At 51.5% G+C, this 57,671-nt stretch carries 49 protein-coding genes; 13 read left to right on the plus strand and 36 right to left on the minus strand.

Translation table 11 applies throughout. The features are described from left to right. Nucleotides 1-136 precede the first annotated feature (136 nt). The 4 genes from thyA to rppH all read right to left on the minus strand — a co-directional run bounded on the left by thyA (nt 137) and on the right by rppH (nt 4,767). Nucleotides 137-931 carry a thymidylate synthase gene (gene thyA, locus ABIE10_RS15520; RefSeq protein WP_003033990.1) on the minus strand — a complete coding sequence of 265 codons (795 nt, stop codon included), beginning with the start codon at nt 929-931 and terminating at the stop codon, nt 137-139. A gap of 6 nt (nt 932-937) precedes the next feature. Beyond that, entirely contained in the window at nt 938-1,813 is an 876-nt protein-coding gene (lgt, locus tag ABIE10_RS15525; protein WP_003825606.1) for a prolipoprotein diacylglyceryl transferase, read from the minus strand. A 164-nt stretch (nt 1,814-1,977) separates the two neighbouring features. Then, the gene (gene ptsP, locus ABIE10_RS15530; protein WP_016154275.1) at nt 1,978-4,224 is read right to left on the minus strand and encodes a phosphoenolpyruvate--protein phosphotransferase; all 2,247 of its coding nucleotides are present in this window, start codon (nt 4,222-4,224) and stop codon (nt 1,978-1,980) included. A gap of 12 nt (nt 4,225-4,236) precedes the next feature. Further along, entirely contained in the window at nt 4,237-4,767 is a 531-nt protein-coding gene (gene rppH / locus ABIE10_RS15535; protein WP_003825602.1) for an RNA pyrophosphohydrolase, read from the minus strand. 684 nt (nt 4,768-5,451) lie between these two features. Between rppH and mutH the strand changes: the two genes are divergently transcribed. The 4 genes from mutH to ABIE10_RS15555 all read left to right on the plus strand — a co-directional run bounded on the left by mutH (nt 5,452) and on the right by ABIE10_RS15555 (nt 8,446). Continuing rightward, a complete protein-coding gene (mutH, locus tag ABIE10_RS15540) occupies nt 5,452-6,147 on the plus strand; it encodes a DNA mismatch repair endonuclease MutH (protein WP_053389719.1) in 696 nt (231 codons plus the stop codon). A gap of 75 nt (nt 6,148-6,222) precedes the next feature. Further along, nucleotides 6,223-6,936, plus strand: coding sequence for a TerC family protein (locus ABIE10_RS15545; protein WP_016154277.1), 714 nt, complete (start codon nt 6,223-6,225; stop codon nt 6,934-6,936). A 144-nt stretch (nt 6,937-7,080) separates the two neighbouring features. Continuing rightward, nucleotides 7,081-7,299 (plus strand): lipoprotein YgdR, encoded by a 219-nt coding sequence (ygdR, locus tag ABIE10_RS15550; RefSeq protein ID WP_000758660.1) that lies wholly within the window; start codon nt 7,081-7,083, stop codon nt 7,297-7,299. A gap of 106 nt (nt 7,300-7,405) precedes the next feature. Then, the gene (locus ABIE10_RS15555; RefSeq protein ID WP_046276130.1) at nt 7,406-8,446 is read left to right on the plus strand and encodes an NADP(H)-dependent aldo-keto reductase; all 1,041 of its coding nucleotides are present in this window, start codon (nt 7,406-7,408) and stop codon (nt 8,444-8,446) included. A gap of 100 nt (nt 8,447-8,546) precedes the next feature. On the opposite strand, the gene lplT is transcribed toward ABIE10_RS15555, so the two are convergent. Together lplT and aas are read right to left on the minus strand one after the other, a co-directional pair. After that, nucleotides 8,547-9,752 (minus strand): lysophospholipid transporter LplT, encoded by a 1,206-nt coding sequence (lplT, locus tag ABIE10_RS15560; protein ID WP_429156256.1) that lies wholly within the window; start codon nt 9,750-9,752, stop codon nt 8,547-8,549. After that, nucleotides 9,745-11,904 carry a bifunctional acyl-ACP--phospholipid O-acyltransferase/long-chain-fatty-acid--ACP ligase gene (aas, locus tag ABIE10_RS15565; RefSeq protein WP_429156258.1) on the minus strand — a complete coding sequence of 720 codons (2,160 nt, stop codon included), beginning with the start codon at nt 11,902-11,904 and terminating at the stop codon, nt 9,745-9,747. The genes lplT and aas overlap by 8 nt, the downstream gene beginning before the upstream one ends. 598 nt (nt 11,905-12,502) lie before the next feature. On the opposite strand from aas, the gene galR reads away from it, so the two are divergent. Then, nucleotides 12,503-13,531 carry an HTH-type transcriptional regulator GalR gene (gene galR / locus ABIE10_RS15570; RefSeq protein WP_016157382.1) on the plus strand — a complete coding sequence of 343 codons (1,029 nt, stop codon included), beginning with the start codon at nt 12,503-12,505 and terminating at the stop codon, nt 13,529-13,531. Nucleotides 13,532-13,544: 13 nt separating this feature from the next. Next, nucleotides 13,545-14,555 (plus strand): LacI family DNA-binding transcriptional regulator, encoded by a 1,011-nt coding sequence (locus tag ABIE10_RS15575; protein WP_008785715.1) that lies wholly within the window; start codon nt 13,545-13,547, stop codon nt 14,553-14,555. A gap of 51 nt (nt 14,556-14,606) precedes the next feature. Here the strand turns inward: ABIE10_RS15575 and lysA are convergent, their stop codons facing one another. Continuing rightward, nucleotides 14,607-15,863, minus strand: a complete 1,257-nt coding sequence (lysA, locus tag ABIE10_RS15580; RefSeq protein WP_016154282.1) for a diaminopimelate decarboxylase — start codon at nt 15,861-15,863, stop codon at nt 14,607-14,609. A 118-nt stretch (nt 15,864-15,981) separates the two neighbouring features. Here lysA and ABIE10_RS15585 point away from each other — a divergent pair, with 118 nt between their 5' ends. Continuing rightward, complete coding sequence (locus ABIE10_RS15585) at nt 15,982-16,917, plus strand: LysR family transcriptional regulator (RefSeq protein ID WP_103766709.1); 936 nt, start codon at nt 15,982-15,984, stop codon at nt 16,915-16,917. On the opposite strand, the gene ABIE10_RS15590 is transcribed toward ABIE10_RS15585, so the two are convergent. Further along, nucleotides 16,889-17,596, minus strand: a complete 708-nt coding sequence (locus ABIE10_RS15590) for an aspartate/glutamate racemase (protein ID WP_429156443.1) — start codon at nt 17,594-17,596, stop codon at nt 16,889-16,891. The two genes, ABIE10_RS15585 and ABIE10_RS15590, sit on opposite strands and share 29 nt — an antisense overlap. 137 nt (nt 17,597-17,733) lie before the next feature. Between ABIE10_RS15590 and ABIE10_RS15595 the strand changes: the two genes are divergently transcribed. Further along, nucleotides 17,734-18,060, plus strand: coding sequence for a cupin domain-containing protein (locus ABIE10_RS15595; protein WP_065554331.1), 327 nt, complete (start codon nt 17,734-17,736; stop codon nt 18,058-18,060). Between the two features lie 144 nt (nt 18,061-18,204). Here ABIE10_RS15595 and kduD read toward each other — a convergent pair whose 3' ends face one another. From kduD to ABIE10_RS15615, 4 genes are all read right to left on the minus strand, one after another. Then, nucleotides 18,205-18,966: a 2-dehydro-3-deoxy-D-gluconate 5-dehydrogenase KduD gene (kduD, locus tag ABIE10_RS15600; RefSeq protein ID WP_046276126.1), complete on the minus strand. Its 762-nt coding sequence runs from the start codon at nt 18,964-18,966 to the stop codon at nt 18,205-18,207. Nucleotides 18,967-19,023: 57 nt separating this feature from the next. Then, complete coding sequence (kduI, locus tag ABIE10_RS15605) at nt 19,024-19,860, minus strand: 5-dehydro-4-deoxy-D-glucuronate isomerase (RefSeq protein WP_429156262.1); 837 nt, start codon at nt 19,858-19,860, stop codon at nt 19,024-19,026. Nucleotides 19,861-20,344: 484 nt separating this feature from the next. Continuing rightward, entirely contained in the window at nt 20,345-21,523 is a 1,179-nt protein-coding gene (locus ABIE10_RS15610; RefSeq protein WP_006686936.1) for an acetyl-CoA C-acetyltransferase, read from the minus strand. Between the two features lie 102 nt (nt 21,524-21,625). Continuing rightward, on the minus strand, nt 21,626-22,510 hold the full coding sequence (locus ABIE10_RS15615; RefSeq protein WP_016154289.1) for a LysR family transcriptional regulator: 885 nt from the start codon (nt 22,508-22,510) through the stop codon (nt 21,626-21,628). A 101-nt stretch (nt 22,511-22,611) separates the two neighbouring features. Here ABIE10_RS15615 and ABIE10_RS15620 point away from each other — a divergent pair, with 101 nt between their 5' ends. Both ABIE10_RS15620 and ABIE10_RS15625 read left to right on the plus strand, forming a co-directional pair. Beyond that, entirely contained in the window at nt 22,612-23,067 is a 456-nt protein-coding gene (locus ABIE10_RS15620; protein WP_016154290.1) for a multidrug/biocide efflux PACE transporter, read from the plus strand. A gap of 142 nt (nt 23,068-23,209) precedes the next feature. Next, nucleotides 23,210-24,439, plus strand: a complete 1,230-nt coding sequence (locus ABIE10_RS15625) for an amino acid permease (RefSeq protein ID WP_029139645.1) — start codon at nt 23,210-23,212, stop codon at nt 24,437-24,439. A gap of 53 nt (nt 24,440-24,492) precedes the next feature. On the opposite strand, the gene rcnR is transcribed toward ABIE10_RS15625, so the two are convergent. Next, on the minus strand, nt 24,493-24,765 hold the full coding sequence (gene rcnR / locus ABIE10_RS15630; protein ID WP_003825567.1) for a Ni(II)/Co(II)-binding transcriptional repressor RcnR: 273 nt from the start codon (nt 24,763-24,765) through the stop codon (nt 24,493-24,495). A gap of 120 nt (nt 24,766-24,885) precedes the next feature. Between rcnR and ABIE10_RS15635 the strand changes: the two genes are divergently transcribed. Next, the gene (locus ABIE10_RS15635) at nt 24,886-25,779 is read left to right on the plus strand and encodes a nickel/cobalt efflux protein RcnA (RefSeq protein ID WP_016157390.1); all 894 of its coding nucleotides are present in this window, start codon (nt 24,886-24,888) and stop codon (nt 25,777-25,779) included. 45 nt (nt 25,780-25,824) lie between these two features. On the opposite strand, the gene ABIE10_RS15640 is transcribed toward ABIE10_RS15635, so the two are convergent. The 7 genes from ABIE10_RS15640 to ABIE10_RS15670 form a co-directional block, all read right to left on the minus strand. After that, the gene (locus tag ABIE10_RS15640; protein WP_016157391.1) at nt 25,825-27,207 is read right to left on the minus strand and encodes an amidohydrolase family protein; all 1,383 of its coding nucleotides are present in this window, start codon (nt 27,205-27,207) and stop codon (nt 25,825-25,827) included. Between the two features lie 12 nt (nt 27,208-27,219). Then, on the minus strand, nt 27,220-28,170 hold the full coding sequence (locus tag ABIE10_RS15645) for a carbamate kinase family protein (RefSeq protein WP_047499340.1): 951 nt from the start codon (nt 28,168-28,170) through the stop codon (nt 27,220-27,222). Between the two features lie 26 nt (nt 28,171-28,196). Further along, nucleotides 28,197-29,747, minus strand: coding sequence for a hypothetical protein (locus ABIE10_RS15650; RefSeq protein ID WP_016154296.1), 1,551 nt, complete (start codon nt 29,745-29,747; stop codon nt 28,197-28,199). Nucleotides 29,748-29,864: 117 nt separating this feature from the next. Next, nucleotides 29,865-31,283 (minus strand): DUF1116 domain-containing protein, encoded by a 1,419-nt coding sequence (locus ABIE10_RS15655; protein WP_016154297.1) that lies wholly within the window; start codon nt 31,281-31,283, stop codon nt 29,865-29,867. Next, nucleotides 31,283-32,830, minus strand: a complete 1,548-nt coding sequence (gene fdrA, locus ABIE10_RS15660) for an acyl-CoA synthetase FdrA (protein ID WP_016157393.1) — start codon at nt 32,828-32,830, stop codon at nt 31,283-31,285. Before fdrA ends, ABIE10_RS15655 begins: the two co-directional genes overlap by 1 nt. After that, complete coding sequence (locus ABIE10_RS15665; RefSeq protein WP_103766707.1) at nt 32,808-33,596, minus strand: DUF2877 domain-containing protein; 789 nt, start codon at nt 33,594-33,596, stop codon at nt 32,808-32,810. The genes fdrA and ABIE10_RS15665 overlap by 23 nt, the downstream gene beginning before the upstream one ends. 126 nt (nt 33,597-33,722) lie before the next feature. Next, nucleotides 33,723-34,328 carry an ankyrin repeat domain-containing protein gene (locus ABIE10_RS15670; protein ID WP_016157395.1) on the minus strand — a complete coding sequence of 202 codons (606 nt, stop codon included), beginning with the start codon at nt 34,326-34,328 and terminating at the stop codon, nt 33,723-33,725. A 391-nt stretch (nt 34,329-34,719) separates the two neighbouring features. Here ABIE10_RS15670 and ABIE10_RS15675 point away from each other — a divergent pair, with 391 nt between their 5' ends. Continuing rightward, nucleotides 34,720-35,649 (plus strand): LysR substrate-binding domain-containing protein, encoded by a 930-nt coding sequence (locus tag ABIE10_RS15675; protein WP_016154301.1) that lies wholly within the window; start codon nt 34,720-34,722, stop codon nt 35,647-35,649. A gap of 42 nt (nt 35,650-35,691) precedes the next feature. On the opposite strand, the gene ABIE10_RS15680 is transcribed toward ABIE10_RS15675, so the two are convergent. The 6 genes from ABIE10_RS15680 to pgaA all read right to left on the minus strand — a co-directional run bounded on the left by ABIE10_RS15680 (nt 35,692) and on the right by pgaA (nt 42,616). Next, the gene (locus ABIE10_RS15680; protein WP_016157396.1) at nt 35,692-35,964 is read right to left on the minus strand and encodes a GNAT family N-acetyltransferase; all 273 of its coding nucleotides are present in this window, start codon (nt 35,962-35,964) and stop codon (nt 35,692-35,694) included. Nucleotides 35,965-35,975: 11 nt separating this feature from the next. Further along, nucleotides 35,976-36,206, minus strand: coding sequence for a 4Fe-4S mono-cluster protein YjdI (gene yjdI / locus ABIE10_RS15685; RefSeq protein ID WP_016154303.1), 231 nt, complete (start codon nt 36,204-36,206; stop codon nt 35,976-35,978). An 82-nt stretch (nt 36,207-36,288) separates the two neighbouring features. Further along, nucleotides 36,289-36,795: a poly-beta-1,6-N-acetyl-D-glucosamine biosynthesis protein PgaD gene (pgaD, locus tag ABIE10_RS15690; protein WP_016154304.1), complete on the minus strand. Its 507-nt coding sequence runs from the start codon at nt 36,793-36,795 to the stop codon at nt 36,289-36,291. After that, nucleotides 36,792-38,126, minus strand: a complete 1,335-nt coding sequence (gene pgaC, locus ABIE10_RS15695) for a poly-beta-1,6-N-acetyl-D-glucosamine synthase (RefSeq protein WP_016154305.1) — start codon at nt 38,124-38,126, stop codon at nt 36,792-36,794. Before pgaC ends, pgaD begins: the two co-directional genes overlap by 4 nt. Continuing rightward, a complete protein-coding gene (pgaB, locus tag ABIE10_RS15700; protein ID WP_016157399.1) occupies nt 38,123-40,144 on the minus strand; it encodes a poly-beta-1,6-N-acetyl-D-glucosamine N-deacetylase PgaB in 2,022 nt (673 codons plus the stop codon). Before pgaB ends, pgaC begins: the two co-directional genes overlap by 4 nt. Before the next feature lie 9 nt (nt 40,145-40,153). Continuing rightward, a complete protein-coding gene (pgaA, locus tag ABIE10_RS15705; protein ID WP_016154307.1) occupies nt 40,154-42,616 on the minus strand; it encodes a poly-beta-1,6 N-acetyl-D-glucosamine export porin PgaA in 2,463 nt (820 codons plus the stop codon). A 950-nt stretch (nt 42,617-43,566) separates the two neighbouring features. Between pgaA and ABIE10_RS15710 the strand changes: the two genes are divergently transcribed. Next, on the plus strand, nt 43,567-44,103 hold the full coding sequence (locus ABIE10_RS15710) for a GNAT family N-acetyltransferase (protein ID WP_047414402.1): 537 nt from the start codon (nt 43,567-43,569) through the stop codon (nt 44,101-44,103). Nucleotides 44,104-44,331: 228 nt separating this feature from the next. On the opposite strand, the gene vexE is transcribed toward ABIE10_RS15710, so the two are convergent. The 10 genes from vexE to ABIE10_RS15760 all read right to left on the minus strand — a co-directional run bounded on the left by vexE (nt 44,332) and on the right by ABIE10_RS15760 (nt 57,665). Further along, nucleotides 44,332-46,314 (minus strand): Vi polysaccharide transport protein VexE, encoded by a 1,983-nt coding sequence (gene vexE, locus ABIE10_RS15715; RefSeq protein ID WP_287108802.1) that lies wholly within the window; start codon nt 46,312-46,314, stop codon nt 44,332-44,334. Between the two features lie 19 nt (nt 46,315-46,333). After that, entirely contained in the window at nt 46,334-47,638 is a 1,305-nt protein-coding gene (gene vexD, locus ABIE10_RS15720) for a Vi polysaccharide ABC transporter inner membrane protein VexD (protein WP_047499334.1), read from the minus strand. A 22-nt stretch (nt 47,639-47,660) separates the two neighbouring features. Then, a complete protein-coding gene (vexC, locus tag ABIE10_RS15725; RefSeq protein ID WP_047499332.1) occupies nt 47,661-48,356 on the minus strand; it encodes a Vi polysaccharide ABC transporter ATP-binding protein VexC in 696 nt (231 codons plus the stop codon). Nucleotides 48,357-48,381: 25 nt separating this feature from the next. Further along, nucleotides 48,382-49,176 (minus strand): Vi polysaccharide ABC transporter inner membrane protein VexB, encoded by a 795-nt coding sequence (vexB, locus tag ABIE10_RS15730; RefSeq protein WP_047499331.1) that lies wholly within the window; start codon nt 49,174-49,176, stop codon nt 48,382-48,384. A 9-nt stretch (nt 49,177-49,185) separates the two neighbouring features. Next, complete coding sequence (gene vexA / locus ABIE10_RS15735) at nt 49,186-50,253, minus strand: Vi polysaccharide ABC transporter protein VexA (RefSeq protein WP_047499329.1); 1,068 nt, start codon at nt 50,251-50,253, stop codon at nt 49,186-49,188. Between the two features lie 45 nt (nt 50,254-50,298). Continuing rightward, the gene (gene tviE / locus ABIE10_RS15740) at nt 50,299-52,035 is read right to left on the minus strand and encodes a Vi polysaccharide biosynthesis glycosyltransferase TviE (protein ID WP_200049197.1); all 1,737 of its coding nucleotides are present in this window, start codon (nt 52,033-52,035) and stop codon (nt 50,299-50,301) included. Continuing rightward, a complete protein-coding gene (gene tviD, locus ABIE10_RS15745) occupies nt 52,035-54,530 on the minus strand; it encodes a Vi polysaccharide biosynthesis protein TviD (RefSeq protein WP_141875614.1) in 2,496 nt (831 codons plus the stop codon). The genes tviE and tviD overlap by 1 nt, the downstream gene beginning before the upstream one ends. Before the next feature lie 29 nt (nt 54,531-54,559). Continuing rightward, entirely contained in the window at nt 54,560-55,600 is a 1,041-nt protein-coding gene (gene tviC / locus ABIE10_RS15750; RefSeq protein WP_131346751.1) for a Vi polysaccharide biosynthesis UDP-N-acetylglucosaminuronic acid C-4 epimerase TviC, read from the minus strand. A gap of 2 nt (nt 55,601-55,602) precedes the next feature. Further along, nucleotides 55,603-56,880: a Vi polysaccharide biosynthesis UDP-N-acetylglucosamine C-6 dehydrogenase TviB gene (gene tviB, locus ABIE10_RS15755; protein ID WP_016157409.1), complete on the minus strand. Its 1,278-nt coding sequence runs from the start codon at nt 56,878-56,880 to the stop codon at nt 55,603-55,605. A gap of 257 nt (nt 56,881-57,137) precedes the next feature. Continuing rightward, on the minus strand, nt 57,138-57,665 hold the full coding sequence (locus ABIE10_RS15760; RefSeq protein ID WP_047499323.1) for a Vi polysaccharide biosynthesis protein TviA: 528 nt from the start codon (nt 57,663-57,665) through the stop codon (nt 57,138-57,140). Nucleotides 57,666-57,671 lie beyond the last annotated feature (6 nt).

Raw genomic sequence — 57,671 nt, forward strand, 5'->3', positions numbered from 1 at the left:
TTTTAACAAATCAAAAGGGGTTTTAATAACTGGCCCAAAGCTGAAAGCTTTCCGGAACCCCCAGCCTAGCTGGGGGTTTTCTGTGCACAAAAAAAACCGACGCACACGGGCGTCGGTTGTGACAGCATGAAGCCGATTAGATAGCCACTGGCGCTTTAATACCAGGATGCGGATCGTAGCCTTCAATTTCGAAATCTTCGAAGCGATAGTCAAAGATAGATTCAGGCTTACGTTTGATGACCAGCTTCGGCAGCGCGCGCGGTTCGCGGCTAAGCTGCAGATGCGTTTGATCCATATGATTGCTGTACAGATGCGTGTCGCCACCGGTCCAGACAAAATCACCCACTTCCAGATCGCACTGCTGCGCCATCATGTGTACCAGCAAGGCGTAGCTGGCAATGTTAAACGGCAAACCGAGGAACACATCGCACGAACGCTGATACAGCTGGCAGGAGAGCTTGCCATCCGCCACGTAAAACTGGAAGAACGCGTGGCACGGCGCCAGCGCCATTTTATCCAGCTCACCGACGTTCCATGCAGAAACGATAATTCGGCGAGAGTCCGGGTCATTTTTGAGCTGGTTTAACACCGTGGTGATCTGATCAATATGGCGACCGTCTGGCGTAGGCCACGCACGCCACTGTTTGCCATAAACCGGGCCCAGATTACCGTTTTCATCCGCCCATTCGTCCCAGATTGAGACGTTGTTTTCATGCAGGTAGGCAACGTTGGTGTCGCCCTGCAAAAACCACAGCAGTTCATGAATGATCGAGCGTAAATGACAGCGTTTAGTCGTAACCAGCGGGAACCCTTCCTGCAGATTAAAACGCATCTGATGACCAAAAATGGAAAGCGTTCCGGTTCCGGTACGGTCGTTTTTCTGTGTGCCTTCATCCAGCACTTTTTGCATCAGTTCTAAATACTGTTTCATGGTTCCTCAGGAAACGTGTTGCTGTGGGCTGCGGCGGTACGCCCAAACCATCATAATAATGCCTGCGACAATCATCGGGATTGAGAGGATCTGTCCCATGCTGATGTACTGTACCCAGGTGCCGGTAAACTGCGCATCCGGCTGGCGGAAGAATTCAACGATAATACGAAACGCGCCATAACCAATCAGGAACAGACCGGATACCGAGCCCATCGGGCGCGGTTTACGAATGTACAGATTAAGAATGATAAACAGCACAACGCCTTCCAGCGCCATCTCATAAAGCTGTGAGGCGTGGCGCGGCAGCGAGCCGTAGGTATCAAAAATAGACTGCCATTGCGGGTTAGTTTGCAGCAGTAAAATGTCTTCGGTACGGGAGCCCGGAAACAGCATGGCGTACTTGAAGTTCGGATCAACGCGTCCCCACAGCTCACCGTTGATAAAGTTGCCCAGACGCCCTGCGCCCAGACCAAACGGAATCAGCGGGGCAATGAAATCAGAAACCTGGAAGAACGAACGCTTGGTGCGTTTGGCGAAGATAATCATCACCAGGATCACACCAATCAGCCCACCGTGGAAGGACATCCCGCCGTCCCAAACGCGGAACAGATACAGCGGATTATCGAGGAATAACGGGAAGTTATAGAACAGTACGTAACCAATACGTCCTCCGAGGAAAACCCCGAGGAAGCCCGCATACAGTAGATTTTCTACTTCATTTTTGGTCCAGCCACTGCCCGGACGATTAGCACGGCGCGTCGCCAGCCACATCGCAAAAATAAACCCCACCAAATACATTAAGCCGTACCAGTGAAGCGCGACGGGTCCGATTGAGAAAATGACCGGATCGAAATCCGGAAAATGCAGATAGCTACTGGTCATCTGTCACCACAAGTTCTTGTTATTTCGCTGAAGTCAGACAGCAATTGATAAGCGCGCCTGCATAATGCAGGCGCTCCAAAGGTGCGAATGATAGCACATGGGGATCGCAGCGGATGCCGATTACAGTTAAAAGATATGTATACCTACTGTTACCAGCCCTCGATTCACAATCCCCCGCGAATCAGTCCCCCCATGCCACGGCGTTCCATAAAAGCCGCCACCTGATGGCGTACTTCTGTCGCCATCTGCGCTTCCAGACTGCGTTGCGCCAGCGTTTGCGCCTCATCAAAATCGATATGGCGCAGCAGATATTTAACGCGAGCCACGGAACGACCGTTCATCGACAAATGGCGAAAACCCAGGCCGATCAGAATGGCCACGCACATCGGGTCGCCCGCCATTTCACCGCACAATCGCAAATCGATACCGCTTCTTTCGGCTTCCTGCGCAATCATCGCCAGCACACGTAACATACCCGGATGCAGGCTGTCATAAATGCTGGCCACCCGCGTATTGTTACGATCGACAGCCAGAATGTACTGGGTGAGATCGTTGGTTCCGACCGAGATAAAGTCTATCCGGTTTATCAGATGCGGCAGCATAAACACCATCGACGGAACTTCCAGCATGATGCCAATGCGCGGTTTTGGGATCGCGTAGCCGATCATCTCTTCCACTTCGCGTCCGGCGCGTTCAATCAAACGTCGCGCTTCATCCACTTCATCAATGCTGGTGACCATCGGCAGCAAAATACTCAGGTTGCCGGTTGCCGCGTTGGCACGCAGCATGGCCCGAACCTGGATCAAAAAGATCTCCGGCTGATCGAGCGTTATGCGAATGCCACGCCAGCCAAGGCATGGGTTCTCTTCACTGATCGGCATATAGGGCAGTTGTTTATCGGCGCCGACATCCAGCGTACGCAGAGTCACCGGCTTGTCGTTAAACATTTGCAGCATTCCCTGATACTGCGCAACCTGTTCTTCTTCCGAAGGAAAACCGCTTTGCAGCATGAACGGGATTTCGGTGCGATACAGGCCAATGCCGTCGATCCGGCTCCCCAGCTTCTCTTCATGCTCCGGGCTGAGGCCAGCATTGAGCATCACCTTCACGCGCTCGCCGCTTTTCAACTGTGCTGGCTGGTTGACGTCATCTTCCGCCAGGCGGCTCAGTTCTATTTCTTCACTGATAAGACGCTGGTATTCCTGGATCAATACCGGTTCTGGATCGACCAGCAGTTCACCGCGATAACCGTCCACTACCAGCGTACGGCGGTGTAACACCGATGGCTGGATATCGGCCCCCATGACGGTAGGGATACCCAGCGCACGAACCATAATAGCCGCATGAGAGTTGGCCGCACCGTCCCGGACAACCACACCGACTAAGCGGTCCTGAGGAAGTTCCGCCAGCGTGGTGGCGGAAAGCTCATCCGCCACCAGCACAAAGCGTTCCGGCCAGGTATTCGGCCCCTGGATCGAGTCGTCAAGATGGAACAGCAGACGCTGGCCCAGCGCGCGTAAATCTCCGGCCCGCTCTTTGAGGTAGTTATCACTCAGCGCGGCAAACTGTTCGGCAAACTTTTCAATGATCGTTTTAACGGCCCACTCGGCCACCGAACCGTTATCCACTTCCGCAAACAGCTCACGGCGCAGACGAGTATCGGAAAGCAAGTGTGAATAGAGATCAAAAATCGCCGCCGTTTCTTTCTGCGCCCCGGCGGTAAAGCGTTTGCTGTAGCGGCGGAATTCATTCGCCGCCTCTTCCAGCGCACCGGTGAGCCGCTCGCGCTCAAGCGCCGGATCCAACGTTGAAGCCTGATAGACCTGCTCCATCAGCGGCAGCGTCGCATCCTGCCAGCCTTCGGCTATTGCCACGCCAGGCGCGGCGGGCAATGCGCGGATGCGCGTTTGCCGGTATTGGCCGAACAGCGCGTTTAGCTGCGACTGCGAAAGAATAGCCGCCATTTGCGTGGCGAGCGTGACGAGGAAAGACTCTTCACTTTCATCGTACTGGCGCAATTCGCGCTGCTGGACCACCAGCACACCTAACAGCTGACGGCGCTGAATAATCGGTACGCCTAAGAACGCACGAAAACGCTCTTCTTTTACCGAAGGGATGTATTTAAAGCTGGGATGTTTTTGCGCATCGGCGAGGTTGATAGGTTCCGCCAGCCTGCCAACCAGGCCAACGATACCTTCATCAAACGCGAGTGCGACAGTACGACCACGCGGTTTCTTCAGTCCCCGGGTCGCCATGAGGTAATAACAACGTCGATCGTGATCGGCCAAATAAACCGAACAGACCTCTGTATCCATCGCAAGACAGATGTCGGTAACCAGAATATTCAGCGCTTCATTCAGACGCGGAGCACTGGCCACCTTTTCGACTATTTCGCGCAGGCGGGTGAGCATAATTTGCGTAGCTTAACCTCTTTTACGTCTGTACGCAGGTGCGCTTTGCGGCTTAGGAGTGCTCTCCTGAAGCGCCATGACAACACTTGCGAATTCTTTCATCACCCTGCGATAGACATCGCGTTTAAATGACACCACCTGTCGAACCGGATACCAGTAACTCACCCAGCGCCAGCCGTCGAACTCAGGTGTACTGCTGGTTTGCATATTGATTTCAGCATCGCTGCTGACCAATTGCAGAAGAAACCATTTTTGTTTCTGGCCGATACAAACCGGCTTCGTGTCCCAACGCACCAAACGTTTCGGTAACTTGTAACGCAACCAGTTACGAGTAGAAGCAAGGATCCGTACATCTTTACGACTGAGCCCCACTTCTTCAAAGAGTTCCCGGTACATCGCCTGCTCTGCTGTCTCTCCTGCATTTATCCCACCTTGCGGGAATTGCCAGGAGTGCTGACCAAATCGCCGGGCCCACATGACCTGCCCCTGGCGGTTACAAATTACTATCCCTACATTCGGGCGGTAGCCATCGTCATCAATCACCGGACTACCTCAATATAAACCTTATATACAAACGATTGTTTCACACTCCAGAGAGGCGGTAAACCACTCTGTTAAGGGCGCGATACTCTAATAACAATTGAATAACTCACAGCTAAGGGCGGAGTTATAAACAGAAGAAGGGCAAGCAAGGCGATTTTATTCACCTTTTCTGTGGATATAGTTGTGAAGAAGTACGGAATTACTATGGGAAAACCCAGAACAGTCCGAATAAGACATTCGTCACATATCAAAAATAGTCCTCTATATTCATTAAGTTAAAACCGTTAAGCGCAAATAAACCCATAGAAATGTGACGTATATCACGCACACGATCTTTAGGCTGATGAAAGATCGACCAGCGTTGGTTTTATCCACAGATTATGCCAATAAGTTAGGCACAATTTGTGTGAAAATTCGATTTTCGTCGCACGTCAAGGCTGTAAATTGAAACAGTAGTGGGGGTTTTTCACAGTTATCCCATCTTTCTGTGGATAACATGGTGTAAGATCCTGTTCATTGTCAGTGACCAGAATTGGAAAACCCGCTTCGCTGTTGCGCAACTCTGCGTATGTGAATCTAAAAACCAATATAAATCATAGAATTGAATAAAGCATGTGGAAAAAGATAAACTCTGTCCACACGGTATAAAATCTTTGCTCATTTTTTCACCTAAGGGTTAACCCGATGTCAGAACTCCATCCGCTGCTTTCTCCCCCTGAATCTGAAGCCCAGTTGTTGAGCCAGGCACGGCTGCTTTCGGGCTACGCGCTGGGAGAGTTGGCGGCAATGGCAGGACTCGTTACCCCCAAGGATCTCAAGCGCGATAAAGGCTGGATTGGCGTACTACTGGAAATCTGGCTCGGCGCCAGTGCGGGCAGCAAACCGGAACAGGATTTTGCGGCGCTGGGCGTGGAGCTGAAAACAATCCCAGTGGATAGCCTTGGCAGACCGCTGGAAACCACCTTTGTGTGCGTGGCACCGTTAACCGGCAATACCGGCGTTACCTGGGAAACCAGCCATGTGCGGCACAAACTTAAACGCGTTCTGTGGATCCCGGTAGAAGGCGAACGCAGCATCCCGCTGGCGGAGCGCCGCGTCGGTTCTCCCCTGCTGTGGAGCCCGAATGAAGAAGAAGACCGGCAATTGCGTCTGGACTGGGAAGAGTTGATGGACATGATAGTGTTAGGCCACGTCGAACGCATCACTGCCCGCCATGGGGAAGTGCTACAGCTGCGTCCTAAAGCCGCCAACGCCCGAGCGCTTACCGAGGCCATTGGCGCCCATGGCGAACCCATCCTGACCCTACCACGCGGTTTTTACTTGAAAAAGAACTTCACGCGCGCATTGCTTGAGCGACATTTCTTGTTCCAGGCGCAATAGGCACCGTCCGGTCTTTCACCCGCCGCGTTACGGGCCTATAATTACCGCTTCTTTTTTTTGGCAGGACTTTGTTCGATGTTATTTGCATGGATAACCGATCCTAACGCCTGGCTTGCGCTCGGTACGCTGACGCTGCTGGAGATCGTTCTTGGGATCGACAATATTATTTTCCTCTCTCTGGTTGTAGCCAAACTCCCGACAGCGCAACGCAATCATGCCCGACGTATTGGGCTTGCGGCGGCGATGATCATGCGTCTGGCACTGCTGGCCTCTATCGCCTGGGTAACGCGTCTGACAAACCCGCTATTCGAAGTGTTTGGCGAGGCAATATCAGCGCGCGACCTGATCCTTCTACTCGGGGGATTGTTCCTGATCTGGAAAGCCAGTAAGGAGATCCACGAATCCATTGAAGGTGAGGAAGAGGGGCTGAAAACCCGCGTTTCCTCTTTTCTGGGCGCGATTGTGCAGATCATGTTGTTAGACATTATCTTCAGCCTGGATTCCGTGATTACTGCGGTAGGCTTGTCCGATCATCTGTTTATCATGATGGCTGCAGTGGTGATTGCCGTGGGTGTGATGATGTTTGCTGCACGCCCGATTGGCGATTTTGTCGATCGCCATCCTTCGGTAAAAATGCTGGCACTCTCGTTCCTGATTCTGGTCGGTTTCACGCTAATTCTGGAAAGTTTCGACGTCCACGTTCCGAAAGGATATATCTATTTCGCCATGTTCTTCTCTATTGCGGTAGAGACCCTGAACCTGTGGCGTAATAAAAAAAATCCGCTCTGATGAAATCCATCGCTCCCCGCACGGGGAGCGAATGCGCGCCACACCTACCTCTTCTCACAGTTTAAGATTTTACTGCTTTCGCCATGCACAACTTCGCGTTATTACTAAACTATTGTCAGATGCAGGCCATGTGAGGATAAGCAGATGAAAAAATGGGCAGTTTTGATTTCCGCCGTAGGACTGGCTTTTGCCGTTTCCGGATGCAGCAGTGATTATGTTATGGCGACAAAAGATGGTCGAATGATCCTGACCGATGGAAAACCAGAAATTGACGATGATACCGGTCTGGTGAGCTATCACGACCAGCAAGGCAATGCGATGCAGATTAATCGCGATGATGTGTCTCAAATCATTGAACGCTGATGGTTGAGGTCAGCAGCGCGCTGGCCTTAACAATTTTACTTCCCTTTTTCTCTTCCCTCAGCCATTTTTATAATCCTTATGTCGTGATTATAAAAAGGAAACGGCTATGCAATATCACCGTATACCCCACAGCTCGCTTGAAGTCAGTACACTGGGGCTGGGCACAATGACGTTTGGTGAACAAAACAGCGAAGCCGACGCACATGCACAGCTCGATTATGCCGTAGAACAAGGCATAAATTTGATCGACGTTGCCGAGATGTATCCGGTACCGCCGCGTCCTGAAACCCAGGGTCTCACCGAAACCTACGTAGGTAACTGGCTCGCCAAACACGGCAGCCGTGAAAAGCTAATCGTTGCTTCTAAGGTCAGTGGGCCTTCACGTAACAACGACAGCGGTATTCGACCGAATCAGGCGCTGGACCGTAAAAATATTCGTGAAGCGCTGCACGACAGCCTGAAAAGACTGCAAACCGATTACCTGGATCTGTATCAGGTTCACTGGCCGCAGCGCCCGACCAACTGCTTTGGTAAGTTAGGCTACAGCTGGACGGACTCTGCGCCAGTCGTTTCGCTGCTGGATACGCTGGACGCGCTGGCAGAGTTTCAGCGCGCGGGGAAAATTCGCTACATCGGCGTGTCCAATGAAACCGCGTTTGGCGTGATGCGCTACCTGCACCTGGCGGACAAACACGATCTGCCGCGCATCGCCACCATCCAGAACCCCTACAGCCTGCTGAATCGCAGCTATGAGGTTGGACTGGCGGAAGTGAGCCAGTATGAAGGCGTTGAACTGCTGGCCTACTCTTGCCTTGGCTTCGGTACATTAACCGGTAAATACCTGAACGGCGCGAAGCCAGCCGGTGCACGCAATACGCTGTTTAGCCGTTTCACGCGTTACAGCGGCGAGCAAACGCAAAAAGCCGTTGCGGCCTATGTGGATATCGCGAAACGCCATAATCTGGATCCTGCGCAAATGGCGCTGGCATTCGTGCGTCGTCAGCCGTTTGTCGCCAGCACCCTGCTGGGAGCCACGACGATGGAGCAGCTAAAAACCAACGTTGAAAGCCTGCATCTGGAGTTGAGCGAAGAAGTACTGGCAGAGATTGAAGCGGTGCATCAGGTGTATACCTATCCTGCACCGTGACGGTTAGTGCCTGATGGCGCTACGCTTATCAGACCTACAAATTGCTGCTCTCTGTAGGCCAGATAAGGCGACGCTGCCATCCGGCACATTCATTGTTCATTCATCTCGTACCAGGCTGGCGGCGCTGCCAAATCCACAGCGCCGCAATCGCCAGCGCAAACAGCGCACCGAATCCAATACCAATCGCTACCGCCGGGATCCCCACCAGCACTGCCAGTGAGTAAATCCCAAGCATCAGCAGCATCGCGCTGTTTTCGCCCAGGTTTTGCACAGCGATCGCATTACCCGCACCGACGCTTTTCTTGCCCCGCTCCTGCAGCAACGCATTCAGCGGTACCACAAAGAAGCCACCTGACACGCCGATAAGCATCAGCAACGCGTAAGCCGGAAGCAGCGCATGCTGAAGTGAGAAAATCAGCACCACGACGCCAATCAGGATCCCCGCTGGCATACAGCGCGACACGGTTTCCAGCGTCACCAGCTTCGCTGCCGCCCCCGCGCCTACGACAATCCCAATCGCTACCATAGCATTGAGGTAGGTCGGCGTAGCGTTATCGGTGATGCCGAGCGCCACCGGAACCCACAGCACCAGCAGAAAACGCAGCGTGACGCCCGCGCCCCAAAAAAGGCTGGTTCCGACCAACGAAAAACGTGTTTCACCGTTGCGCCACAGCGAAGAAGCGGCGCAGAAGAAACTGCGCGTCATTTTCCCCAGATGCCAGGATTGGCCAGGACGAGCCGCGGCCAGTTTCGGGATGTACAGGTTAGCCACCACGGCGCCAGCATAGGCCAGCGCACAGGCAGAAAGCGCGGCAATCACATGCCAGTCGGCCAGAACGCCACCAGCGACAGAACCGAGCAAAATCGCGGCGATAGTGGAGGCTTCCATCAGGCCGTTGGCTTTCACCAGTTTGTCACCGGTGGTCAATTCACCGAGAATGCCATACTTGGCCGGTGAGTACGCGGCCGCGCCAATCCCCACCAGCGTATACCCGAGAAACGGATTAATGCCGAAGCAAATACTCGCCGCGCCCAGCAGTTTCAGGGCGTTCGCGAACATCATCACTCTGCCTTTGGCAAAGCTATCCGCCACCTGTCCAACAAATGGTGCAAACAGGATGTAAGCGCCCACAAACACCATTTGCAGGATTGGCTGGCTCCAGTCCGGATAAAATTCTTCCTTCAGCAGCGCCAGCGTGGCGAACAGCAGTGCGTTATCGCCAAACGCCGACAGAAACTGCGCGGCGATGACGGACATCATCCCTTTGGACCAGATTGAAGTGTTAGTGTGCGCTGACTCAATCATGTTGTTTTTCCGGCTCATCGACCCAGCTTTTCAGCGTAACAAAATCCGGCTTACCGCTGCCGAGTAATGGGAGTTGCTTCAGGTGGCGAATATCACGCGGCACGGCAAGTTCAGGCACGCCATGCGCTCGCGCATACTGCTGTAGTTTTTCACGCGTGAGTTCGCTGTCGGTAGTGAACAGCACCAGCGCCTCACCTTTGCTGGCATCGCTCTTGATCGCCGTGGCGTGCATTTTGTCTGCAGATACCGCCAATGCCAGTTGCTCAACCATTTCCAGCGAGACCATCTCTCCGGCAATTTTAGCAAAACGCTTGGCGCGCCCCTGGATCTGTACAAAGCCGTTTTCATCAAAGCGGACGATGTCTCCGGTGTCATACCAGCCGCGCTCAATCTCACCCTGCGCATTTTCTGCCGTCGGCACTTCCAGCACGCCAGGTTTTTCGACGCGCAAATAGCCGCTCATAATATTCGGGCCTTTCAGTTGTAAACGCCCACCATCCTCAATACCCGGAACAGCTAGCAGTCGGGCATCCATGCCAGGCAAGATGCGCCCTACCGTTCCTGATTTTGCCGCCATCGGCACATTGATCGACACAACCGGCGCACATTCCGTCACGCCATAGCCTTCAAGGACGCGCAGGCCAAATTTCTCCTGCCATAGCTGCTTTGTGCTGTCTTGCAGTTTTTCCGCGCCTGCCACCACATAGCGCAAGCGGTGGAAATCGTACGGGTGCGCGAAACGCGCATAGTTACCGAGGAACGTTGAAGTACCAAACAACACGGTGCAGTTCCGGTCGTATACCAGCTCCGGCACAATGCGGTAATGAAGCGGGCTGGGATAAAGAAACACTTCCGCACCGGTCAGTAGCGGCGTGAATAATCCCACCGTCAGGCCAAAGGAGTGGAACAGCGGCAGTGCCGACATAAAGCGGTCATCGGCGGTGAAATCGGCAATTGTTTTAATCTGCTCAACGTTCGCCAGAATACTCTTGTGGCTGTGGACCACGCCTTTCGGATGGCCTTCCGAACCAGACGTAAAGAGGATCACAGCAGCCTCTTCCGGCTGCTGTTTCACCTGCGCCAGATGCGGTGCCAGCAGATGTGAGAAAATCCACAGCTTATCGCTCAACGTCACATCGGCTTTTAAATCTTCCAGATAAACCCAGCGTACCTGGGTGAGCTGTTCCGGTAGATGCCAGAGTTTGCCTTTATCGAGAAACTGTCGGGAAGTGAAGATCGTTTTGATTTCAGACGCAGTAATAGCGCTGGTTAACCCTTTCACGCCCGCCGTGTAGTTCATCATGGCCGGAATGCGTCGACGCGCAATGGCTCCAAAAATGACCGCCGCGCTGATCCCCGCATTTGGCAGCATCAGGCCGATTTTTTCACCTTCGGCGCTGTATTTTTCCAGAATACGGGCCACAAAGAGCGTCTTAGTCAGCAGTTTGCGGTAGCTGTCTGGCGTAAAGTTAACATCTTCAATGCAGTTTTTGCCCGCGCCAAAACGGTATTTTGCCGCCAGCAGCGACTCGTATAGCGTTTCACGCGGGCGTACCGCCATGCGTGCTTCCATCATAATTTGATGCAGCATTTCACCGGCGATTTTGCGGCGATCGCGAGCTCGCGGGGCTTCCGGCATTGGCATTTGAGTCGGCGGTAGAATGTGCAGTTGGATACGCGGGAAGAATCGCTGTTTAACCAAACCTTTCAGGCGGCTGAAGTGGGTAAGCTCAGCCCCCTCAATGCGGACAGGAACGACCGTCGCTCCCGACTTCGCGGCGACAAACCCGGCACCGTCATATATTTTCATCAACGAACCGGTGGTCGAAATGCGTCCTTCGGGAAAAATCACCACCGGACGGCCCTGCTCGACCAGACGGACCAGATGCTTAATCGACATCGGTTTGGTTGGGTCTAACGGCACGAAGTCAATCAGCGGGGTTAGCCAGCGCATATACCATTGCTGGCTGATCGAGGTGTAAACGGCGAAGACAGGACGAATCGGTAAAAATAGCGCCAGCAGGATGCCGTCTATAAATGAGACGTGGTTGGGAGTGATTAGAACGCGTTCTCCCTGTAGCGCGCTGACATTGCCCGTGACGCGAACGCGGAAAAGCACGCGAAACAGATTACGAAAAAAGCCAAATAGCATCTCAACTCCCTGTGCCATTAATTATAGAAACATTAATGGTGGGAGAGTATACGAGTTGGGGAATGGGCGCGACAGGTAAACAGGTAAATACAGTCCGAAAAAAAACCTGCGCATCCGCGCAGGTCGGTGCAAGAGACAGGTACGAAGTGCGTACCGAATAATCTCACCAATCAATACCTCTGGGATCTTGATTGTGGTCGTCAGCAGCCAGATACGCCAGTACGAAAACGCAAAGGAATGAACCCAAATGCAACGAGTTGTGTAAATTATCGGTTACTGTTACAGATAGGCTGAAGGCAAAAAAAAACCTGCGCATCTGCGCAGGCTGGTGTAATTCTAGTGATCAACCCGAAAGTTGATTTCACCTATCAATACCTCTGGGATCCCAACTTTAGCAATCCGCTCAGTTCTCCCACCAGCGAACAATCGCAACAGCACATCGCAAAGTGTAAGCAAAAATTAGCATTTTCTATTTTCTGTCTTACTTCGCTCGCGCGCGCTCACATTTGCGAGGTCCTGACGGGCAATCTGCTTGAACAGCCAGCCATTTTCCGTAACACTGACGGAATGTAAGCGTTTACCCACAACAGGTACTATCATGGCGACCATAAAGGATGTAGCCCGACTAGCTGGTGTATCAGTCGCCACCGTTTCTCGAGTGATCAATGATTCCCCCAAAGCCAGCGAAGCATCGCGTCTGGCCGTAACGAGTGCAATGGAATCACTCAGCTACCACCCCAATGCCAATGCGCGTGCACTGGCGCAACAATCCACTGAAACCATCGGACTGGTCGTTGGTGATGTGTCCGATCCATTCTTTGGGGCAATGGTTAAAGCTGTCGAGCAGGTGGCCTATAACACCGGGAATTTTTTGCTGATTGGCAACGGCTACCATAATGAACAGAAGGAACGTCAGGCGATTGAACAGCTCATTCGCCACCGCTGCGCGGCCCTTGTTGTCCATGCCAAAATCATCCCGGATGCGGATTTGGCTTCATTAATGAAGCAAATCCCCGGCATGGTATTGATTAACCGAATTCTGCCGGGATTCGAACAACGCTGCGTTGCCCTCGATGACCGTTTCGGCGCGTGGCTCGCTACCCGACACCTTATTCAACAGGGCCATACGCGCATTGGCTACCTGTGTTCCAATCACAGTATTTCTGATGCGGAAGATCGTCTGCAAGGCTATTACGACGCGCTGGCGGAGAGCAATATACCGGTAAGCGATCGACTGGTGACGTTCGGCGAACCGGATGAAAGCGGCGGTGAACAGGCCATGACCGAGTTACTTGGTCGTGGCAAAAACTTCACTGCGGTAGCCTGCTACAACGACTCAATGGCGGCTGGCGCCATGGGCGTATTGAATGATAACGGCATTGATGTGCCGGGAGAAATCTCGCTGATTGGCTTTGATGATGTGCTGATTTCCCGCTATGTGCGCCCACGTCTGACCACGGTACGCTATCCCATCGTGACGATGGCAACCCAGGCCGCTGAACTGGCGCTCGCGTTGGCGGAGAAGCGACCCGCACCTGAAATTACCCACGTCTTTAACCCAACTCTGGTGCGTCGCCATTCCGTTTCGGCGCTGACAGAGCCGGGGAACTCATCGTCAAACGATTAACCAGGATTGCGTCATGACTACGATGTTGGACGTTTCACGACACGCAGGCGTCTCAAAAGCGACCGTTTCGCGCGTACTAAATGGAACGGGTCAGGTAAAAGAGAGCACGCGCCAGAAAGTGTTCAAGGCCATGCAGGCACTCGATTATCGGCCCAACTTTTTAGCGCGCTCTTTGGCGAATCGCACCAGCAACAGCATTGGCCTGGTGGTTTCCACATTTGATGGATTCTACTTTGGCCGCCTGCTGCAACAGGCCTCGCGCCAGACGGAGTCTCACGGCAAGCAGTTGATCGTCACCGATGGTCACGACACGCCGGAGCGTGAGCAGGAAGCCGTGCAAATGCTGGCCGACAGGCAGTGCGACGCCATTATTCTTTATACCCGCTATATGAGTGAAAAGGCGATTATGTCGCTGATGAACAGCATTGCGATGCCCTTGCTTGTCATCAACCGTGATGTCAGTCAGGCCCGCGATCGCGCGATTTTCTTTGAGCAGGAAGACGCGGCGTATCAGGCGGTCAATTATCTGATCTCGCAGGGGCACAGCGATATTGCTTGCATCACCGTGCCAGGCCATACGCCTACCGGTAAATCCCGCCTGATGGGGTATCGTAAGGCTCTGGAAAAAAACGGTATTCCCTGGGATCCTGATAAGGTTAAATACGGCGACTCCACGATGACGCGAGGCTATGAAGCCTGTCGAGAACTGCTGGAGGAAGGGGTGAAATTCAGCGCCCTGTTCGCCTGTAACGATGACATGGCATTAGGTGCATCAAAAGCGTTACATCAGGCCGGACTGAGGATCCCGACGGACGTCTCGCTGTTTGGTTTTGATGATGCGCCCAGCGCCAAATGGCTGGAACCGGGGTTATCTACCGTTTATCTGCCGATTGATACCATGATAACCACGGCAATCGACCAGGCTATACGTCTGGCCAACGGTGAGAGCGTGGAGCCGATCCCTCCGTTTACCGGCAAACTGGTATTACGTGACTCAGTAACGCTCGGACCGTACTTTAAGTAATATGAAAAAGAGCCGGATGGCGACGCAAGCACCTTATCCGGCCAGCTTTACTCAGATTAATTCCAGCGCTAACAGCTCATCAATGGTCTGGCGACGACGAATCAGTCGCGCCACGCCGTTATCAAACAAGACCTCCGGCAGCAGCGGGCGGCTATTGTAGTTTGACGACATTGACGCTCCGTACGCCCCGGTATCATGCAAAACCAGATAATCACCCGGCACCACCGCAGGCAACAGACGGGTTTCCACATTTCCGCCTTCCTGCTGGGTAAACACGTCGCCTGATTCGCACAGCGGTCCGGCCACCACGGTTTCCCGTTGAGGAGTTTGTTGCAGAGAACGACCATCTCCCGCCAGCGCGGAGATATGGTGATAGCTACCGTACATGGCCGGGCGCATCAGATCGTTGAAGCCCGCATCGATCAGCACAAAGTGACGGCTGCCCATCTCTTTCACGCTGCGCACCTGCGCCACTAACACGCCGGCTTCCGCGACCAGGAAACGCCCTGGTTCGATCTCCAGTTTGACGGCATGACCCAGATGACGCGCAATACTATCGCGCGCGGCGTTCCACAATCCAAAATAGTGATCGGTGTCGATCGCCTCTTCACCTTCGCGATACGGGATTGATAAACCGCCGCCTGCGGAGATCGCCTCCAGATCCTGACCAAATTCCACCACCTGACGCACCATCGCGCCGCACACCTGCTCCAGATGCGCGTAGTCCACGCCAGAGCCGATATGCATATGAATACCCACCAACTTCAGCTTATAGCGCTGAATTACCTCCAGCGCCGCCGGAAGATCGCTGTACCAGATACCGTGCTTGCTGTTTTCTCCCCCGGTATTGGTTTTCTGACTGTGTCCATGCCCAAAGCCAGGGTTTACGCGGAGCCACACGCGATGGCCCGGCGAGAGCTGGCCCAGTTGTTCCAGCATATCGACCGACCCGGCATTTACCGGAATGCTCAATTCATGCACCCGGGCGAGCGTCGCTTCATCAATCATATCGGCGGTAAAGACAATCTCATCTTTGCCCGGTACAAAACCTGCCGCCAACGCGCGTTCAATTTCGCCAAGCGAGACGGAATCGACCTTCACGCCCTGCTCGCGCATCAGGCGCAAAATATGAATATTCGAACATGCCTTCTGGGCAAAACGCACCACGTCAAACTGACTCAGTTTGGCAATCTGCGCGCGAATAATCTGCGCATCATAGACCCACACCGGGCAGCCGAATTCGGCAGGCAGGCGCAACAGGTTGTCGGCGGTCAGGTCAGTGTCTGTGTTGTTGAGTGGGCGTGGCATGGCGTGCTCCGGTATTGGCTTTTTTATGATTACGCCACAGCTCAAAAAGAATAAAAAATATCGTTTTATCTTGAGTCTATGCAAAAATGATATGGATTAGCTCATTTGAGGATTGCTTATGCCCGCGGTTAACCTGCGTCACATTGAAATTTTTCACGCCATCATGACCGCAGGCAATCTGACGGAAGCCGCGCGCATGCTACATACCTCGCAGCCCACCGTCAGCCGGGAACTGGCCCGATTCGAAAAAGTCCTGGGATTAACGCTGTTTGAACGCACGCGTGGCCGACTGCATCCAACCGTGCAAGGCTTACGTCTGTTTGAAGAGGTACAACGTTCGTGGTACGGCCTGGACAGAATTGTGAGCGCCGCCGAAAGCCTGCGCGAATTTCGTCAAGGTGAATTGTCGATTGTTTGCCTGCCGGTATTTTCGCAGTCCTTTTTACCGCCGCTGCTACAGCCATTTCTCGCGCGCTATCCGCAGGTCAACATTCAGATCGTGCCGCAGGAGTCACCACTGTTGGAAGAGTGGCTGTCGGCGCAGCGCCACGATCTGGGGTTAACGGAAACGCTGCATACGCCAGCCGGAACGAAACGCACCGAATTGCTGGCGCTGGATGAAGTGTGTGTACTGCCGCAGGGGCATCCGCTGACCGAGAAAGCGGTATTAACGCCGCAGGATTTTCAGGGAGAGAACTATATCAGCCTGTCGCGGACCGACAGTTACCGTCAGCTACTGGACACCCTGTTTAACGAACATCAGGTGAAGCGCCGCATGGTGATTGAAACCCACAGCGCCGCTTCAATTTGTGCAATGGTGCGGGCGGGCGTGGGGATCTCGGTGGTGAACCCACTGACCGCGCTGGATTATGCCAGCAGCGGAGTGGTTATCCGCCGCTTCAGCATTTCGGTACCCTTTACGGTCAGCCTGATCCACCCACTTCATCGCCCTGCCTCGGCGCTGGTCGATGCTTTTACAGCGCATCTGCAAGCCCATCTCCCGAGGCTTATCGATCCGCTGGAGGCTATTTTGTCTCCACAGACGAAAGCATAAACGCCACCGCATCTTGCGCATGGATTGCCGCGGTGTCGAAAACCGGTAATGGACTTAGCTCGGCTGGAACCAGCAAACCAATCTCGGTACAGCCAAAGATAACCCCTTGAGCGCCCTGTTTAGCCAACTGATCAATTACGCTCAGGTAGTAGTCGCGGGAGGCGTTGCTGAACTCACCGAGGCACAGCTCGTCGAAAATAATCTGGTTTATTTTCTGACGGTCATCAGCCTCAGGAATAAGCGTACTAATACCAAATTCAGTCTGTAGGCGCCCGCGGTAAAAATCCTGCTCCATGGTGTAGCGCGTACCCAGTAGCGCCACGTTGCTCATCTGCTGGTTTTGTATGGCCCGACCCGTCGCATCGGCAATATGCAGGAACGGCACGTCACAGGCGGTTTCAATCGCCTCAGCAACTTTGTGCATGGTGTTGGTACACAGCACAATCCCTTCCGCTCCGGCTTGCTGAAGCCCTGCGGCAGCATGCGCGAGGATCTCCCCAGCCCGCTGCCAGTCACCGCCAGACTGACAGGCTTCAATCTCGTGAAAATCTACGCTGTGCAACAGAATCTGCGCCGAGTGCAGGCCACCCAGACGCTGTTTTACCCCTTCATTAATGAGTCGATAATAAGGAATGGTGGATTCCCAGCTCATACCGCCTAACAGACCGATCGTTTTCATCATTTCCCCTGATTTGTTGTTATCTCTCCAGTGAACCAAAGATGTGATCAACTTTCCACATCTGTTGGCGTGCATTTCTTTTTTTAATTTTCTGATATAGGTTTAATGAAACATTGTTTTAATTACAGGAAGGCAGAATGTTTATTTTTCATAAAGAGACCACCCTTGAAGATCTGGGCAATGGCGTTACCCGACGCATTCTTGCTCACGACGGTAAAATGATGGCGGTTGAGGTGAACTTCGAGCAAGGCGCGATTGGTCCGATGCACAATCATCCGCATGAGCAGCTGACTTACGTTTTGTCTGGGGAGTTTGAATTTACCATCGGCGAAGAAATGCATGTCGTTAGGGCAGGCGATACCCTATATAAACAGCCCAACATTATGCATGGCTGCGTCTGTTTAAAACCGGGAACGCTACTGGATACCTTTACGCCCATGCGCGAAGATTTTCTGCCTGCGTAATTTTATCTGTTCGTAATCTGCCTGGCGGCATAATGTTGTTCCAGAGGGAATGAATATGTCGCCTCCGGTGTATTGCTACATTCACCTTATGTTTAACCGACAAACCCTGCCAAAGGGCAGGGTTTGTCAGTTCTGGAAAGCAGATTAACGCGCCAGCCAGCCGCCGTCTACCGCAACGGTATAGCCGTTGATATAGTCAGATGCGCTGGATGCCAGGAACACAATCGGCCCCATCAGGTCACTCGGCAGACCCCAACGACCCGCCGGGATACGATCGAGAATTTCTGCGCTACGCTGCTCATCAGCGCGCAGCTGTTGAGTATTGTTCGTCGCCATGTAACCCGGCGCAATTGCGTTGACGTTGATGTTATGTTTAGCCCACTCGTTCGCCATCAGGCGGGTGATGCCCATTACGCCGCTTTTAGACGCGGTGTAAGACGGCACGCGGATCCCGCCCTGGAAAGAAAGCATAGAGGCGATGTTGATAATTTTGCCGCCGTTACCCTGAGCTATAAAGTGCTTCGCCGCGGCCTGAGACATAAAGAACACGCTCTTAATGTTCAGGTTCATCACGTCGTCCCAGTCTTTTTCGCTGAAGTCGATCGCATCGTCACGACGGATAAGACCTGCGTTGTTGACCAGAATATCGATATGACCGAATTCTGCCACTGCGCGCTCCAGCAACGCCGGAATGCCGTCAATTTGACGCAGGTCGGCGGTCAGACTTAAAAAACGGCGCCCCAGTGCGGTCACGCGTTCGATAGTTTCCGTCGGTTCAACGATGTTGATCCCCACGATATCGCAGCCCGCTTCAGCCAAACCCAACGCCATACCCTGACCCAGGCCAGTGTCACAACCGGTCACAACGGCGACCTTACCTTCAAGAGAGAATGCATTCAAAATCATTGTAAATCCTTAATTTTTTATAATGCCCGCCGCAGCAGGCACGGCTATCGCCCGCAACTAGCGCAGATCTTTGACCACTACATGGTCCATATCATCAAAGACCTGGTTTTCGCCGACCATGCCCCAAATGAACGTATAAGCTTTTGTGCCAACGCCGGAGTGAATTGACCAGCTCGGCGAAATCACCGCCTGCTCGTTGTGCATCACAATATGACGCGTTTCCTGAGGCTGCCCCATCATGTGGAAGACGCAGGTATCTTCTTCCATATTGAAATAGAAATAGACTTCCATACGACGTTCATGGGTATGACACGGCATGGTGTTCCACAGGTTACCCGGCGCCAGTTCGGTCAGACCCATGCTCAACTGGCAGGTTTCCAGCACATCCGGCACAAAATATTTGTTGATGGTACGACGGTTACTGGTGAGGTCATCGCCCAGCGTTACTGGCGCAACGTCTGCTGGCGTGACTTTTTTGGTTGGATAAGTCGTGTGGGCCGGCGCGCAGTTATAGTAAAACTTCGCTGGTTTCGCCGTATCGATGCTGGCGAATACCACTTCTTTGGCCCCTTTCCCGACGTACAGCGCGTCACGATGACCAATTTCATAGCACTGGCCGTCAACGGTAATCGTGCCCGGGCCACCGATGTTAATCACACCCAGCTCACGACGCTCGAGGAAGTAGGTTACGCCCAGCTGTTTGCCGACTTCGCCACCCACAGAGACGGTTTTGGCCACTGGCATAATGCCGCCAACAATGATGCGGTCAATGTGGCTGTAGACCATGGTGTATTCATCTGGGACAAACACTTCTTCGACCAAAAACTCATTACGCAGCTCCTGAGTATCCAGGGTTTTCGCATGCGCACTATGGATGCTTTGTCTTACGTCCACATTTACCTCCAGTGATAAATTGACCGTGAATGCTTAAACGAATAGCAAAACGCTGTTCCGTTTTATCTTATGCGCTCATGATATCCCTCCCGGAATGGGTTTTCAATTACAAATAAAACAACGTTTCACTTTTTCTGCATCTTATTATCAAAAGTGTAATTGCGATCACGCTAGCGCATATAAATCGCGGGAATGATTTAAATAAAATTATTTAAAACAATTAGATAGATAAAAACAAACACGAGTAGTTCATGAGGGGTAGGGATAAGACATTGAAAATACAGCCAGCCTCACATGTCGTTGACACACCTTTTCTAACAAAGTGCGCTGTTAATCACATGAAATGAAACGCCGTTTTGATACGTTAGCAGAGTTTAGAGTGTATGTTTCTGTAACTGGCCTTGCCCTCCTGTTGGAGGGCTTTTTTATAGATGCAGGGGAAATACAGCGGGAAAGGCGTTTAAGCAGAGAAAACTTCGGGGGGTTAATCTCGCTCGATAGCGAGCGCCACGCCCTGACCACCGCCGATACATAACGTTGCCAGGCCCTTGTGCGCCCGACGCTTCACCATTTCATGCACCAGTGAAACCAGAATACGGCAGCCAGATGCGCCAATCGGATGACCAAGCGCAATGGCTCCGCCGTTCACATTCACTCGCCGTTCATCCCACTCCAGCATTTTTCCAACGGACAATGCCTGTGCGGCAAAGGCTTCGTTGGCCTCGATAAGATCAACATCAGCCAGTTGCCAGCCCACACGCTCAAGGCAACGGCGCGTCGCGTACACCGGCGCAATTCCCATGAGCGCGGGATCGACCCCGACGCTGGCAAAGGCACGAATGCGGGCCAGCACCGGCAAATTCAGCTCCTGGGCCTTAGCCTCGCTCATCATCATCACCGCAGCGGCGCCATCATTGATGGATGACGCGTTACCCGCGGTTACTGAACCGAGCCTGTCGAAGGTCGGATCCAGGCGCGCCAGCCCTTCTGCGCTGGCATCGGTGCGCGGCTGTTCGTCGGTATCCACCACGAACGATTGCCCATTACGCTGCGTTACCACCGGCACGATTTCATCTTTAAAGCGCCCGGCGTCAATTGCCATCCGCGCCTTGTGCTGCGAATGCAGTGCGTAGGCATCCTGCAGTTCACGGCTGATGCCATATTCCCGCGCCAGATTTTCCGCGGTAACGCCCATATGGTAATCGTTGAAAGCGTCCCACAGGCCGTCATGCACCAGGCTGTCGACCAGTTGACTGTTGCCCAACTGTGCGCCGGTACGGCTATCAGTAAGGACATGCGGCGCACGGCTCATATTCTCTTGTCCGCCCGCAATCACAATGTCGGCTTCGCCGCACTGGATAGCCTGGGTCGCCAGATGCAGCGCTTTCAGACCCGAGCCGCAGACATCGTTAATGGTGATGGCGGAAACGGTATTGGGTAGCCCACCATTGATGGCGGACTGACGCGCCGGGTTTTGCCCGGCACCTGCGGTAAGCACTTGCCCGAGGATCACTTCATCCACAGCGTGAACGTCCACGCCCGTGCGCTCCAGTAACGCCCTGACTACCATGCTACCTAATTCAACGGCAGAGTGGCGCGCCAGCGTCCCCTGGAAGCAGCCGATCGGTGTCCGTAACGCCCCGACTATCACAACCTCTTTCATCACCACCTCAGCGCAAAATAACACCGCAATAGTAGATGATTGTTAAAAAGAGTTATCAAGGTTGTTTAAAAACGGTGATTTTTATCACAAAGGAAATTCGTATCATTTATTGGTCATCTGAACGCCACTCTGCTGTAAATGGTCGCGCAGCCAACTTCCCGCCACGCCAGGCGGTGATTTCTTATTCCACAGCAGATCGATAGAGATAGCCTTTGGCCAGCCGGGCAGCATCAATTGGACCAGCGGTTTTTCTGCCGCAAACTCCTCCACCAGCGCACAAGGGAGCGCGCACCAGCCGAATCCCTGCACCGCCATACTCAGCAGCAACAAATAGTTAGGCGCCGACCAGACGGGGCCGCGCGCCACGTTGGTGCCGCTTTCCAGATAGGTATTCAGCCGCAGCTCTCGCCAGGTATGTAGCTGTTCCCACTGCAGTTTTTCTTGAGTCGCCAGTGGATGTGATGCCGCAACGTATAATCCCATCCAGGTTTGCATCGGCAGACGCGTGACGCCCATGTCGGTCGGGTAATCCTCCCGCGCTTCGATCAACCCAACCTGAGCACGTCCTTTTTGCAGCAGATCGATCACGTCTTCATCTTCGCCAATCAGACATTCAAACTCGGTATGGGGAAACTTGTGGTCAAACTGCACCATCAATTCTTCCAGCACATCCGGGTGCAGCGTGTCAGACAAAACGAAGGTCAGACGCGCTTCCGTTTCACCCGACAGCGAAATTGCCGCCTCATCAAGACGTTCGCTGGCCGTCAAAATTGCCTGCACATAGCCCAGCACCCGCTTACCTTCTTCGGTTAGCGTCGGCTGACGTGATGAGCGGTCAAACAGCGCAAAACCGAGATCGGCTTCCAGATGCGCAATGGCCGTGCTGATGGTGGACTGACTTTTACGCAGCCGCCGGGCCGCAGCAGAAAATGAGCCGCAGGAAACGGTCTCCACAAATGCCGTTAACGCTTCAGGAGAGTAACGCATGAACTATCTACTTTATCGATGGATACTATCTTTTAGATATCACATAAAACGATAAAATTGCCACCATTCCGTTATCCGGGCATCAAAGAAGGTTTTAGATTATGCAACACGATACAGTCCAACGCCGCTCGTTACTGGAGCGAATTTTTCATGCCGTCTGCTTTGAAGGCATTGCCACCGCGATCCTCGCACCAACCACCGCATGGTTGATGCAGCGCTCGGTGCTGGAAATGGGCGGACTGACCATTCTTCTCGCCACGACGGCGATGATCTGGAATATCATTTATAACGCCCTGTTTGACCGACTGTGGCCGTCGCACCTGGTAAAACGTACGGCTAAAGTGCGGGCATTCCACGCCTTAGGCTTCGAGAGCGGTTTTATTGTCATCGGGGTGAGCATCGTGGCGTATGTGCTGAACGTCAGCCTGCTCCAGGCATTCACGCTGGAAATAGGTTTCTTCCTGTTCTTCCTGCCATACACCATGTTCTATAACTGGGCTTATGACACTTTACGCGAGCGCGTTATGAAGCGTCGCCAGCAGCGCGTTACTGCCTGATAATTCAAACAATAGCCGGAATCTTCTCGGTTCCGGCTTTTGATCCATTCACTCGCCCGCTTGTTGACACCTCCCCCAGCCCCTGCCATTTGTGGTAAATTGCGCTTCTTTTTGTTTATTTTATAGTTGATACGTTCAAATAATGTCGAAATTTTGGTCAAAAGAAGAGACTCTCTGGAGCTTCGCACTATATGGGACTGCCGTCGGCGCAGGAACCCTCTTCCTCCCCATACAGCTGGGTTCTGCAGGCGCGGTGGTACTGTTTATCACCGCACTCGTCGCCTGGCCTTTAACCTACTGGCCGCACAAGGCGCTGTGCCAGTTTATCCTGTCCTCAAAAACCTCGGCAGGTGAAGGGATCACTGGTGCAGTTACGCACTACTACGGCAAAAAGATAGGCAGCCTGATCACGACCCTCTATTTTATTGCCTTCTTTGTGGTGGTGCTGATCTACGCCGTGGCGATAACCAATTCACTCACTGAACAACTGGCAAAACATATCGCCATCGATCTGCGTGTTCGCATGCTGGTCAGTCTTGGCGTGGTGCTGGTGCTGAACCTGATTTTTCTGATGGGCCGACAAGCAACCATTCGGGTAATGGGCTTTCTGGTGTTCCCGCTCATCGCGTACTTTTTGTTCCTTTCGCTCTACCTGACCGGAAGCTGGCAGCCAACGCTACTCACCGGCCAGATGTCTTTCGATCAGCACACGCTTCATCAGGTTTGGATATCTATTCCCGTGATGGTTTTCGCTTTTAGCCATACGCCAATTATCTCGACGTTCGCCATCGACCGACGTGAGAAATATGGCGAGCAGGCCATGGGTAAATGCAAAAAAATCATGAAGGTAGCCTACGTCATCATCTGCCTGAGCGTGCTGTTTTTCGTCTTCAGCTGTTTGCTTTCGATTCCGACAAACTATATCGAGGACGCGAAAAATGAAGGGGTGACCATTCTGTCAGCGCTATCGATGATGCCAAACGCACCAGCATGGCTGTCGATTTCTGGGATCATTGTCGCCGTCGTGGCGATGTCAAAATCGTTCCTCGGCACCTACTTTGGCGTGATTGAAGGGGCAACGGAGGTGGTAAAAACATCGTTGCATCAGGTGGGAGTGAAGAAAAGCCGGGCCTTTAACCGCGCCCTGTCCATTATGCTGGTTTCGACCATTACGTTTATCATTTGCTGCATTAACCCTAATGCAATTTCAATGATTTACGCGATTAGCGGGCCGCTGATTGCCATGATTCTGTTTATCATGCCGACATTATCTACCTATCTGATCCCGGCGCTAAAGCCGTACCGTTCAGTGGGTAATCTGATCACCCTGATTGTCGGTCTGCTGTGCGTATCTGTGATGTTTTTTGGCTAGAACGTGATTTTAACGGCTCATTCATCAGTATGTGGATGAGCCGTTAAACTGACTTATTTGATGTACGAATCGAGTACCTTCAAAACCACATCCAAATCTTCTTCGCGCTTAATTTCATCGCCCTGATGCACAATGTGCTCGGTCAGATGACCTTTAATCACCTCGCGCATTAACCCGTTTACCGCACCACGGATCGCCGCTATTTGCTGCAATACCGCCGCGCATTCATGCGGTTCATCCAGCATGGTTTTCAACGCCGCTACCTGCCCCTGAATCTTACTGGTTCGGGCTTTCAGCTTTTGTTTGTCGCGGATCGTATGTGACATAGCAATACCTTTTCAACGTCTGGCTGTAGCGACAATACCATCGTCATTCTACTGGGGGGTAGTATTTAATACTGGGGGGGAGTAGAATCTGGCAAAATTAAACAACTAAGAATCATTCTCATGGGTGAGTTTTCTACGCTTCTTCAGCAAGGCAACGCCTGGTTTTTCATTCCCAGCGCGATTCTATTAGGAGTGTTACACGGTCTGGAACCGGGGCATTCCAAGACGATGATGGCGGCCTTTATTATTGCCATTAAGGGGACCATCAAACAGGCGGTGATGCTGGGGCTGGCGGCAACGCTGTCGCATACCGCAGTGGTATGGCTGATTGCGCTCGGCGGGATGTATATCAGCAAAGCGTTTACTGCCCAGGCCGTTGAGCCCTGGCTGCAGTTTGTCTCGGCGATTATTATTCTCGGGACCGCATTCTGGATGTTCTGGCGAACCTGGCAGGGAGAACAGAACTGGCTGACCCAGACGCATCATGACCACGATCATGAGCATCACCATGATCATGATGACCATCACCACCATCATAACCACGGTGAAGCTCACCACCATCATCACGAACATGACCACGACCACGATCATAACCATGCTGCGTTAGCAGGGCTGAGCGAGGGTTCGAAAGCGTATCAGGACGCGCACGAGCGTGCACATGCTACCGATATTCAGCGCCGCTTTGCAGGCAAAGAGGTCACCAACGGCCAAATATTATTGTTTGGTCTGACCGGCGGGTTGATCCCCTGCCCTGCCGCCATTACGGTACTGCTGATTTGCATCCAGCTCAAAGCCTTCACGCTGGGTGCCACTATGGTGCTGTGCTTCAGCCTCGGGCTGGCGCTAACGCTGGTAACGGTGGGCGTGGGAGCGGCAATCAGCGTGCAGCAGGCGGCCAAACGCTGGAGCGGATTTAACACACTGGCACGCAAAGCGCCCTATTTTTCCAGCGCGCTTATCGCGATGGTCGGCTTATATATGGGGATTCACGGCTATATGGGGATCGTCGGTTAACGAGCAGAGAGCGCAGCAGCGATTGCCGCTGCGCATCAAACCAGGCTAGCTTGCGACGTTCCCCCACACCAGTTGGCCTTTATGGAAGGTCGCGGTGCGTGGGGAGATTCGCGCGACCGCTTCCGCTGAGCAGGAGGCATCCACCAGTACAAAGCTGGCTTCATCCTGCGCCTTCGGCCAGACGCGCTCACCTTTATCGTTAAGCGGCAGCACATCGCCGGTGGCGAGGAACAGCGCCCGCGACAGGTTGAGTTCATTGGGACGAATATACAGCTGCGCGTACAGATTCGCCTTCTCCAGCATGTCTCCAAGCCCGTACGGCGACCAGTGGTCAATCACACTGTCGGTCCCGGTAATCACTTCCACGCCTTTGTCACGCAACTGCTTGAGCGGCATATGCAAGGTACCGATCGGTACCGTCGAGGCAATGGTAATCTGCTGCGCCGCCATGCGGCTCGCCAGCGCATCCACCTGCTGTTCGTTCAGCGTCGCCAGCGCAAATGCGTGGCTGATGGTCAGTTTGCCCTTCAACTGCGGCGTTTTCTCCACCGTTTCCACCATGTAATTCACCGCCGCAACGCCTGCCGGGCTGGTTTCATGCAGATGGATATCCACGCCTTTATCGTAATCCAGCGCAATCTGGAACATGGTGTCGAGGGATTTTTCCATCGCCCCGTCCACGCTGGTTGGGTCCAGACCGCCGACGTAATGCGCCCCCGCCTGCATTGCTTCACGCATCAACGGTTCAGACTTCGATAACAGCAGGCCATGCTGCGGAAACGCCACGATTTCACAGGCAAAACCCGGCTGGCGACGCGCCAGCACCGCCTGCAGATTTTCCAGGTTTTTCAGCCCGGAAACCGGTTCGATATTGCAGTGGCTGCGGGCGATCGAGGTGCCCTTTGATTGCAGCAGATCGATGAGCTTTTCCGCGCGCTCCTGCGTGTAAGGCTGGAGTTCAGGCAGCAGTTTTTGCTCCAGGCGGATCATATCCTGAATGGTGGTGCCAGCCGGGCGATTCAGCGAACGCCAGGGACCGCCGTAAAAGGTTTTATCCAGATGGATGTGCATGTCGCGCATGGCGGGCAGCATCAGCTTTCCACCCGCATCGTAGTGCGGCAGCGTCGCATCCGGATGCTGCTTATTCTCACGCAGGGCAACAATTTTCCCGTCCTGAATTTCAACGGTTTGCAGCGCGGTACGGGTATGCACCACCACCGAGTTTTCGTAATCAAAACCCGCTTCCAGCAGGACGTTATCCAGGTAATAGTGCTTATCGTTAATCGTCATTGTGCTCTTCGCCCCGCAGGTGTTCCCGACAGGATTAGCAGCATACGCGACTGGAGCCACTGCGCCAAACAGCGCGGCAGCGGTCACCATTTTTCCGCTCTGACTTAAAAATTCACGGCGGCTGTTACTTTCCTTCATTCACATTTCCTCTCAGGAATGGACAATATGGGTGCCCGTTTCGCCGCGCAGTGCGGCAGGCAGGCATTCCGGCGTGGTGATGATTACTCGCTTACCGCCACGCGCCAGGAACGCCAGACTGGCAACGATTTTGGGTAACATGCTCCCCGGCGGGAAATGTCCCTCCTGCATGTAACGGGTCATCGTTGCGACATCCACCGTATCCAGCGCCTGCTGGTTGGGTTTGCCAAAATGAATACAGACCTGCTCGACGCCGGTGGTGATCACCAGAATGTCAGCGCGGATCTCCTGCGCCAGCAGAGCCGTGGAGAGATCTTTATCAATCACCGCATCCACACTCTGATAATCCCCCTGATCGCTACGCACCACCGGGATCCCACCGCCACCCGCGCCAATCACCACAAAGCCTTGCTGGGTCAGCGTTTTGATTGCCTCCGCCTCGACAATACGCTTCGGTTCCGGAGAGGCGACGACCCGGCGGTAGCCGCGTCCCGAATCTTCAACAAAGCGCCAGCCCGGATTGACCCGCTGCAGTTCATCGCGCTGCGCTTCGCTAAAGAACGCGCCGATAGGCTTGGTCGGGTTAGCGAAGCCCGGATCGTTTTTGTCGACCTCCACCTGCGTGACCACCGTAACCGCCTTCTGCTCACCGCGCCGCGCCAGGCGGTTGTTCAGCGCCTGTTGGATCAGATAGCCGATCCCGCCCTGCGTATCGGCGACGCAGTTTGCCAGCGGGGTGAGCGGCAACCCTTCACGCTCATGCGCGATTTCCGCACGCCGTAGATCCAGCCCCACCTGCGGCCCGTTTCCGTGCGTCAGCACAATGTTGTAGTCCGATGCCAACATCTCCAGCACCGTGTCCGCCACCGCTTTCACCGCTTCAGCCTGGTGCTCAATCGACTGGCTGGCGTTATCTTTGATAATGCTGTTGCCGCCAATGGCAACGACCACAAGTTCTTTCATAGTGTTATCTTCCGCTTACAGGCGATTCAGGTCGTTTTCGTCGGTTCCTGCTCAGGCGCAGTCACCGCTTCACGGCTATCAAGAACATGCTTGAGGACAAACATGCCGCTCATCATCAGGTAGGCCACAACAAACATCATCGAACTGCCTTCTGCAAAGCCAACCGCCGGAGAGTGAATCACACCAAACAGCGATAACAGCGCGCCAAAAGCTGCGGCAATCGCCCCACGCAGCGGCTTATTCATAATGGCGAAGATAGCGACGCAGCCCCACAGCATACTGGCCAGCGGCGCGCCGCTTCCCAGATGCACCAGCCCATCGTAATAGACACCTTTGCTGTGCAGCAGGTCGCTGCCCAGTTTCCCCGCGGATGTTCCGGCGGCGCCCATCACGCTGTTGACGATGGTCAACGCCCAGTTAGCGATCCACGGGAACAAGCAGATAAAGATAACGGGAACCTCGACTTTGGGCGTCTCTCGCACCACCTGGTTGGCGGTCACCACGCCGATAAACACCAGAATCGGCACTATCGCAGTCATCGGAATAATCGCGAGCATAAACGCCCCCAGCCCAAACAGCGGTACCAGGAACATGGTGATGCCTGAAGCGAGGGTATAACCGATGCTGGCCCCCATCGCTTTCCAGCCCGCATGCCCAACATATACGGTCACCGGGAATGGGTTGCCCAGCATGCAGCCGAGCATGGAGGCAAAACCGTTCGCCATCATGACCTTACGGGTGTTGTACTCATCACCCGCCGCATGCGCACTTTCAATATTCTCAAGGTCAAAAATGTAGTTCGCCAGACCCAGAGGAACCGCAGAAGCCAGGTACGGCAGCGCGTGCGGCAAACCCTGCAGGAAGCTGTCGACATGGATTTCCGGCGGATTGAAGCCAAAGGAAGACATCGAAGATTTAATGGCTTCCGGGCTTTGCAAACCGGAGATCCACGCCAACGCTGTACCGGCAATCAGCAGCAGCAAACCGGTGGGTATGCGGGCAAAAATCGGCTTCTTACCGAACCAGTTAATGAAGATCAACAACAAGACGATGAAAGAGACGGTTGGCGCTTCAAATGCCTGCAGCATCGGGTTCATCGCCAGCAGCAACAGTCCCAGACCGGACAGACAAGAAAGTAATACCGTACGCGGGATCATCTTGCGGATGGTCTCGCCCAGGAAGGAGCCGCCGACCAGGATCAACGCTTCTACAAAGCACCACACCAGAGCTATCTGGATAGCAAAGTTGGCATCTTTGGTTTGCTGATATACCGGCATTAGCACCAGGAAGGTCACGGTAAAAATTGACGGTGCGCTCGGCCCGGACGGCAGCGCCGTCACGTCTTTACGCCCGGTGTGCTTTGCCATCTGCAGGCCAAACCAGGCGTAGCAGACGCTGGCCACCAGCACAGCCAGACCAAAGGCAGGCGCAATGCGACCATAGACAATTTCGGTAGGGATCCCGACGACAAAAATGAGCAGCCCCATCATTGTCAGCAGGTTAGTCAGGTTGTTGGTCATCAGCCCAAAGTAAGCAGCCCAGTCACCACGTTTCCATTCTAGTTTTATGCTGTTCATGGAATATCCTTAACAGGTTAAGCATCGTTTGCGATCCCGGGGATCGCCCAGCCCTGCAGGTAAGCAACGTTTTTCGCTTCGCTACTGTGGGGCCAACAGCGTTAGCCCCGATTGTTGTTATTGGCAGTAGCGGTCGCGCCAGTTGAGGATCGCCTTTTCAAAACAGGCGAACGGCGGATGGACTATTCCGGCGCCGATCATGCCGATCCCCGCATCTTTGTGCGCAATTGCGGTGTTAATCACCGGCAGAATGCCGGTGCTACCCACGCGCGTAATGTCGATAGCGGTCGGTACGCCCATAAAACCAAGTAACGGAATGGTAACGTTGGGGTTTTCGCCGAGAGTGATTTCACGCATCTGGCGAGAGAAATCGACCGCCTCTTCAACCGTACCGCCTACCAGCGCCACGATGGCCGGTGCCGTGGCCATGGCAAAACCGCCGATGCCGTAGGTTTCGGTAATTGCGCTATCACCGATATCACGTCCGGAATCTTCGGGCTTATAGCCCGCAAACATCGGGCCAATCACCTGCTGCGCCGGACCGGTAAACCACTGACCCGGTAAGCCGCTGATGCGCAGACCGAATTCAACGCCGTTACGTGCCATCGTCGTAACTACGGTGCTGTATTCGATCCCGTGTGCGGCGTCCATTGCGGCTTTACACATCGCCATCCAGGTCGGTCCGGAGAAGTAATCGCTGCTGAGGACGAACTCGAATACCTCACGCTGCTGCTCAACCGGATAGCCAGTCTGAATAATCCACGGCGTCAGTGCCTGTATCAGTAGCGCCGTCCCGGCGTTATTGCGGTTATGGCACTCATCGCCCATGTGCAGCGCCTGCGCCAGCATCAGGCGCAGATCGATTTCGCCCGCCAGCTTCATGGCGTCGCGCAGCATCGGTCCCATCACATCGCGCATCCAGTTCAGGCGATCGATAACGCTCTGATCGTTCGCGCCCATGCGCAGGATCTTCGCCATCTGCTCGCTCATATTGGTGTATGCGCGGTTGCCGTAGGTTTTGTTCTCGACGATGTGCATAAACATCGACGCCGACGTCACACCCGCCATCGAACCGACACAGTCATGCTCGTGGCACGGTGAGAAGATGATTTCACCCGAGGCGGCCAGGTCGGCGGCTTCATCCAGATCTTTCGCCAGCCCTTCAAACACCAAAGCCCCGGTGACCGCGCCCTTCATTGCGCCGCACATTTTTTCCCAGCAGATGGGCGGTCCGGCGTGCAGGATGGTGTTGCGGGTCATGCCCGGCACGACGTTGATCGCCTGGTCATAGCCAATCAGCACCGGATGCGACTGGATAATGCGTTCCAGCGCCTGCTGGTTAGCGGCAGCGATTTTGTCAGCCAGCGGCGAATCGGCAATTTCGTCCAGTGCGGCCACGACCTGCATGTTGCCCTGGCCCGGCGGCGTCCAGTCGAGCTGGGTCACGGGAACATTCTGCTTTTTCAGGTCATCGCTGAACATCGCGATGCCGACGTTAATCACGTTCAGCGGCTGGTTAAACAGTGTCTGGCTCATCAGGCTTCCTCCCCTTTACAGATAAATTCACGCGCCAGCAATCCGGTATTGGTGCTACTGCTCGCCCAGATCACGCCTGCATCGGTCAGCATCTGGCACTGTTTTTCCAGCGACGGCGTATCGAGATCGGTTCCCAGCACGTAGCCGAGGATCTCAAGCGGACGCCCCTCTGCGGCGGCGATCGCTTTGGCTTCGACGATCGCCTCGATCATCACGCCAACCGGATCTTCATGTGATCCATATCCAAGAACGAAGTCCATAACGATCACGCCGACTTCAGGATCGCGTGCTTCCTGCAACAGACGACTAATGCGGTTGGTTGGATCGATCATCGGGTGCGGTTTACCGTTGGTAAAATCGTCATCTCCAAAATCAAGGAAGGTATGTCCCACGCTGCGGTTGAGATCTGTCAGGCGAAAAGCCGGATCCGGATGAATGTTGCTGTAAACCTCCGCATGTTTTTCCATGGCAGCAAACATCGCCTCATCGCACAGCGTGCCGCCACAGAACAAGCCGCGAATGTACTTTTGCTGCGGGGTCAGGCGGGCGCGGACCTCTTCAATCAGCGGCCAGTTGAGCGGATGCAGATCGAGACTCTCTTTTTTCACGCCAGTCAGCAGTACCGCTTTCAGCGCCGCCTCTTTAGTGCCGCGTGCAAACAGCAGACCGTTTTCATCCGCAGGCGCGGCTTCACGTCCGAGGAAACACACCACGACGGGCTTATGGCAGGCACGCGCACGTTCCAGCACTTTGCGCGCCACTGTTGGCGCAGGAGGTTTGGAGATAAGCGCGATGATCTCGGTTTGCGGATCGGCCTCCAGCATACCAATCGCGTCAAGCATCATCAGGCCGCCAATCTTTTCGCTCAGATCGCGTCCACCGGTGCCAATCAGTTGGGAAATCCCGCCGCCAAACTCATGAATGCGTACGCTCAGCTCCTGGCTACCGGTACCGGAGGCACCAACAATTCCGATGTTGCCGCGACGCACCGCATTGCCAAAACACAGCGCCGCGCCGTTAATAATGGCGGTTCCGCAATCGGGCCCCATCATCAGCAGCCCTTTTTCATGCGCCAGCTGCTTGAGCGCCAGTTCGTCTTCAAGAGAGACGTTGTCAGAGAACAGCATCACGTTGAGGTTATTTTGCAGCGCCTGACGCGCTTCACGCGCGGCAAACAGACCATTGACCGAGATCACCGCCAGGTTGCTGTCAGGAACATGCTTCTTCGCACTGGCAAGCGTGGCATAGCGCGCTTCATGCTGCCCTCCCTGCTCTTTATGCGTAAACAAATCTTCAATCGCCACCAGCGTCTGATCGTTCGCCGCCTCGCTGGCGCCTTTAATGACAATCATCAGGTCGCCACTTTTCGCCTCTTCAAGTTCAGGCGTGAGCAGACCGAGATTCTTCAGTACGCCCTTATTCATTTCTGTCGCCATAGCCACGAACGCCTGCTCAACGCCATCGAGCTTATTTGCGCGTGTGGAGATAGACATCAGTGAGACAGAATCAAAATACGTGTTCTTTTTAACAACTATCCTGATCGACATAATTCCCTCCGGACCTGTGGCTCAGGGCGCAGGCATCCGCCATGCCATACAGCATGTCGCAGCCAGAACTTGAGCCGATATTTTTAATGTCAGTAATATATTGCGTAGAAACGGGTTGTTGCTCTGTAATAATATGGTTCAGCAGCCGTCCGACGCTTTCCCGATAACGTTGATGAAAGGCTTCCTCTAGCGTTATTTTGCTGAGTAGCGTGGTATTATTTCCGGCACGTTGTAAGGCTGCTAAAAAATCATCACGATATTTCCCCAGCGGATGTCCCGGAATAAATAAAATAGTGCTTAAACCCACTAAATAATCATCAGATGAAGGCGTCAGACCAATCCCCAGACCAATTAAATGGCTGACCGCTGTAGAGATATTTTCTCCTGTCTGCAACGCCGCCAGTAATGTTTGTCGGCGACTCAGTAATTGGCGGGTGATTTCCAGATAAAACGGGTTATCACCCTGGTACAGAAATAATGTGTCAGCGCTTCTTAGCTGTTGGCGGATAACCTCTTCCCAGCGCAGCCAGCGGATTGCAGCAAGGCTTATTGCATCAAGCCTCCACCGTGGTATGCGCCATGGCAGACAACCGGAAGTTTCTATCCATTTATCGTTGCCAACGGCTATCCCCGATTCGGTAAAACTGACTCTCTCACCGGGGTGAAACAGCTCTTCACAATGCGTCAGCGCCAGCCGACAGCTGTTAGGCGCGTTATCACAACCTTCACTCAGTAACGTCAGCAACCGCTGCTGTTCGGGTATCAACAGGTTTACCGCGCGGGAAAAAACCTGTTCAACCCGTCCCGTTCCCCGGAAAGCGAGAAACGCGCCGTCTGCGGTTAGCGCCCGTACGCATCGCCGTGATGGCGTAGCGATAGTGGCGCTCCTCTGTCAGGCTCCGGCCGCAATCAGCAGCTCGGCAATTTCGTGGTATCCTTTCTCCCGCGCCAGCTCCAGCGGGGTTTTACCGTATTTATCCGTCATGTGCGGGTTTGCGCCATGGTCGAGCAGCAGCTTGACGATTTCCTGCTGTTTCGCGCCGCCGTCATTAAGCACGATGGCTTCCAGTAACGGCGTCCAGCCGACAAAGTTGGTATGATTAACATTGATATCGGTACGCAGCAGCAGTTCGCGCACGATCTCTACATGACCTTTTTCGCTGGCAGGCGTAATACCGACGCCGCCAAAACGGCTCAGGCAATTGAGATCGGGATTGGCCGGTAATACGGTACGCAGCAGCGTTAAATCGTTAGTCAGACAGCTAATCAGGAATGGATTAAAACAGGTTTGATCCTGTTTATTAATATCGGCACCGGCGGCAATCAATAAAGAAACACAGTCATAATGTTTATTCAGGCTGGCAATAATTATGGCAGTGCGCCCCTGGCGGTTAGTGGCATTAATATCCACATTTTTTGCCAGGCAGGATTTTAATCCATCGGCATCACCCTGCTCTGCCGCCAGCAGAAATTCAGTAATGAGTTCTTTCTCTGACATAATCGCTCTCCTGCAGTTTTTTAGACTTTTTAAATATCCGATAAGTTGAGAATAGCAACAGAGTGCAGAGAATAATATCCGCTTAAATTTCATTCATCGTAAGCGTGTCGATTATTGAATCAAATTTAACAATGAGAACAAAACGTGCTGTAGTGCAATCTTTTCCTTATGACAGAGCCGCTTTTAGCCATTAATCAGTTGTCAGGAAAATCAGGCGTGATGCTACACGGATAGCGGCCTGCAATTAATATACAGAAGTGTGATTGCCTTCAAATCAATTGTAAAACTAGTGTTAAATTCTGTTCAAAACTGATTGCTCTGCATAAGGATTACAAATACATTCAACAATCATCGCGTCGCGGATGCGCGTTTGTCGCCGGAGGGGAGGAAGATGAATTCAATTTTTACCGAGGAAAACCTGCTGGCATTTACGATGGCAGCCCGCTACAGCAGCTTCAGCAAGGCGGCTGAGGAACTTGGCTTAACCACATCAGCAATTAGTTACACCATTAAGCGCATGGAGCTGGGGCTTGACGTGGTGCTGTTTACCCGCAGTACCCGCAGCATTGAGCTGACTGAGTCCGGACGCTATCTGTTTCGCAAGGCGACCGACCTGCTCAACGATTTCCACGCCATCAAGCGCAGTATTGATACCATTGCTCAGGGCATTGAAGCCCGGGTACGCATCTGTATTAATCAACTGTTGTATACCCCTCAACATACGGCACGACTGCTGCAGGTACTCAAGAAACAGTTTCCAACCTGCCAGATAACCGTCACCACCGAGGTGTATAACGGCGTCTGGGATTCGATCATTAACAACCTCGCCAACATCGCTATCGGCGCACCGGATACGTTACTGGACGGCGGGGGGATTGATTACACCGAGATCGGCGCGATCCGTTGGTCGTTTGCGATTGCCCCGGATCATCCGCTGGCTTTTATGCCTGAACCGATTTCTGAGAGCCAGTTGCGCCTGTACCCGAACATCATGGTGGAAGACACCGCCCACACCATCAACAAGAAGGTCGGCTGGCTGTTACACGGACAGGAGTCGATTCTGGTTCCTGATTTTAATACCAAATGCCAGTGCCAGATCCTGGGTGAGGGCATCGGTTTTCTGCCGGACTATATGGTGCGCGAGGCGATGGAAAAGTCGTTGCTGGTCACGCGGCAGATCCACAACCCGCGTCAGGATTCACGGATGCTGCTGGCGACCCAGCATTCGGCCACCGGTCGTGTAACCCAATGGATTAAAAAAGAGTTTGGCCCACAAGGGGTATTGACGGGAATTTATCAGGATTTGCTGCATCGGGAGTGATGCGCCGGACGGCGGTCATGCCTTCCGGCGCACGTAAGATTATCAGGCGCGAATATCGTCGTACTCGCGGGTTTTATCAAACTCATGTTTGGCAAACGGGCACAGCGGAATAACTTTGCGGTTTTCGGCGCGCATTTTCTCCACCACCTTCGCCACCAGCAGTTTACCGACCCCCTGGCCTTTCAGGCTGGGGTCGACATCGGTATGTTCAATGATGCTCAGATGCTCACCCGTCGGCACGAAGACAATCTCGGCAACCTGATTGCCTTCGGCATCGTTAACATAAAATTTGTTGTGGCCTGCAAGAATTTCCATGGTCCCCTCACTCATTTCTGGCGATATTTCAGCGCACCGCTCGGACAGGTATCAATCACTTTAATGACCGTCGCGACATCCACTTCATCCGGAATGATCCACGGTTTACGCTTCAGGTTAAAAAGCGCTGCGCTTCCCCGCACGCAGTTGCCCGAATGTTGACATATCGCCGTATTGAAGTAGACGTCAATCTTCTCACCGGTATAGGCCCGGTAACCGGCATCCAGTAGTTCCTTATCCACGACATTGCCTCGCATTTTTTTATTGTCTGGGTCTAATCATAGACCTGTGCGAGGCTGAAGGAAGCAACTGAAAGTAGAAATATCACTCAGGCCTTTTCTGCAACAACGGCTGCGGCTCTGGCGGCAAATACTCCAGCATCGCAGGCGTCGGCGGCGGTAGACGGTTATCGGCGATATCCCTGTCCACATCGATATGACTGATTTCACCACTTTCATGATGGTGAACCGTCAGCACCCGCGCTTTGTTCAGCTCTGTCACCAGTTCCCGGGTAATACGTAAACTTTCCGCCAGCTCATGGTCTTCCAGTCCGGGCCTGCGACTGCGACGTTCCACCCGAAAACGAAACTGGTTGTACTTCGCCCAACCAATCAGCACCAGTCCGTTGACCAGCGCGACAAGGATGTAAAACGTGACCGTATCCAGCGTGGTGAAAAAGGGTCGCACGCCTATATAAGGTGAGTGCGCCAGAGCGGTGATCAGCCCTTTATAGATCAAATATAAAAAGCCAACCCAGGCAAAAAGCGTTAACAGCACGTCAATGATGCGCGGCAGCAAACGCTGCTCCGTAAAGATCAGCGGCTGGCTCATGATTCGATCCTCCCAATTCCACGATCGGGACTCACCCAACGCGCCCTGCCGCGTTTGCGTTTAAGCATTACTTTCGGGAAAGCGACCAGCGTGGTGAACAGGCTTAACATCCAGTACACCACCGGGAACCAGATAATCCAGAACAACGACGCGCCAATGCCTTTTTCATAGCGCCGCTCAATCATCAGACTCACCGCAAACTGCAACAAGCACACCACGCCGAGGATTAGCCCAGTAAAGGCCGGCGGGAACAGATGTTGTACATACAGCGAGTCCGGCATCGGGATCATCAGCCCTAACAGGAACAGCACGATACTGATCGCATAGGCAAACGCCCAGGTGGTAGAAAAACAGAACTCAAAAAACAGCGGCCACATACGGCGATATTCCCATGACCACAGGCGGCGCATGTTCACGATAAACACCTCCGCACCGCCTTGCGCCCAGCGCAGTCGTTGTTTCCATAACCCTCTTAACGTTTCAGGCATCAGGATCCAGCACAGTGCGCGCGGCTCAAAGAATATCGACCAGTGGCGCAATTGCAGCTTCCAACTGATATCGATGTCTTCAGTGATCATATCCGGGCTCCAGTAACCGACCTCGGCCAGCGCGCGACGACGAAACGCAGCAACCACACCGGAAACGGTAAAGATCTGCCCATAAACTCGCTGAGTACGCTTAATCAAGCCGATAATGGAAGAAAACTCCCCGACCTGCACCCGACCGATTAAGGTGGAGCGGGTTCGAATACGTGGGTTCCCGGTCACCGCACCGACGCGCGGGAACTGGATCAGCGGCGCCACAATATAGGCAACGGCATCACGGTCCAGTAACGCATCGCCATCAATACACACCAGGTAATCACTGCGCGCCGCTGCTGCCCCGGTCTTGAGCGCCAGCGCTTTGCCCTGGTTTTCAGCCAGATGAATCACCCGCAGACTGGGGTATTCCACCGCCAGTTGTTCCAGCACGTCGTGGGTGTCATCCGTTGAACCATCGTTGATGGCAATCACTTCAATATTTTTATATCGCTGCGCCAGCGCGGCCTCAATGGTTTCACGCGCATTGATCCCTTCGTTAAAACAGGGGATCAGAATAGAAACCAGCGGATTCCCTTCCAGCGTCGGTGGCGGTGTGTCATCTCCCCATTTCCAGTGACGCTCACGGTAGAACCAGAAATAGACCCCGCCGCTTATCCACAAAGCAGACATAAACAAGGGCCAGAAGAAGACGAAGTTCAACATCACTTCACCTGTAAAGATGACCGCCACGCCAAACGGCAGGCTGAACATCAGGCAAAGTATCAGGAAAGCAATTATGCGATCGGTCATTTTTGCGGGTACCAGTATGAGGAGAACGTCGAGCGAATCTCTGACATCTCAGGTTTGTCGCTGATGAAATCATCCGGGTAATAGCCGTAGTTACCTGCACCGCTTAATTTCAGCTGGCGCATCCATTCGGCTATTTGTTTTCCGCTGATTTCAGCCTCGTCCCCGGATTTACGCCAGTCTCGTGCCTGTAGTTCAAACACGGTTTTGTCCAGCGCGCCGGGCGTTTGTGCAACGGCATTCACTAATCTGTCGAGCCAGGCGTTGGCATCATTAGCCGGGATCTGCTCCATGAAAGGCATCGCCATTGGTGCCGTCCAGTCATAGGTATTGAGGAAATCATTCAGGTTCTGCGCAAACCAGGCTTCACTCTCCGGCTCCAGTACCGGCATGGCGTAAATATTGCGCGCCGTCTGCACCTGCGGACCGCGAATATTACGCACCGCCTGGGTCAGTTGTTTGGTGAAGTCGATCAGCACCTTACTTTTCAGTCGCGTCCAGCGCTCGAACGCCTGGGGATTGCTACGGATTTGCTCAATGCTTCCGGGAAGCCCTGCGGCGCGGTAGGCAGCCAATGCCTCCGGTGACGCGTCTTCAAAATCCGTCAGGAAAGCATCGTCATGGAACAAAATCCCTTTGAAGCTGGCGTGTTTGGCCAGGTCTTCATAGATTTCAGTGATGCGCTGACGCGCTTCGCTGCTCCAGGGGGACAGACGGACATAATTCTCGCGATTGATCGCTGTACGTCCCGTTTTCGGATCCCAGGCGGTTACGCGTGGGATGGAAGCGTCGAGATCGAAAGCCAGAACCGGCATCCAGGCATACACCGTCACCCCTGCCCGCGTTTGTAACTGCCAGGAGATATAGTTAAAGAGGTCGGCACGCATCGGCAGCCAGCGGTTAGGGAAATAGAGCTCGCGAATATTTCCGTCACCCTGCGGATCGGCGTAGGCCTGCAGGAAGACATGAGAAATACGCATGTCATAAACGCGCTGGATAAGTTTGTCGATGTTTCGCTTCTGCTGAGCCGGGTCCTTGTCATACACGTAATCCAGATCGACATGCATCACGCGCATCGTCTGCGGTTCACGTACCTGAGCGACCTGGCTGGCAAAGCGCTTAAGAGAGGGGTTATCAGAGATTAGCACGCGCGGGATGTCATCAAGAAACGCGGCATTCGCCAACCCTTCGTTGAGCGTGAAGGCCATCTTATAGCCATGCTCTTTAGCCAGGTTTAACGTTGTGCCATTGGCCGCACCGTAAGGCCAGACCCACGCGCGCGGTGATTTCCCGGTCACCGATTTGATCTTGTTGGTGATGAGAGAGATATCCGCGTTTATACGGCGCGTGTACTGTTCATCCGTTTCGTAAGTGCCGGTTTTCTTATCATACAGGCGGTTCGCCACCGCCGGTTCTTTACTTCCCTGCGGGTTGGCTTGTGCACCGAAATGCGAATTCCAGGTGTGCGCACCGACTTCCACCAACGGTGATTTGCCCATCTCTTCGACCATTTTCCAGGTGGCGAATTTATCTCGCGCCGTCATTAAGCCGCCAAAATCGACTTTTTTGTTGGCGGGAGCATCAACCCAACTCCCTACCGGCGCCCAGAGCGCAGGCCAGTTATAGGCTTTCAGCAGCGGCCAGACGCGGGTATAAAAACTGCTATATCCGTCATCAAAGGTGAGTAATACCGCTTTTTCCGGCAACACGATTTTACCGTCATGGGCGTCCAGGATTTGCTGCACGCTGATCGGGTTATAACCATTATCACGCAGCCAGGCCATTTGGTCGCTCAACGCGCTGGTGCGCACAGAAAGATAGCGTTGGTCGGCGGCACCATCCTCGACATCGTGGTAGCCGAGCACCAGGAAGCTATTTTTCGGCCACGGATGATCCGCCGTCAGCGGCGTTCTCTCTGCGGGAGGAACGTAGCGAGGCGTTGTATTGTGCGCACTACTGCACGCGGTAATCATCAACCAGCCAGCGATTAATGCGCTAAGCCACAGGCATCTTTTCAGCATGAACAATCCTTAAAACCTGACATTTAAATCGAAAGCGAGGGAGATATTCCGCTCACGTTTACCGTCGTAGGGGCGTTTATCCCAAATCAGCATCACCCCGCCATCTACGACGTTGTTCCATTTGAGCCGTTGTCCGTATCCCACCTGAACGATGGCACCAGCGTCCTGGCCTTGCTGCCAATAGCCACCTACACCAGCCAGACCTTGCTGCGTCCACACGGTGTCATAATGGCGGTAAAGAACCTGCTCCGCGCTCAGACCAGGTACCACGGAAAAATCACTCTTCGGGTTGTAATACGGCACATTCTCTTTGGTGTTGGTGCTCCCGCCGATGCCCGGGGTAAAGTCCAGGGTGAAGCGCGGCGTTGTCCACATGCGCTCTTTTCCGCTGAGTCCGTATTCGATGCGATCGTTACCATCTGAGAAATGTGATGCGGCAAACGACAGTTGATATTCACGTCGTTCGTTTTGATACCAGCGAACAAACATATCGCCGCCGTTGGCATACACGCCGCTACGCAGCGCGCGCAGTGGCGTATTACGCGACAAGCGCTCGGCCGAACCGCCTACGCGCCAGTTGTCATTGAAGTCATGCCAGCCGGAAAGACGACCGCCAATTTTCTGACCATCGCCATAATTTCGGCCAGAGACTTCCATTTCTGCCCAGTAGTCGCGGGAAGTCCATTCCGCCCCCGCAGCCAGATCGCGGCTGATGCCTTTACCTTCCTCAAATTCGCCGGTAGCAAAGTTGAATCCAGTAAACAAGCGCCAGTTGTCGTTAATTGGCGGACTGTAAATGGCAGTATTGATATTGAAGTCATTCTTACCGCTGACCGGGCTATCGGACGAGATCCCTTGTGTGCCGCTAATGCGCACTTCCGACATTTTGTGGACATCACGAATACGCGCGAGGCGCAGCGTCGCTTCATCATCCGGGCTACGAGCGATGACATCATCCGTCAGTTCATCGGCCTGCCTCCATTCCTGGAGATCCAACGCAACATAAGCCTGCTGACGTTCCAGTTCCAGGTTGCTTGGCTCAATCACTTCCGCCAGCTTCAGCTCTTTCTCCGCCGCATGCGGCAAGCCACGCGCCTCAAGAACGGAGGCATAAGATATGCGCAGCCCCTGGTTACCTGAACCTGTTCGCGCCAGATGCTCAGCGAGCTTTTCAGCCTCAGGTAGCTCATTGGCAGCGATATAATATTGCGTCAGCATCGACTGTCCGAGCAGCCAGTTATCGTTAGGCTGCGGCGTTGGCGAACCATAGATGCGTCGCAGGTACGGACTCTCTTTGATTAAGTTTTCGGCCTGTTTTTTAGCGGCATCAAAGTTTTCATTATCGATATGCGCGTAGAACAGATCCTGTTGATCCTCAGGACCAAGCGGCGTAACGGGAATCGGTCCATTCGGGTAGTAGATGCTCATCAGCATCGCTTCGGTTTTTTCTGGCTGGCGTTCGCTTAACCATGCCGATGCTACCCAGCGTTTCGCGTAGTTTGGCACTTCGCCGCTCGCAGAAAGCGATTCGTATTCCTTAATCACTTCAGACGTTCGCTTACGAACCAGCAAAGCGCCCATGCGGTCAATTCTCGCCCGACGGACATCATTCTGCGCGGACGGCTCATCCTTCCAGGCAGCCAGCAACTGGTCATAGCGGGCCAGCGCTTTATCCGCCACGATAAACCGCTCTTCTTCATTACGTGCGGACGTATAGGAGGAACGTACCATTTCGGCGGCCGCATCAAGCTCAAGGCGGCGCTTCACAGGATCTGCCGTAGGCACTACCTCCGCCATATTTAAGGCGGGCCCGGAAACACGGTTTGCTGACAGAGCAGACAGCAGCGTAGATTTTGCATTTTTGTTGCCAGGATCAACGTCATCCGCCTGGCTGGCAACCAACAGCGCGTCCCAGTTTTTTCCCTGAGAATGATATACGTAGGCAAGTAGCGCATCGGAGTCAGCCCCCGGATGTGCCTGTGCCCATTTATTCGCTTCAGTAAGGGCTTGCTGATTGTAGCGAGCATCTGCCAACGTCATTATCCAGCCGGTGCGTACGTCAACGTTGTCAGGCTCTTCCTGTAAAACGCTTTCCCATACCGCCAATGAATCATTCCAGTTTTTCTGGTTACGGTACGCACGTGCAGCGGCAACTTTGCCGCGCGCAGGCACATCCATCTGCCCACGATAGCGCTGCCAGATTTCAATAGTGGCTTTATCGTTGTTATCAACCCAACTGGAAACTTGCAGCCAGTCGGCAACCTGATTTGGCGTTAGCGCGCTTTGCTTTCCCTGATCCTCTAGATAACGCAATAACGGTGCACTATTACCACCCCGCGCTTCAATAACCAAAGCGTCATAATCTGATGTCGCTGCAGAGATTTGCATAGGGAAAAGAACGCTTGCCGTAAATAAACAGCTTAAAGACTTAAAACGTTTAATGAAGTTGGCATGTCGACGCATACTTAACATATCTGCCCTTATAACTTACATCAGAGTAAAAATAAGCGTTTTCAATATATTACAGTCAGTTACTTACGATACCCGACCATGTAAGATGCACTGCCGCTTATTTTGCAATAGGGTTATGAAGCAATTAATTCTTTCGTCTTATTGACTACCCGCGCCTCGCCCTCTAATCGTGGGAAAGCAGGCGTAAACTCGAAAATTTTATCACTCAGCGTAGTTCGTGGCTATGCGATACGAAAACTCTTAGACAAAAAAGTATTTTAGACTAAATAATCCTAATACTCTTGGGATTGAATTCTGGATTTAGATTAAGTTTGCATGACGAAACCTTGTGACGATGATAATTATTGCTGGCTAGCATAGCTACACCGCGCAACTGTTTGCATGGTAACTATTGTGTGCGGATAGAGAAAGTTCTGATAATAATGCCCCTGATAACAACAAAGCTCACAATGTAAATAATATAACCTAATTTTAAGTTTCGAACAGGGTCGATAAAATGAAATTAAAGGTACAGTCATAAGCAGAACTAAGTACAGTAAAAACTCAATAAAATCAAATGACTTTTTGAACCTATCATTGAAATCTACCAAAATTGGTATTTTGGTATCCGCCATAATACGTGCGCGAAGAATTGTGCATTGCTCGACTCGCTAAAGTATTTACCACTCTTGCGTATTATTGACAGTATCAACCACACTCACTTTACCCTTACAATTTGAAAGCTTATTTGCATTGAAAATAATTTATATACCCTAAATAATTCGAGTTACATGAAGGCGGCAAGTGAGTGAATCCCCAGGAGCATAGCGAACTATGTGACTGAGGCGAGCTAGCGTAGCCAACGCACATGCAGCTTAAAGAATGACGAGTTTAGACGCATAATTTTTTGCACTTACCTTCCCTCCAGCCTTTGAGGTAATTTGGACAAAGATGCCAATGGGAGCTGGTCAATGAAAATCGTTAACGCTGAAAAAAAACACATCCCCGCCATACGCGATATCTACGCCCATCATGTTATTCACGGTACCGGCAGCTTTGAAACTGACCCGCCGGATACCCGCGAGATGCAGGATCGTCTGGAAAAAATCCGCAGTCTGGGACTGCCGTGGGTTGTCGCATTGCAAGAAGATAAGGTCATCGGGTATTGCTATCTCACCCGCTACCGCGAGCGTTATGCCTATCGCTATACCCTCGAAGATTCGATTTATATTGACCCGACGGCACAGCGTCAGGGGGTGGGAAAAGCGTTGCTACGCCATGTAATTGAGTGGGCTGAAACGCAGGGTTATCGGCAGTTGATCGCTATCGTCGGCGACAGCAATAATCAGGGATCGCTGAAAGTCCATCAGCAGGCTGGATTTACGAAAATAGGTACGCTGACGAACATTGGATTCAAGCATGGGCTCTGGCTTGATACGGTATTAATGCAACGCAGCCTGGGCACAGGTAACAGTACGCTACCAGCGGATTTCGATGCCGCTATTTAACATTGCTAAGGGATGACTTCAGGATACTGTCCTCTGGTAACCCTCAGACAAACAGAACCACAATCAGGTATAACGTAGCTATTATATAATTCTCCATTTTTCAGCTCGTTAGAACGAAAAAAGCACCCGAACGTTAATGAACGGGTGCTTTCTAAATCGAATAACTCAGTTTTACTTAGCGGGCGGCCCCGCCTGGTGCGCCAAAGGCATCGCGGGGCAAACGTCTTTTCAGCCCGAAGATGATTCATCCCTGCGCGTGATATTTCGCCAAATCCCCCCCGACAGTCTCAGGTTTTCCGGCCCGCTATTGAGGATTTGGGTTACACATTTCAGGTAATTGTCTTTCCAGCGCTCAATAAAAGAAGACTGGCTTTCGAACCTCTGCGGATCGACCATTTTCTCCAAAACAAAATGGATGCGCCCGTCTCGCCACACCGGAACACCAAATACGGTGGGTAAGTGCATTTTCCAGGCAAGTCGAGAGCAAAAGGTGGAGTAGGTAATCTGCTGGCCGAAAAAGTCGATAGTCGGCGCGCTCAAATTCAACGCGCCGTCGATCGCCACAACAAGCGACTGCCCACTATGTAAGGTCTGTATGCAGGCCCTGACCACGTCCGCTTCGCTTTTGTCACTAACCGAAATCAACCGCTCGCCGTAGCCCCCTTTGAGCACGCCAGGCGTGGAAGCCACCCATTTGCTGTTCATTTCCAGCAAGGAGAGGATCATCGGCCCGGCATACATTGCGCCCATATGAGCCGATACAACAATGCAACCACGCTTATCGAGCTGCAGCCGTTGGAAAAACTGCTCGACATGCGATATATCGGCCAATCGGTACATCGGTTCGTCGGCCTGCTCTCCACGGCATTCAAGCCAGTCGAGGAGATAATTATCGGCAAGATACCCCCACTTCGCCCGGCGTTCCCATTCATCGCGCTCGATACCGGACTGTCTGCCGGCAACTTCCCATGCCCAGTCAAGGCGCTCAGGCGGTAGATTAACGGCAGATATTTGCCCATCAAGCGCCAGCAGCCCCTCTTCGAATGACTGAGGCAGATGGCTTGCTCTGGCCTGAATATAGTGCTCAAAGATGCTTTCCGCTTCGCTTGTTTTCCCCGCCTGTAACAACGCCGCCGCGGCATAACGGTTCCATTTACTGGTCACCCCTTTTTCCCTTGCCAGTTGTACAAACTCATCGCTGGCAGCAGCGTATTGCCCAACCTGGCGCAGTGCTCGGGCATACATGGCTCTGACATAAGGAAGATCAGGATGAGTCGCGAGCGACTGCTGCAGTAACGGAATGGCTTTCTCATTCTGACCCGTTCTGATTAAGGCATCGGCATACAGGGTCACGATCCGTAAATTATCAGGGTTAAATTGCAGGGCATGACGCCAATGCTCAGCGGCCTGAAGCTTCGCTTCCCGGCTGCGGCCAGATTGATAGTGGGCAAGCCCCAGGCTACGACGCAGCGCTGCACCATCCAACCCACGGGCTAATGCGGACTCCCCAATCTGAATGGCTTCCTGATATTTACCGACAGCGCACAGCGTATCAACCGCCAGCCCCGCCGACTCCTGCTTTTCTAACGCGAAGAAAGGGAGCAATGCGCGGGCCAGGTCATGATCTTCTGGTAGGCGGCTTTTATTTAAGAAACGGAGGCAGGTCTCAATCATATCTCCCCGCGGGGGAACTTCCTGCGCCTGTGTTCTGGCCAACGAGATTGCCTGTAACTCTTTATCCACCAGCGTCAGGCTGCGCAGATGGAGGGCAAAAATTTTGCTATTGCCCGAAAAAGCGAGCCATGCCCGCTCGGCTAAGTCAGCAACAGTCGCATATTGTTTACTCTTAAGCAGCACGCTTGCGACCAGCAGGACATCCTCCGGCTGGCACACATTCACCGCCAGCAGTTTGTTAACCACCTGTAGTACAGCGTCCCGATGATGTGATGCCAGCGGCGAAATAACCCAGCGTCGCAATAAATCACGGCTATTCTTTGCTGTCAGCACACGGTCGGACAACAAAGTCAGCGCGGCATCTGTTTCATCTTTACGCAAACACGCGATAGCGAAGAGAATAATGTTTTGCTCATTTCCAGCACTATCTCGCACTTTTTCGGGATGCTGCCCGAAATAGTGACATAGCCCCTCCCAATCCTCTTGTTTGAGCAGGGTGGTTGGCGATTTTTTTTTACATGTAGAGTGCAAGCTCATCGTATTTCCTTACTCCGCCTTATTCACGCATCCGCCTGATAGTTATCAGGAGAGAAGTCACCAGGTACGCGATGCCCAGCAACACGAAGAACAGTAACCACTTTGTTCCATCGGCATAGCGAGTGGTGTCAGACACCACCATCGGTTGAGAAATGATCAGCAAATACCGTCTCTCACGTAACGCTTGAAGCTTCCCTTGCTGTAAGGTCTGTAAGGCAGATTCCCAGCGTGTTTTGGCGATCTCACTCTGCAGGCGAAGATCTTCAAACAGGGACAGGCTTTCTGAAGAGCCTTGCGACCCTAACTTATTTGACAGGCGGTTACGTTGTTCGCCGATCTGCTTTTCCAGGACCTTGATTTTGGCCGACAGGCGAGGAATAAGGGGGTTCTGATCCAAACCATTAGCCATTAATTGCGCGTATTCCGCTTTCGCCTCCGCCAACTGCGTTTCAAAGCCAGCAATTAATTGATAAATCGCGGTCACGGTTTCCTGCGGTTCAATATCTTTTTGTATATGCTGTATTTTTAGCAATTCAAGCCGAGCGGCCCCCAGATTTTCCTGGGCCGATTTAACATCGTTTTCCAGCCATAAAATTCGTTCCTGCTGCATCCGCGCTGAAACGGTATTAACGTGCTGTTCAGCAAAAGCCAGAATGCGCTGGGCAAAAAACTCAGCCTGTTTCGCACTCCGCGCCTTGACGTTTAAACGCAGCATGCCCTGTTGAATATCGACAGCAACCGAGACTTTCGATAAATAGTAACGATAAGGATCATCATTAATACCCAGCGGTGCATGGTAGCGGGAAAATAATGCGATATCGTCTTGCGCGAAATAAGATAAAAAACCGAGATCTTTTTCCATCCGCTCCATCATTTCTTTCGAAAGTATAAACTCGCGAACCTGAAAGCCCTCCGACATCTCATTGCCTGCACCAAAGAAAGCTGTTCCAGAAAAATTATCCTGGCTGGCATCAGTTTGCACAATAAAGGTGGCATCCGCGCTATAAAAACGCGAAGTTAATAGCCACGACATAAGCATAATAACCAGCAGCGGCAAAGCAATATAAAGAAAGAGCCGACGTAGCGATTGTTTGGCTTGCTGAACACGTCGCTCTTTAATAACCAATGACGCTCTACGGACGGAATCAGCATCCGTCGCGGACCAACCGGCGTCTGGGCGATGTTGACTTTTCGCATCGGCCGTTTTTTCTGTCTGGCGAAGGGCGCGTTCATCCTCTTTTTGTTTCAGTCGCAAGGCTCGGCTTTCTTCTGCTACCTTCGCCCTTTCCTCTTTCCATTTTTTAATACGTTCTGAATTTTCCACTCTCTATCCGTATATTTTCTATTTATATATCAAAGGAATAATTATCAGTTTGAAGCATCGCCTGATTTGACTGATATTGTTCAAAAAGCGCAGATGCCTGTGCTAAATCTTCACACATCGTAATTTTCCCATGCAGCAGTACGCCAAACGCATGACAGTGTTCTTTAATAAGCCGAGGGTTGCGCGTTAGCACAATCAACCCTTTCTGTTGCAGCTCATAAGCTAGCGCCGCCTGCATACGCAACTGTGAGGTATTATCCCCGGTGTACAGCTTGTCATCGGCAATATAAAGGCGACAGGGAAGCAGTAAATTAATGGCAAATGCCAGATGCGCTTTCATCGTGACAGAATATTCACTCACCCTGTCGGTATAGCGCTGTTCAAGCTGGGTCAATTGATAGCAGAAATGTGAAAACTCATCGCCATCCAGGCCATAAAGACTGGCCATCATGCGCGCATTCTCTTCGCCGGTTAACCCCGGCAGAACAAAAGCATTTGCCCCCAGTGGGAGCGCATCACCCCGTAGCCCAATAAAATCCCCTTCATCAGGAGCATCTATACCGCACAGCAATCGGGTTAGCGTCGTTTTGCCTGAACCAGGGGCCGCCAGAATACCGATATGCTCATGGTAATCCATGACAAAATCTGTTTTATCAAGGACCACCCGCGGGCCCTTATCAGACTCAAAATAGCGTGTACAACCTAATAAACCGAACACGAACGCGTCTCTCCTGAAGCCAAAGTCAGTGATTTTCAGTGTCACAAATCAGGTGAAAAATGATGCCCGCGAGGAATAACGTTGCGGAAAATGCCAGAGGGTAAAGAGGTTCAAGGTACAAGGAGTTATATCCCTCAAACATTCCTTCTCTGACTATCTCATTAGCATGAAGTAGAGGGTTCCAGCTGAATATGCTCAATAATGAATAGGGCAATTCATTCGCCGTATAAAAGACAGCTGAAATCAAAAACATCGGTCTTAGCACCACAGGAACGGCTTTGTAGACCAGCGGAAACCGTTCAGACAGTGCGTCACAAAAGTAACCAAACGATAACCCCAGAAGCCATGCGATAACCATCCCTTCAAAAATCAGGATCGGTTTCTGGGCTTCCCAGCGGGAGAAGATAAGAAAGTTAATTAATGAAACAATAATATAAATGATAACCGCATTAACAAATTCGACTGCGGCAAGAGCAAAAATCACATGTCTTTTCTTAACCTGCGAGACAACCGCCAACGATGTGGAGAATGAACGGGTGCGCATGGTTGCGGTAATGGTATAACGAAATAACAGATACGGTAATATACCTGCAATAACAAAGCTGATATCGTCAGTGAATATTGGCACGGTGCGATTTAAATATTGAAAAGAAATAACGGTAATGGTTATCCATACCAGTGGTACGGCCAGCACCATCATATAGTTTAGCAAATTACCGTTATAGCGTGTTTTGATATCGCGTGACATTAACAAAATGATTAACTCACAGACGGTAATGAGTTTCATAAAATAATAAGTATTATTTTTCAAAATATTCATATGGCGACGTTAGAAAGAATTAGAGCCGCGGATCAAAAAGCTATCGAATGCGGCTTTCACCTTAGCGAAATCAGTCAAAGAGGCGTTCGAGATATAGATAACATCGCCGTCTTCCACCCGCATGGCCTGTGCTAAAAACACCGAGTCAGGTTGGCTCATATCGACATGATAGATATTCAGCTTACGCATCTGCTGTTTCGCCTGTTCCGCTTCGTCATGCTTGTACAGAAAAACCGCCTGCGGATCGGCAAGATTGTCGTTTAATCCTTTCGCCAGCGCCAAAGCATCCACTACGCTGGAATGACGCTGAACCAGAGCATGTTTCCCCTGAACACCCGCCGCGCCGAGCACATTAACATACTCGGTCACTTGACGCAGAGTGATACGGTCATCCGGCTGTAAGACAATATCCAACCCGGGATACTGATAAATATCTGACAGTCGCGCATTGAAATAATGCTGCTGGCGCGTCACGTGAACTTCCATCATCTCTGCGCTGGTATTTTCTACTGCCGCCGCCGTTGCCAAAAAATGACTAAGACGATTCATACTCTGTTCGAGAGGGTAGCGACCCGTTTTCCCGCTGCCCTCGACCGTCACCATGGCTCCGGTGCGGGCGGTAAGCGTCACCAGCACCTGAGGATTCAGGACAACGCGCGAAAGTCGCTTTCTGATCTCTTCAGCCAGTTGTGTCACATCCAGCCCGGTAACCGGAATGATCCCGGCATAAGGCACCTGAACGATATTACCGTCAGTCACAAGAATATTTTCAAAATCCGCCCGGTCGCCGCTCGCGTTATTGGATAAGTACCCCGCCCCGCCCGAGGATAAAATAGTGATATGCAGCACATCGCCTTTAGCCAAAGATGTCCAGTGCCAGTTATTTTCGGCAAAGACCGGATCGACAATAGTTTTCGGCACAGTATCGGCATCACTCAGTTTTAATGTCGGTGTGACTTCAACCAGATGATAATGAGGATCGTCCTGATTAATCAGGCTGGATTTAAATACCGCCCTGGGAATAGTGCATCCCGAAAGCAGTAAAAACGTCGTTAATAATATAATAATTTTTTTCATAACTTATTTTATAAATGAAATAGCTGAAAAAATGCTGCCCATTAATTAACGAGGCTGAGAGGCAATGGTTTGTACAAACGTTCCCACCATATGTTCAACGGTGAAGCGTTCTTGTAAAAATGACTGCGTCTGTTGGCAAATACCGGTTCTGCTGCGCCATAAATTGACCAACTGTTCTGCATAGCGGCAAGCCTGGTCAAGATTGACCGTCTGCGCATCATCAAGAATGAAACCCGAAACACCCTCAATAAAGCATTCTGCCGATCCGCCTGCAGGGGTTGAAATCACCGGCACCCCGACCATTTGTGCTTCAATGAGCACATTGGGTAGCCCTTCATAACGCGAAAACAAAATGAATACGTCCATTTTTTGCAGCCAATACCCCACGTCACGCGAGACGCCAACGAATAGTATTCTCTCCAGAATCCCCAACTGTTCGGCGCGTTTCTGCGCTTCAGCGCGCAAATCACCATCGCCTACCAGCACAAAGCGTGTGGCGGGGTGGTGCTGTAAATAGCGTGCTGCAAAATCAATCCATGCAAAAGGGTTCTTATCGCCTACAAAGCGGAAAACGCCACCAATAGTTGTGTCCGCATCCTGGGTTTTTTGCGTAAACTGCTGCCAGATTTTATGTGGCACCTCAGAAGAGGGCTCGGTAGATGGCGGTAAGACGCCGTTATATACAACCTGGAAGTGCTTCGCCTCCAACTTTAGCCAGTCGGCATAATGGCGGGTCACACAATGGTTGTTACTCATAAAATCAACGCCAGGCACGGCCGCCAGCGCCTGGTAAAGAGGCTCATATTCCGGCTTGAACAGACGCTTTCTCACCACCGGCGGTAAGCCACGTAATCCCAGTTGAATTCTGGGCACGCCAGCAATCAGCGCTGCAAGCGCAATCATCAGACAAGCGCCATCCTGCCAAACGGAGAGATAATCCGGCTTGCGCTCGCATAAGTGGGGGACCAGATGCTTGATACCGTAGTTACACACCGGCGGCAAATGAGAGAGCAATAAGCGCAACTCCGGAGATTCTATTGTCGCATCGTCAAAGAAGTTTCCGGTAATCTTCGCGATTTCAAGCACCTCGACCTGTTCTTCCAGCACTTCTTTCAGGAAAAAGTCTTGCCTGAGTTCCGGTGCCAGGGAGCGAATAATGAGCTCTACCGGCTCTTCTACTTTCAGGCCGCCAATTTTCCCCTGTTGCCGATATTTTCTGGCGATCTCGATAGCCAGCCTGGAAATCTGACGCTCTGCACCGCCGCTACCTAGCGAGCCTGTACAGAGCGCAAGGCGACCAAAAGATCCGACGGGAAGCTGCCGCGGCTGACGATTTCGATAAAACAAGATGGCATGCTTCATTGCAATAATACGGGTGTTGGTCCCCACAGGGATCGCTTCCCCTTCAAGGCGTTCAAGCAAATCGCAGATCTTATTTATTTTGCCTAAATAATTGTTATATTTTTTCTGCACGCCAGTGCTAACCTTTTTAAGAATTTGCTGTGCATCTTTGGCTAGTCCCGCATTATATAAACGCCGCGCATACTCATAACGTGCTTCATCATTGTTTTGTGCAATCAGCGTTTCGTAGAGCGCGTATGCACGCGCCGTTTCATTGAAATCATGAAGAAATTCTGCTTTTTTTAGCATCGCTAATGAAGTTAAAGCCTCAGCCGGTAATTCACTGTCAATTAATGCAATAGCTTGCGCAAGCTTCCTCTCTTGTTTCAATGTTAAAAGCGTTTTCCCTAGCGCAGCTAACTTTTCTTCCTCCGTAATCATTACGACTTCCCTGATGTATTTTTTTGTAATGCGGTTATGCAGGTCGAGATCTGCCTTGTCACCGGCTCCGTTGGCCCATTCACTTTCTCCAGTCGCTGCCAATACTGCAAAGCCTGGGTGTAGTCGCGTAAATGCATTGCATTTAATGCGGCATATTTCAAGGCATAGGCATTTTCGCTATCAAAAACGAGTAATTTTTTCGCATAATCCAGATGTTCATAAGACGCGATAGTGCTGCCGCCATCCTTCAGTGACTCATTAAATAATCTGATAATTTGCTTATATTCACGCATCAGGCGAGAAACATCAGGATCAATTCGTTTCAGGCTAATCAATACAGACAATGCTTCATCCAGACGCCCTTCAGTTTTCTTCTGGCGTACATATTTAAGGGCTCTGGTTGCAACATTGCGACACTCTTTCTCAAACAGCTCGTTCATCGAGGCATTCTGGAATGATGGAGAAATGCTCATGACGTTAGCAATCAAATCAATGAGGAACGGAATGTCGTTAATATGACGTATGCTGCGTAACATAATCGACTGCAGGCTGGTAATGTTCGAGTTACGAATCAAGGTCATGTGGGCCAACGTGCACGCATCCTTCCAGGCACCAAGATTCACCAGCGTTCTTGCACAATATACTGTGCTAACAGGATCGAACTCCAGAAGTGGCCACACAATTTTCGCCCCTACCAGGATATTTTCATAATCCTCACGCTCATACATTTCTCTTAATTTCTCGCGCCATGCCGTTTTAACTTCATTATTAAAGCGAGAAATACGTGCATGGGGATAAACCATAAATGCAGAGAAGGTGTACACCAGCGAAGTACTCAGTGAGACAAAATCATCAACCGAATGTAGCGACAGCGCCGTATTGTTCCATGCCACAAAAACGTCGTGGAGTTTATCTTTATACGAGGTGCTAAGCGCCTGATGATAGCTCATATTCTTGATGCAGAAAGCTGCGTGGATGACGAGACCGGTATCATGAATCGTCGACAATACCGTCAGCGCAAATTCTGACTCATGGCGGAGTAACTGCTCAAGCGCATGCTTGAAAATCAATTCATCACTGAATTTGATTGCCAAAGATAACGCTGTTTCCATAAACGCATCATTTAGGCGCTGCGATTGAATGCCGGCATGGAAAGCTTCGGAGAATGCGTTGCCATCATTGAAATATTGCGTGCTGCTCAGGAAATTAACCCATCCGCTTTGGGTTTCAGGATTCAATAACAGTACACTTTTCCAGTATTGATATGACTTATCAAACAGCTGTAAAGCATCGGCTGAGCCGGCGGCAACGGTAAGGACTTCTTCATCTTCAATTTCATTGGAAAGCATCATCTCGGCCGTCGATAAGGCTTCCCGCCAACGCGCTAATCCATGCAGAGACCTCAGCCGACAACGTAATGTACTGTCCGTCGTACCGATAATTTTCTCAACATCACTAATATCCTGATAAGCCTGTTCATAATAACCTAAACGGCTGAAGATTACTGACCGAAGTTGGATCAGAACGGGCTCTTGCTGCTGATTTCTTAATGCGGCAAAAAGTTGCTGTGATGCAGCAATAATGTCGCCATCGGCAAGCAGCTTAGTGATCGATAATGTAATCTCACGTATTTGGTCCTGTTTCTCTTGCCGCCTCTCATCAAGATGATGCTTAGTATTGTTGATCACTCCCTTAAAAATAGCCGCAACGATCGCATCACCAAACATGTCGGTATAATGAGTAAGATCGTCGCCATTTTTTTCCAGGGCTCGTTTCTGCCCCCACTTTTCCATCAAATTTGTCGGGTTAACGCAGGGAATATCCATCCTGGCGGCGATGGTCTCGACATTTTTAATCAACCGACTGCGGGACTGAATGACGGTTCCAGCACGAGTCACAGCATCAACATGGGTCATAAACATAACGCGATCGCGACCAAGAAGCTGAATGATTTCCATCATATCCTGTTCGATAGCATGCTCATCCATCTGCTCAACATTAATATTACTTAATAAGGCACGATCGTCTTCCGACATTCCGGCAAAACAGGGATCGTCTTTGAGATAGGCCAGCAGTTTGTGTTGATTCCCTTGCGTGGCCAGCGACCAGTACACACGCGCCCGCTCTGTTTGGCTAAAAAACTCATAAAAATGACGAGTTATATAATTTTGTTGTAAGCACAACCCATAGGCCATAATCTTCTTCTGACTTGAAATCTCAACAATATAGAAATCAGAACGACTATGAACGTCGGTTTTTGAATAATTTACAGCAGTTCTAAAAATAAAAGGCCGGACCTTTTCAGGAATATCTATCAATCCCAAAATAAAACGGACCTGCTGTAATGCCTCGCTGCTCGTATGCGTAAACCCATATATTTTCTTAAAATTAGCCTTAAAATTAAAATAAGGCTGAGCTCTTTTTACCGGACTCGCGATACGGCAACTACCAATGGCGGTAAGCGTAAACATCTCTGACGATTTCATTAAATTCATCCACGTGAAAAGAAAGTGAGTAGTTATACTCAGGAATACAAAGCAGTCTGTTTATCGATATACCATTTTAGAGTCTGCTTAAGTCCTTCTTTGATATCAAACTCAGGCTCATATGAAAGAAATGTTTTTATTCTGGTAATATCTGCCTGACTATGCTTAACGTCACCGTCACGAAAATCTTTATAAATTGGTTCAGCACTAATTTGTTCGTCCCGCCATAAATTCAACCCATCGCGGATGAGATAATAAAGCTCATTTAGCGAAGTTCTGTCTCCAACAGCCACATTATAGACTTTATTTTTTGAGTCTAAATCATTAGTCGTTGCTGATAATAAATTGGCCTGAATCACATTTTCTATATAGCAAAAATCGCGGCTTGTTGAACCATCGCCATTGATATAAATTGGTTCATCTTTAAGAAGCGATAGTATCCAGCGAGGAATGACTGCAGAGTATGCTCCGTTAGGGTTTTGGCGGCGGCCAAATACATTAAAGTAGCGCAGGCCAATAGCGTTAAAATCATAGCTGCGAGCAAACACCTCGGCGTACAATTCATTGACGTATTTTGTAACCGCATACGGGCTTAATGGCCGGCCGATCCGTTCCTCAATTTTAGGTAAATCGGGATGGTCACCATAAGTACTACTGCTTGCGGCATAGGTGAAACCAGATACATGTGCATCTCTCGCCGCCGTCAACATATTTAAAAAACCATCAATGTTAGCGCTATTTGTCGTGATAGGATCCTGCAAGGAACGAGGTACGCTTCCCAGAGCGGCCTGATGTAAAACGTAATCGACATTCTCACAAACAGCCTGACAATCGGCAAATGACCGGATATCCCCATGAACAAAGGTAAACCGCGACCATTGTTCTTCACTGACAGCGGCACGCACATCCTCTAAATTATGTTGATAGCCAGTTGAAAAGTTATCCAACCCAATTACTGTTTGATTTAAATAGAGTAGTTCTTCTAATAATCCAGAGCCGATAAAACCTGCTACGCCAGTAATAAGCCAACGTTTTGGTTCAAGAACGAGTTGTATTTTTAATTCATCATAGGCTGTCATGATTATAACCTCACATCTGACTGCTCAGGCGAAAGGATATACTTCAAATCATAAAGCACATGTTTATCTTTTCCAAAGCCACGAATATCAGTACTCCCCATCTTCTTAAACTGCTCATGGCCAACGGCAACAATAATGGCATCATAAGAAGCCGCCTTGATTTCCGATACAGGTATAATCCCGTATTCCTCTTCGACTTCCTCAGCATCCACCCAAGGGTCAAAAATATCAACATTACAGCTGTAATTGCCCAACTCTTTTACAACATCGATAATGCGGGTATTCCTGATATCCGGGCAGTTTTCTTTAAAGGTGAACCCCAGAATCAGAACGTTAGAACCCTCAACATTAATCCCTTTTTTGATCATGGCTTTGATCAACTGTCCCGAAACATAGTTACCCATATTATCGTTCAGTCGACGACCCGCGAGGATAATTTCCGGATAGTAACCGATGCCCTGAGATTTATGAGTCAGATAATAGGGATCGACGCCAATGCAGTGACCACCAACCAGTCCAGGACGGAATGGCAGGAAGTTCCATTTACTTCCCGCTGCTCGCAGTACGGCTTCAGTGTCAATCTCTAATCGGTTAAAGATAATCGCCAATTCATTTACCAGCGCGATATTGAGATCGCGTTGGGTATTTTCAATCACCTTTGCCGCTTCCGCGATCTTAATGCTTTCCGTTTTGTACGTTCCTGCCGTGATGATCTGTCGATAGATCTCATCAACCAGACAGGCCGTTTCTGCAGTTGAACCAGAGGTGATTTTCTTGATAGTTGTCAGACGATATTTTTTATCGCCGGGATTGATGCGCTCTGGGCTATATCCGACAAAGAAGTCTTTGTTAAATGTCATCGCTGACATACGCTCAAGGATCGGCACGCATTCTTCTTCAGTACACCCTGGATATACCGTAGATTCATACACCACGATATCCCCCGGCCTCAGTACTTTGCCAACAGTTTCACTTGCCATAATCAAAGGGGTGAGATCTGGTTGCTTATAATCGTTGATCGGCGTCGGGACGGTAATGATGTAAAAATTGCATTCTCTGATTTCATCAATTGATGAGGTAAACGTCAGATGGCGAGCATCACGTAGCTCTTCTTCTGTGGTTTCGAGATTGACATCGATCCCTTCTTTTAGCTCGAGTATACGTTTATGATTAACATCAAAACCAACCACCTGACGAATTTTCCCAAATTCAGCAGCCAATGGTAAGCCAACATACCCGAGTCCAATAATGGCAATTTTTACATCATCTTTGCTGATCATTACTGATAAGTCCCTTATTTAATAATTATTAACTTTAAATAAATCCCAGATGTTTTCTGGAACGCTACCGCCCCTGACGTTCTTAGCCAGCGTATCTATTCTTATCGAAATCACGACAGTTTCTAGTCTAAGCAAGGCTAGAAATTTTATATTTCCTAATTTTAGTTAAATGGAGGTCGTATGCAGTATCCGTTCTAAAACAACAATTAAAGATCGGATCTTTAATTGTAATTCTTAATGAGAAAACGCATAGCATTTTATTCTGGCAATAGAAGATATCGAGGGTCTCGCACGCCGAATTTAAGGGCGATCTCTTTTCTCCAACGATACAATGTTGACGGCGAGTTCATAAATCTATCCTGAAGCTCCTCCATACCGCTTTCGGTTAAGAAGTACTTCATCTTCATGATATCTTTGTTGCTAATCTTAAAGTTACATTCCCTTCGCCCTGCCGTTATCTTGTCACCATTTCGTCGATATAGGCTTATTTTCTTAATCATCTCCGACACAGATGTTGAGGTATCGAAAACAGCAATAACATTTTTGATATTATCCAACCAAAAAAGAGCCAAAGGCATCAACCGTGAGCTGGAAATGATGATTATGATTTTATTGATATTTTTATTCCGTGAGAAAAAAACCAAGGTGCTACGTAAGCTATATTGATTAAGATTCACGAATAAATAATTTCTTTCGTTTGTAATCAGTGACATTTCATCAATAACACTAGCGGCACCACCCCCAAAGTAAATATCATTAGGTGGCCAGAAATGTTGATACTTCATGAAGCC

The sequence above is a fragment of the Citrobacter sp. 506 genome, assembly GCF_050434985.1.
Classification (GTDB): Bacteria; Pseudomonadota; Gammaproteobacteria; order Enterobacterales; family Enterobacteriaceae; genus Citrobacter; species Citrobacter braakii.

What these genes read in the sequence shown, in the direction of transcription:
- thyA (WP_003033990.1), bottom strand. Translation starts at nt 931, where the DNA reads ATGAAACAGTATTTAGAACTGATGCAAAAAGTGCTGGATGAAGGCACA.
- lgt (WP_003825606.1), bottom strand. Translation starts at nt 1,813, where the DNA reads ATGACCAGTAGCTATCTGCATTTTCCGGATTTCGATCCGGTCATTTTC.
- ptsP (WP_016154275.1), bottom strand. Translation starts at nt 4,224, where the DNA reads ATGCTCACCCGCCTGCGCGAAATAGTCGAAAAGGTGGCCAGTGCTCCG.
- mutH (WP_053389719.1), top strand. Translation starts at nt 5,452, where the DNA reads ATGTCAGAACTCCATCCGCTGCTTTCTCCCCCTGAATCTGAAGCCCAG.
- ABIE10_RS15545 (WP_016154277.1), top strand. Translation starts at nt 6,223, where the DNA reads ATGTTATTTGCATGGATAACCGATCCTAACGCCTGGCTTGCGCTCGGT.
- ygdR (WP_000758660.1), top strand. Translation starts at nt 7,081, where the DNA reads ATGAAAAAATGGGCAGTTTTGATTTCCGCCGTAGGACTGGCTTTTGCC.
- ABIE10_RS15555 (WP_046276130.1), top strand. Translation starts at nt 7,406, where the DNA reads ATGCAATATCACCGTATACCCCACAGCTCGCTTGAAGTCAGTACACTG.
- lplT (WP_429156256.1), bottom strand. Translation starts at nt 9,752, where the DNA reads ATGATTGAGTCAGCGCACACTAACACTTCAATCTGGTCCAAAGGGATG.
- aas (WP_429156258.1), bottom strand. Translation starts at nt 11,904, where the DNA reads ATGCTATTTGGCTTTTTTCGTAATCTGTTTCGCGTGCTTTTCCGCGTT.
- galR (WP_016157382.1), top strand. Translation starts at nt 12,503, where the DNA reads ATGGCGACCATAAAGGATGTAGCCCGACTAGCTGGTGTATCAGTCGCC.
- ABIE10_RS15575 (WP_008785715.1), top strand. Translation starts at nt 13,545, where the DNA reads ATGACTACGATGTTGGACGTTTCACGACACGCAGGCGTCTCAAAAGCG.
- lysA (WP_016154282.1), bottom strand. Translation starts at nt 15,863, where the DNA reads ATGCCACGCCCACTCAACAACACAGACACTGACCTGACCGCCGACAAC.
- ABIE10_RS15585 (WP_103766709.1), top strand. Translation starts at nt 15,982, where the DNA reads ATGCCCGCGGTTAACCTGCGTCACATTGAAATTTTTCACGCCATCATG.
- ABIE10_RS15590 (WP_429156443.1), bottom strand. Translation starts at nt 17,596, where the DNA reads ATGAAAACGATCGGTCTGTTAGGCGGTATGAGCTGGGAATCCACCATT.
- ABIE10_RS15595 (WP_065554331.1), top strand. Translation starts at nt 17,734, where the DNA reads ATGTTTATTTTTCATAAAGAGACCACCCTTGAAGATCTGGGCAATGGC.
- kduD (WP_046276126.1), bottom strand. Translation starts at nt 18,966, where the DNA reads ATGATTTTGAATGCATTCTCTCTTGAAGGTAAGGTCGCCGTTGTGACC.
- ABIE10_RS15610 (WP_006686936.1), bottom strand. Translation starts at nt 21,523, where the DNA reads ATGAAAGAGGTTGTGATAGTCGGGGCGTTACGGACACCGATCGGCTGC.
- ABIE10_RS15615 (WP_016154289.1), bottom strand. Translation starts at nt 22,510, where the DNA reads ATGCGTTACTCTCCTGAAGCGTTAACGGCATTTGTGGAGACCGTTTCC.
- ABIE10_RS15620 (WP_016154290.1), top strand. Translation starts at nt 22,612, where the DNA reads ATGCAACACGATACAGTCCAACGCCGCTCGTTACTGGAGCGAATTTTT.
- ABIE10_RS15625 (WP_029139645.1), top strand. Translation starts at nt 23,210, where the DNA reads ATGTCGAAATTTTGGTCAAAAGAAGAGACTCTCTGGAGCTTCGCACTA.
- rcnR (WP_003825567.1), bottom strand. Translation starts at nt 24,765, where the DNA reads ATGTCACATACGATCCGCGACAAACAAAAGCTGAAAGCCCGAACCAGT.
- ABIE10_RS15635 (WP_016157390.1), top strand. Translation starts at nt 24,886, where the DNA reads ATGGGTGAGTTTTCTACGCTTCTTCAGCAAGGCAACGCCTGGTTTTTC.
- ABIE10_RS15640 (WP_016157391.1), bottom strand. Translation starts at nt 27,207, where the DNA reads ATGAAGGAAAGTAACAGCCGCCGTGAATTTTTAAGTCAGAGCGGAAAA.
- ABIE10_RS15645 (WP_047499340.1), bottom strand. Translation starts at nt 28,170, where the DNA reads ATGAAAGAACTTGTGGTCGTTGCCATTGGCGGCAACAGCATTATCAAA.
- ABIE10_RS15650 (WP_016154296.1), bottom strand. Translation starts at nt 29,747, where the DNA reads ATGAACAGCATAAAACTAGAATGGAAACGTGGTGACTGGGCTGCTTAC.
- ABIE10_RS15655 (WP_016154297.1), bottom strand. Translation starts at nt 31,283, where the DNA reads ATGAGCCAGACACTGTTTAACCAGCCGCTGAACGTGATTAACGTCGGC.
- fdrA (WP_016157393.1), bottom strand. Translation starts at nt 32,830, where the DNA reads ATGTCGATCAGGATAGTTGTTAAAAAGAACACGTATTTTGATTCTGTC.
- ABIE10_RS15670 (WP_016157395.1), bottom strand. Translation starts at nt 34,328, where the DNA reads ATGTCAGAGAAAGAACTCATTACTGAATTTCTGCTGGCGGCAGAGCAG.
- ABIE10_RS15675 (WP_016154301.1), top strand. Translation starts at nt 34,720, where the DNA reads ATGAATTCAATTTTTACCGAGGAAAACCTGCTGGCATTTACGATGGCA.
- ABIE10_RS15680 (WP_016157396.1), bottom strand. Translation starts at nt 35,964, where the DNA reads ATGGAAATTCTTGCAGGCCACAACAAATTTTATGTTAACGATGCCGAA.
- pgaD (WP_016154304.1), bottom strand. Translation starts at nt 36,795, where the DNA reads ATGAGCCAGCCGCTGATCTTTACGGAGCAGCGTTTGCTGCCGCGCATC.
- pgaC (WP_016154305.1), bottom strand. Translation starts at nt 38,126, where the DNA reads ATGACCGATCGCATAATTGCTTTCCTGATACTTTGCCTGATGTTCAGC.
- pgaB (WP_016157399.1), bottom strand. Translation starts at nt 40,144, where the DNA reads ATGCTGAAAAGATGCCTGTGGCTTAGCGCATTAATCGCTGGCTGGTTG.
- pgaA (WP_016154307.1), bottom strand. Translation starts at nt 42,616, where the DNA reads ATGTTAAGTATGCGTCGACATGCCAACTTCATTAAACGTTTTAAGTCT.
- ABIE10_RS15710 (WP_047414402.1), top strand. Translation starts at nt 43,567, where the DNA reads ATGAAAATCGTTAACGCTGAAAAAAAACACATCCCCGCCATACGCGAT.
- vexE (WP_287108802.1), bottom strand. Translation starts at nt 46,314, where the DNA reads ATGAGCTTGCACTCTACATGTAAAAAAAAATCGCCAACCACCCTGCTC.
- vexB (WP_047499331.1), bottom strand. Translation starts at nt 49,176, where the DNA reads ATGAATATTTTGAAAAATAATACTTATTATTTTATGAAACTCATTACC.
- vexA (WP_047499329.1), bottom strand. Translation starts at nt 50,253, where the DNA reads ATGAAAAAAATTATTATATTATTAACGACGTTTTTACTGCTTTCGGGA.
- tviE (WP_200049197.1), bottom strand. Translation starts at nt 52,035, where the DNA reads ATGATTACGGAGGAAGAAAAGTTAGCTGCGCTAGGGAAAACGCTTTTA.
- tviD (WP_141875614.1), bottom strand. Translation starts at nt 54,530, where the DNA reads ATGAATTTAATGAAATCGTCAGAGATGTTTACGCTTACCGCCATTGGT.
- tviC (WP_131346751.1), bottom strand. Translation starts at nt 55,600, where the DNA reads ATGACAGCCTATGATGAATTAAAAATACAACTCGTTCTTGAACCAAAA.
- tviB (WP_016157409.1), bottom strand. Translation starts at nt 56,880, where the DNA reads ATGATCAGCAAAGATGATGTAAAAATTGCCATTATTGGACTCGGGTAT.
- ABIE10_RS15760 (WP_047499323.1), bottom strand. Translation starts at nt 57,665, where the DNA reads ATGAAGTATCAACATTTCTGGCCACCTAATGATATTTACTTTGGGGGT.